General features: G+C 53.9%; 60 protein-coding genes and 1 pseudogene (1 of these 61 only partly in view). 19 read left to right on the forward strand and 42 right to left on the reverse strand.

All coding sequences use genetic code 11. The features are described from left to right. The 9 genes from FCH32_RS16755 to fkpA form a co-directional block, all read right to left on the reverse strand. Window positions 1-99, reverse strand: a 99-nt coding sequence (locus tag FCH32_RS16755) for a GTP-binding protein (protein WP_001363157.1), incomplete at its 3' end; no start/stop codon positions are given. A 70-nt stretch (window positions 100-169) separates the two neighbouring features. Further along, complete coding sequence (fusA, locus tag FCH32_RS16760; RefSeq protein ID WP_096759315.1) at window positions 170-2284, reverse strand: elongation factor G; 2115 nt, start codon at window positions 2282-2284, stop codon at window positions 170-172. A gap of 96 nt (window positions 2285-2380) precedes the next feature. Then, on the reverse strand, window positions 2381-2851 hold the full coding sequence (gene rpsG, locus FCH32_RS16765; protein ID WP_016154763.1) for a 30S ribosomal protein S7: 471 nt from the start codon (window positions 2849-2851) through the stop codon (window positions 2381-2383). A 95-nt stretch (window positions 2852-2946) separates the two neighbouring features. Then, window positions 2947-3321 carry a 30S ribosomal protein S12 gene (gene rpsL, locus FCH32_RS16770; RefSeq protein ID WP_003023654.1) on the reverse strand — a complete coding sequence of 125 codons (375 nt, stop codon included), beginning with the start codon at window positions 3319-3321 and terminating at the stop codon, window positions 2947-2949. A 125-nt stretch (window positions 3322-3446) separates the two neighbouring features. Further along, the gene (gene tusB, locus FCH32_RS16775; RefSeq protein ID WP_115257339.1) at window positions 3447-3734 is read right to left on the reverse strand and encodes a sulfurtransferase complex subunit TusB; all 288 of its coding nucleotides are present in this window, start codon (window positions 3732-3734) and stop codon (window positions 3447-3449) included. A gap of 6 nt (window positions 3735-3740) precedes the next feature. Then, on the reverse strand, window positions 3741-4100 hold the full coding sequence (tusC, locus tag FCH32_RS16780; RefSeq protein ID WP_096759313.1) for a sulfurtransferase complex subunit TusC: 360 nt from the start codon (window positions 4098-4100) through the stop codon (window positions 3741-3743). Beyond that, window positions 4100-4486, reverse strand: coding sequence for a sulfurtransferase complex subunit TusD (tusD, locus tag FCH32_RS16785; protein ID WP_115257337.1), 387 nt, complete (start codon window positions 4484-4486; stop codon window positions 4100-4102). The genes tusC and tusD overlap by 1 nt, the downstream gene beginning before the upstream one ends. Next, the gene (locus FCH32_RS16790) at window positions 4486-5208 is read right to left on the reverse strand and encodes a helix-turn-helix transcriptional regulator (RefSeq protein WP_003023643.1); all 723 of its coding nucleotides are present in this window, start codon (window positions 5206-5208) and stop codon (window positions 4486-4488) included. The genes tusD and FCH32_RS16790 overlap by 1 nt, the downstream gene beginning before the upstream one ends. 165 nt (window positions 5209-5373) lie before the next feature. Beyond that, entirely contained in the window at window positions 5374-6192 is an 819-nt protein-coding gene (fkpA, locus tag FCH32_RS16795; RefSeq protein WP_115257336.1) for an FKBP-type peptidyl-prolyl cis-trans isomerase, read from the reverse strand. A gap of 231 nt (window positions 6193-6423) precedes the next feature. Between fkpA and FCH32_RS16800 the strand changes: the two genes are divergently transcribed. Beyond that, window positions 6424-6642 (forward strand): protein SlyX, encoded by a 219-nt coding sequence (locus FCH32_RS16800; RefSeq protein WP_003023639.1) that lies wholly within the window; start codon window positions 6424-6426, stop codon window positions 6640-6642. A gap of 113 nt (window positions 6643-6755) precedes the next feature. Here FCH32_RS16800 and slyD read toward each other — a convergent pair whose 3' ends face one another. The 4 genes from slyD to kefG form a co-directional block, all read right to left on the reverse strand. Next, a complete protein-coding gene (slyD, locus tag FCH32_RS16805; protein ID WP_115257335.1) occupies window positions 6756-7373 on the reverse strand; it encodes a peptidylprolyl isomerase in 618 nt (205 codons plus the stop codon). A 94-nt stretch (window positions 7374-7467) separates the two neighbouring features. Then, window positions 7468-7668: a YheV family putative zinc ribbon protein gene (locus FCH32_RS16810; RefSeq protein ID WP_005121675.1), complete on the reverse strand. Its 201-nt coding sequence runs from the start codon at window positions 7666-7668 to the stop codon at window positions 7468-7470. A gap of 9 nt (window positions 7669-7677) precedes the next feature. Further along, complete coding sequence (gene kefB / locus FCH32_RS16815) at window positions 7678-9483, reverse strand: glutathione-regulated potassium-efflux system protein KefB (protein ID WP_135911301.1); 1806 nt, start codon at window positions 9481-9483, stop codon at window positions 7678-7680. Next, window positions 9483-10034 (reverse strand): glutathione-regulated potassium-efflux system ancillary protein KefG, encoded by a 552-nt coding sequence (gene kefG, locus FCH32_RS16820; RefSeq protein ID WP_135912833.1) that lies wholly within the window; start codon window positions 10032-10034, stop codon window positions 9483-9485. The genes kefB and kefG overlap by 1 nt, the downstream gene beginning before the upstream one ends. Before the next feature lie 131 nt (window positions 10035-10165). On the opposite strand from kefG, the gene FCH32_RS16825 reads away from it, so the two are divergent. Both FCH32_RS16825 and FCH32_RS16830 read left to right on the forward strand, forming a co-directional pair. After that, window positions 10166-12070, forward strand: a complete 1905-nt coding sequence (locus tag FCH32_RS16825; RefSeq protein ID WP_174361235.1) for an ABC transporter ATP-binding protein — start codon at window positions 10166-10168, stop codon at window positions 12068-12070. 16 nt (window positions 12071-12086) lie between these two features. After that, window positions 12087-13019: a LysR family transcriptional regulator gene (locus tag FCH32_RS16830; protein WP_117342446.1), complete on the forward strand. Its 933-nt coding sequence runs from the start codon at window positions 12087-12089 to the stop codon at window positions 13017-13019. An 83-nt stretch (window positions 13020-13102) separates the two neighbouring features. Here FCH32_RS16830 and mdcH read toward each other — a convergent pair whose 3' ends face one another. The 10 genes from mdcH to prs form a co-directional block, all read right to left on the reverse strand. After that, window positions 13103-13999 carry a malonate decarboxylase subunit epsilon gene (mdcH, locus tag FCH32_RS16835; RefSeq protein ID WP_137362540.1) on the reverse strand — a complete coding sequence of 299 codons (897 nt, stop codon included), beginning with the start codon at window positions 13997-13999 and terminating at the stop codon, window positions 13103-13105. After that, window positions 14000-14617, reverse strand: a complete 618-nt coding sequence (locus FCH32_RS16840) for a malonate decarboxylase holo-ACP synthase (protein ID WP_117342447.1) — start codon at window positions 14615-14617, stop codon at window positions 14000-14002. 3 nt (window positions 14618-14620) lie between these two features. Beyond that, window positions 14621-15580 (reverse strand): AEC family transporter, encoded by a 960-nt coding sequence (locus tag FCH32_RS16845; protein ID WP_115257328.1) that lies wholly within the window; start codon window positions 15578-15580, stop codon window positions 14621-14623. Window positions 15581-15701: 121 nt separating this feature from the next. Then, window positions 15702-16502 carry a biotin-independent malonate decarboxylase subunit gamma gene (gene mdcE, locus FCH32_RS16850; RefSeq protein WP_117342448.1) on the reverse strand — a complete coding sequence of 267 codons (801 nt, stop codon included), beginning with the start codon at window positions 16500-16502 and terminating at the stop codon, window positions 15702-15704. Beyond that, on the reverse strand, window positions 16502-17335 hold the full coding sequence (locus tag FCH32_RS16855) for a biotin-independent malonate decarboxylase subunit beta (RefSeq protein WP_115257326.1): 834 nt from the start codon (window positions 17333-17335) through the stop codon (window positions 16502-16504). Before FCH32_RS16855 ends, mdcE begins: the two co-directional genes overlap by 1 nt. After that, window positions 17328-17627: a malonate decarboxylase acyl carrier protein gene (gene mdcC, locus FCH32_RS16860; protein WP_062775705.1), complete on the reverse strand. Its 300-nt coding sequence runs from the start codon at window positions 17625-17627 to the stop codon at window positions 17328-17330. The genes FCH32_RS16855 and mdcC overlap by 8 nt, the downstream gene beginning before the upstream one ends. A 9-nt stretch (window positions 17628-17636) precedes the next feature. After that, window positions 17637-18494 carry a triphosphoribosyl-dephospho-CoA synthase gene (locus tag FCH32_RS16865; RefSeq protein ID WP_135911298.1) on the reverse strand — a complete coding sequence of 286 codons (858 nt, stop codon included), beginning with the start codon at window positions 18492-18494 and terminating at the stop codon, window positions 17637-17639. Beyond that, on the reverse strand, window positions 18494-20149 hold the full coding sequence (mdcA, locus tag FCH32_RS16870) for a malonate decarboxylase subunit alpha (protein WP_062775702.1): 1656 nt from the start codon (window positions 20147-20149) through the stop codon (window positions 18494-18496). Before mdcA ends, FCH32_RS16865 begins: the two co-directional genes overlap by 1 nt. Window positions 20150-20343: 194 nt before the next feature. After that, window positions 20344-21834: a nicotinate phosphoribosyltransferase gene (locus tag FCH32_RS16875; RefSeq protein WP_174361236.1), complete on the reverse strand. Its 1491-nt coding sequence runs from the start codon at window positions 21832-21834 to the stop codon at window positions 20344-20346. Between the two features lie 14 nt (window positions 21835-21848). Beyond that, complete coding sequence (gene prs / locus FCH32_RS16880; RefSeq protein WP_174361237.1) at window positions 21849-22709, reverse strand: ribose-phosphate diphosphokinase; 861 nt, start codon at window positions 22707-22709, stop codon at window positions 21849-21851. Between the two features lie 192 nt (window positions 22710-22901). On the opposite strand from prs, the gene FCH32_RS16885 reads away from it, so the two are divergent. From FCH32_RS16885 to FCH32_RS16900, 4 genes and pseudogenes are all read left to right on the forward strand, one after another. Beyond that, window positions 22902-23621 (forward strand): NUDIX hydrolase, encoded by a 720-nt coding sequence (locus FCH32_RS16885; RefSeq protein ID WP_117342452.1) that lies wholly within the window; start codon window positions 22902-22904, stop codon window positions 23619-23621. Window positions 23622-23656: 35 nt separating this feature from the next. Next, window positions 23657-24719, forward strand: a pseudogene (locus FCH32_RS16890) (hydrolase). Window positions 24720-24721: 2 nt separating this feature from the next. Beyond that, the gene (locus FCH32_RS16895) at window positions 24722-24940 is read left to right on the forward strand and encodes a YheU family protein (RefSeq protein WP_096759303.1); all 219 of its coding nucleotides are present in this window, start codon (window positions 24722-24724) and stop codon (window positions 24938-24940) included. Between the two features lie 52 nt (window positions 24941-24992). After that, window positions 24993-25862: a phosphoribulokinase gene (locus FCH32_RS16900; protein ID WP_096759302.1), complete on the forward strand. Its 870-nt coding sequence runs from the start codon at window positions 24993-24995 to the stop codon at window positions 25860-25862. Between the two features lie 72 nt (window positions 25863-25934). Here the strand turns inward: FCH32_RS16900 and FCH32_RS16905 are convergent, their stop codons facing one another. Continuing rightward, window positions 25935-26339 carry an OsmC family protein gene (locus FCH32_RS16905; RefSeq protein ID WP_096759301.1) on the reverse strand — a complete coding sequence of 135 codons (405 nt, stop codon included), beginning with the start codon at window positions 26337-26339 and terminating at the stop codon, window positions 25935-25937. 309 nt (window positions 26340-26648) lie between these two features. Here FCH32_RS16905 and crp point away from each other — a divergent pair, with 309 nt between their 5' ends. Together crp and FCH32_RS16915 are read left to right on the forward strand one after the other, a co-directional pair. Beyond that, a complete protein-coding gene (gene crp / locus FCH32_RS16910; protein ID WP_000242758.1) occupies window positions 26649-27281 on the forward strand; it encodes a cAMP-activated global transcriptional regulator CRP in 633 nt (210 codons plus the stop codon). 51 nt (window positions 27282-27332) lie between these two features. After that, window positions 27333-29420, forward strand: a complete 2088-nt coding sequence (locus tag FCH32_RS16915) for a YccS/YhfK family putative transporter (RefSeq protein WP_115257320.1) — start codon at window positions 27333-27335, stop codon at window positions 29418-29420. Between the two features lie 99 nt (window positions 29421-29519). Here the strand turns inward: FCH32_RS16915 and argD are convergent, their stop codons facing one another. The 5 genes from argD to ppiA all read right to left on the reverse strand — a co-directional run bounded on the left by argD (window position 29520) and on the right by ppiA (window position 32857). Next, window positions 29520-30737: a bifunctional acetylornithine/succinyldiaminopimelate transaminase gene (argD, locus tag FCH32_RS16920; RefSeq protein ID WP_117342454.1), complete on the reverse strand. Its 1218-nt coding sequence runs from the start codon at window positions 30735-30737 to the stop codon at window positions 29520-29522. An 85-nt stretch (window positions 30738-30822) separates the two neighbouring features. Beyond that, window positions 30823-31386 carry an aminodeoxychorismate synthase component 2 gene (gene pabA / locus FCH32_RS16925; RefSeq protein ID WP_137399884.1) on the reverse strand — a complete coding sequence of 188 codons (564 nt, stop codon included), beginning with the start codon at window positions 31384-31386 and terminating at the stop codon, window positions 30823-30825. 31 nt (window positions 31387-31417) lie between these two features. Beyond that, complete coding sequence (locus FCH32_RS16930) at window positions 31418-32020, reverse strand: putative adenosine monophosphate-protein transferase Fic (protein WP_117342456.1); 603 nt, start codon at window positions 32018-32020, stop codon at window positions 31418-31420. After that, window positions 32010-32177 carry a YhfG family protein gene (locus FCH32_RS16935; protein WP_115257317.1) on the reverse strand — a complete coding sequence of 56 codons (168 nt, stop codon included), beginning with the start codon at window positions 32175-32177 and terminating at the stop codon, window positions 32010-32012. Before FCH32_RS16935 ends, FCH32_RS16930 begins: the two co-directional genes overlap by 11 nt. A gap of 107 nt (window positions 32178-32284) precedes the next feature. After that, on the reverse strand, window positions 32285-32857 hold the full coding sequence (gene ppiA / locus FCH32_RS16940; protein ID WP_096759295.1) for a peptidylprolyl isomerase A: 573 nt from the start codon (window positions 32855-32857) through the stop codon (window positions 32285-32287). Between the two features lie 264 nt (window positions 32858-33121). Here ppiA and tsgA point away from each other — a divergent pair, with 264 nt between their 5' ends. The 6 genes from tsgA to FCH32_RS16970 all read left to right on the forward strand — a co-directional run bounded on the left by tsgA (window position 33122) and on the right by FCH32_RS16970 (window position 40217). Next, complete coding sequence (gene tsgA, locus FCH32_RS16945; RefSeq protein WP_115257316.1) at window positions 33122-34303, forward strand: MFS transporter TsgA; 1182 nt, start codon at window positions 33122-33124, stop codon at window positions 34301-34303. 271 nt (window positions 34304-34574) lie between these two features. Next, a complete protein-coding gene (gene nirB / locus FCH32_RS16950) occupies window positions 34575-37118 on the forward strand; it encodes an NADPH-nitrite reductase large subunit (RefSeq protein WP_174361238.1) in 2544 nt (847 codons plus the stop codon). Beyond that, window positions 37115-37441: a nitrite reductase small subunit NirD gene (gene nirD / locus FCH32_RS16955; RefSeq protein ID WP_115257314.1), complete on the forward strand. Its 327-nt coding sequence runs from the start codon at window positions 37115-37117 to the stop codon at window positions 37439-37441. Before nirB ends, nirD begins: the two co-directional genes overlap by 4 nt. Before the next feature lie 173 nt (window positions 37442-37614). Beyond that, complete coding sequence (nirC, locus tag FCH32_RS16960; RefSeq protein WP_174361239.1) at window positions 37615-38424, forward strand: nitrite transporter NirC; 810 nt, start codon at window positions 37615-37617, stop codon at window positions 38422-38424. Window positions 38425-38435: 11 nt separating this feature from the next. Continuing rightward, window positions 38436-39809, forward strand: a complete 1374-nt coding sequence (cysG, locus tag FCH32_RS16965) for a siroheme synthase CysG (RefSeq protein WP_137362546.1) — start codon at window positions 38436-38438, stop codon at window positions 39807-39809. 240 nt (window positions 39810-40049) lie between these two features. Continuing rightward, complete coding sequence (locus FCH32_RS16970; protein ID WP_096759289.1) at window positions 40050-40217, forward strand: DUF4223 family protein; 168 nt, start codon at window positions 40050-40052, stop codon at window positions 40215-40217. Window positions 40218-40323: 106 nt separating this feature from the next. Here FCH32_RS16970 and trpS read toward each other — a convergent pair whose 3' ends face one another. From trpS to FCH32_RS17030, 12 genes are all read right to left on the reverse strand, one after another. Then, window positions 40324-41328 (reverse strand): tryptophan--tRNA ligase, encoded by a 1005-nt coding sequence (gene trpS, locus FCH32_RS16975; RefSeq protein ID WP_096759288.1) that lies wholly within the window; start codon window positions 41326-41328, stop codon window positions 40324-40326. Further along, window positions 41321-42079, reverse strand: coding sequence for a phosphoglycolate phosphatase (gene gph, locus FCH32_RS16980; RefSeq protein ID WP_174361240.1), 759 nt, complete (start codon window positions 42077-42079; stop codon window positions 41321-41323). The genes trpS and gph overlap by 8 nt, the downstream gene beginning before the upstream one ends. Beyond that, entirely contained in the window at window positions 42072-42749 is a 678-nt protein-coding gene (gene rpe, locus FCH32_RS16985; RefSeq protein WP_174361241.1) for a ribulose-phosphate 3-epimerase, read from the reverse strand. The genes gph and rpe overlap by 8 nt, the downstream gene beginning before the upstream one ends. A gap of 17 nt (window positions 42750-42766) precedes the next feature. Beyond that, the gene (gene dam, locus FCH32_RS16990) at window positions 42767-43603 is read right to left on the reverse strand and encodes an adenine-specific DNA-methyltransferase (RefSeq protein WP_115257312.1); all 837 of its coding nucleotides are present in this window, start codon (window positions 43601-43603) and stop codon (window positions 42767-42769) included. Window positions 43604-43720: 117 nt separating this feature from the next. After that, complete coding sequence (damX, locus tag FCH32_RS16995) at window positions 43721-45031, reverse strand: cell division protein DamX (protein WP_174361242.1); 1311 nt, start codon at window positions 45029-45031, stop codon at window positions 43721-43723. Window positions 45032-45127: 96 nt separating this feature from the next. Next, window positions 45128-46216, reverse strand: a complete 1089-nt coding sequence (gene aroB / locus FCH32_RS17000; protein ID WP_115257310.1) for a 3-dehydroquinate synthase — start codon at window positions 46214-46216, stop codon at window positions 45128-45130. A 55-nt stretch (window positions 46217-46271) separates the two neighbouring features. Beyond that, entirely contained in the window at window positions 46272-46793 is a 522-nt protein-coding gene (aroK, locus tag FCH32_RS17005; RefSeq protein WP_003023552.1) for a shikimate kinase AroK, read from the reverse strand. 403 nt (window positions 46794-47196) lie between these two features. Beyond that, window positions 47197-48435, reverse strand: a complete 1239-nt coding sequence (hofQ, locus tag FCH32_RS17010) for a DNA uptake porin HofQ (protein ID WP_174361243.1) — start codon at window positions 48433-48435, stop codon at window positions 47197-47199. Continuing rightward, a complete protein-coding gene (locus FCH32_RS17015) occupies window positions 48347-48751 on the reverse strand; it encodes a HofP DNA utilization family protein (RefSeq protein ID WP_174361244.1) in 405 nt (134 codons plus the stop codon). Before FCH32_RS17015 ends, hofQ begins: the two co-directional genes overlap by 89 nt. Further along, the gene (locus tag FCH32_RS17020) at window positions 48741-49211 is read right to left on the reverse strand and encodes a HofO family protein (protein ID WP_115257307.1); all 471 of its coding nucleotides are present in this window, start codon (window positions 49209-49211) and stop codon (window positions 48741-48743) included. The genes FCH32_RS17015 and FCH32_RS17020 overlap by 11 nt, the downstream gene beginning before the upstream one ends. Further along, complete coding sequence (locus tag FCH32_RS17025; RefSeq protein WP_117342461.1) at window positions 49195-49734, reverse strand: PilN domain-containing protein; 540 nt, start codon at window positions 49732-49734, stop codon at window positions 49195-49197. Before FCH32_RS17025 ends, FCH32_RS17020 begins: the two co-directional genes overlap by 17 nt. Beyond that, on the reverse strand, window positions 49734-50513 hold the full coding sequence (locus FCH32_RS17030) for a type IV pilus biogenesis protein PilM (RefSeq protein ID WP_135911290.1): 780 nt from the start codon (window positions 50511-50513) through the stop codon (window positions 49734-49736). The genes FCH32_RS17025 and FCH32_RS17030 overlap by 1 nt, the downstream gene beginning before the upstream one ends. Before the next feature lie 120 nt (window positions 50514-50633). Between FCH32_RS17030 and mrcA the strand changes: the two genes are divergently transcribed. After that, window positions 50634-53186 (forward strand): peptidoglycan glycosyltransferase/peptidoglycan DD-transpeptidase MrcA, encoded by a 2553-nt coding sequence (gene mrcA / locus FCH32_RS17035; protein ID WP_174361245.1) that lies wholly within the window; start codon window positions 50634-50636, stop codon window positions 53184-53186. 95 nt (window positions 53187-53281) lie between these two features. Here the strand turns inward: mrcA and nudE are convergent, their stop codons facing one another. Next, window positions 53282-53842 carry an ADP compounds hydrolase NudE gene (gene nudE / locus FCH32_RS17040; protein ID WP_161959015.1) on the reverse strand — a complete coding sequence of 187 codons (561 nt, stop codon included), beginning with the start codon at window positions 53840-53842 and terminating at the stop codon, window positions 53282-53284. 323 nt (window positions 53843-54165) lie between these two features. Here nudE and igaA point away from each other — a divergent pair, with 323 nt between their 5' ends. The 3 genes in view from igaA to hslR are tightly spaced (at most 60 nt apart) and all read left to right on the forward strand, a layout consistent with a single transcriptional unit that may run on beyond the window. Next, entirely contained in the window at window positions 54166-56301 is a 2136-nt protein-coding gene (gene igaA / locus FCH32_RS17045) for an intracellular growth attenuator protein IgaA (protein WP_117342462.1), read from the forward strand. Between the two features lie 60 nt (window positions 56302-56361). Next, window positions 56362-57030 (forward strand): GMP/IMP nucleotidase, encoded by a 669-nt coding sequence (gene yrfG / locus FCH32_RS17050; RefSeq protein WP_096759274.1) that lies wholly within the window; start codon window positions 56362-56364, stop codon window positions 57028-57030. Between the two features lie 10 nt (window positions 57031-57040). After that, a protein-coding gene (hslR, locus tag FCH32_RS17055; RefSeq protein ID WP_115257302.1) for a ribosome-associated heat shock protein Hsp15 crosses the window boundary here: on the forward strand, window positions 57041-57081 show its beginning. It continues 361 nt past the right edge of the window; only the first 41 of its 402 coding nucleotides appear in the window; its start codon is at window positions 57041-57043; its stop codon lies off the right edge, out of view.

Below are 57081 nucleotides of genomic sequence, written 5' to 3' on the forward strand. Positions count from 1 at the left end.
GGTGATTGCAGCGGTCAGAGTAGTTTTACCGTGGTCAACGTGGCCGATGGTGCCGACGTTAACGTGCGGTTTTGTACGTTCAAATTTTTCTTTAGACACGGCTATATTCCTTACTATAGTGCTCTCCCCTTATAGAGAGAGCACGGGATTTTGGTTTTTAACCTGCGGCTTATTTACCGCGGGCTTCGATTACGGCCTGAGCAACGTTGTTCGGCGCATCATCATACTTCAGGAATTCCATAGAGTAAGATGCACGACCTTTGGTCAGAGAACGCAGCTGAGTTGCATATCCGAACATTTCAGACAGCGGAACTTCAGCATGAATCTGAACACCAGTAGCGTTAGATTCCTGACCTTTCAACTGACCACGACGACGGCTAAGGTCACCGATGACGTCACCAGTGTTCTCTTCCGGCGTTTCTACTTCAACCTTCATGATCGGCTCAAGCAGAACAGGTTTCGCTTTCTTAAAGCCATCTTTGAAGGCGATAGAAGCAGCCAGTTTAAACGCCAGCTCAGAGGAGTCAACGTCATGGTAAGAACCGAAGTGCAGACGCACGCCCAGATCAACAACCGGATAGCCAGCCAGCGGGCCAGATTTCAGCTGTTCCTGGATGCCTTTATCAACGGCCGGGATGTATTCGCCAGGAATTACACCACCTTTGATGTCGTTGATGAACTCGTAGCCTTTCGGGTTTGAACCCGGCTCCAGCGGGTACATGTCGATAACAACATGACCGTACTGACCGCGACCACCAGACTGCTTAGCGTGTTTACCTTCGATATCGGTAACTTTCGCGCGAATCGCTTCACGGTAAGCAACCTGAGGTTTACCGACGTTCGCTTCAACGTTGAATTCACGCTTCATGCGGTCAACGATGATGTCGAGGTGCAGCTCACCCATACCGGCGATAATGGTCTGGTTAGATTCTTCGTCAGTCCATACGCGGAAAGACGGGTCTTCTTTAGCCAGACGGCCCAGAGCCAGACCCATTTTTTCCTGGTCAGCTTTGGTTTTCGGTTCTACCGCGATGGAGATTACCGGCTCAGGGAATTCCATACGCTCCAGAATGATCACGTGGTCTGGATCACAAATGGTGTCACCAGTTGTCACATCTTTCAGACCGATCGCAGCCGCGATATCGCCCGCGCGAACTTCTTTGATCTCTTCACGCTTGTTGGCGTGCATCTGTACGATACGACCAAAACGTTCACGAGCCGATTTCACTGGGTTGTAAACAGTATCACCGGAGTTAACCACGCCAGAGTACACGCGGAAGAAGGTCAGGTTACCCACGAACGGGTCGGTAGCGATTTTGAATGCCAGAGCAGCAAACGGCTCTTCATCGCTAGCGTGACGCTCAGCCGGAGTATCTTTACCGTCGTCCAGAATACCGTTGATCGCAGGTACGTCGATTGGGGATGGCAGGTAATCAATTACCGCATCCAGCATCGCCTGAACACCTTTGTTCTTGAACGCAGAACCACAGGTTACCAGGATGATTTCGTTGTTCAGAACGCGCTGACGCAGAGCAGTCTTGATCTCTTCTTCAGTCAGTTCTTCACCACCGAGGTATTTCTCCATCAGCTCTTCTGAAGCTTCTGCAGCGGACTCGATCAGGTTCTGGTGCCATTCTTCAGCCAGTTCCTGCATGTCTGCCGGAATATCTTCATAAGTGAAGGTTACGCCTGCGTCTTCTTCGTTCCAGTTGATGGCTTTCATTTTCACCAGGTCAACAACACCGGTGAAATGTTCTTCAGCACCAATAGCCAACTGCAGCGGAACAGGGTTCGCGCCCAGACGGGTTTTGATCTGACCAACAACTTTCAGGAAGTTCGCACCCATACGGTCCATTTTGTTAACGAACGCAATGCGTGGAACTTTATATTTGTTAGCCTGACGCCATACGGTTTCAGACTGCGGCTGAACACCACCAACTGCGCAGTAAACCATTACTGCACCATCAAGCACACGCATGGAACGTTCTACTTCGATTGTGAAGTCAACGTGCCCCGGGGTGTCGATGATGTTTACGCGATGCGGTTCATACTGCTTGGCCATACCAGACCAGAATGCAGTAGTCGCTGCGGAGGTGATAGTAATACCACGCTCCTGCTCCTGTTCCATCCAGTCCATGGTGGCTGCGCCGTCATGAACTTCACCGATTTTATGGTTTACACCGGTGTAGAACAGAATACGTTCGGTAGTAGTGGTTTTACCGGCGTCGATGTGCGCACTGATACCGATGTTACGGTAGCGCGCGATGGGTGTTGTACGAGCCATTTGATTCCTCGTTTATCTTTTAGGCGTTCAATTTAAGTAGCCCAAAGCGGGCTGCTTACAAGAAGCGCCCGCCTGGTGACTATTACTCCGAAGGGATTACCAACGGTAGTGTGCGAACGCCTTGTTGGCTTCTGCCATACGGTGAACGTCTTCACGTTTCTTAACTGCAGTACCTTTGTTTTCTGCAGCATCAGAAAGTTCGTTCGCCAGGCGCAGAGCCATGGATTTATCACCGCGTTTACGAGCAGCTTCAACGATCCAACGCATTGCCAGAGCATTACGACGAACCGGACGGACTTCAACTGGTACCTGATAAGTAGAACCACCAACGCGGCGAGACTTAACTTCGACAGTCGGGCGCACGTTTTCGAGGGCTACTTCAAAGGCTTCCAGGCCATCTTTACCAGAGCGCTGAGCCAGGGTCTCCAGGGCGCTGTATACGATGGTTTCTGCAGTAGATTTTTTACCATCTACCATCAGGATGTTTACAAATTTAGCCAGCAGCTCTGATCCGAACTTAGGATCCGGCAGAATTTTACGCTGACCAATGACGCGACGACGTGGCATGGGAATACTCCGTTGTTAATTCAGGATTGTCCAAAACTCTAAGAGTTTAGTTTGACATTAATATAAAACGTTTGGCCTTACTTAACGGAGAACCATTAAGCCTTAGGACGTTTCACGCCATACTTGGAACGTGATTGCTTACGGTCTTTAACGCCGGAGCAGTCAAGCGCACCACGAACGGTGTGGTAACGAACACCCGGAAGGTCTTTTACACGACCGCCACGGATCAGGATCACGGAGTGTTCCTGCAGGTTGTGACCTTCACCACCGATGTAGGAAGTCACTTCAAAACCGTTAGTCAAACGCACACGGCATACTTTACGCAGTGCGGAGTTTGGTTTTTTAGGAGTGGTGGTATATACACGGGTACATACACCACGTTTCTGCGGGCAGGCTTCCAGCGCAGGCACGTTGCTCTTTGCAACTTTGCGTGCGCGTGGTTTGCGTACCAGCTGGTTAACTGTTGCCATTAAATAGCTCCTGGTTTTAGCTTTTGCTTCGTAAACACGTAATAAAACGACCTCATACAATATGAGGACGCAGAATTTTAGGTCGGTGTCGAAAAGGTGTCAAGAAATATACAACGATCCCGCAATTACCAGGCAATCTGGTTGGGATGCTTCACCGTAAGTCTGACGAAGTCAGTATAGCTAACCCTGACGACACTGTCTGAAATTTGACCACCCAACCCGCGAGCCTTAATGTCTTCTTCCAGTACATAAACCTTAATGGAGGCATTTTGCAGCGTTTCAAGGAAACGGCTGCCTTCTATGGCTGCAGTCACGCCGTCCTGAAGCAATAAAAGCTCATCGTCTGCGCCAACAAGACGCAGCAGGGAGGAGAAGTCAGTCAGCCACGGTGAGCGATGTAGAGTATGCAGCATGCGCGTTTAGAACCTCATAATGACGTCATAGTTGCCCAGTTCACGGCGCAGTTCTTCAGGTTCAAGTACCGTCGCATCGACAACGAATTTCATGTCCGTATCAAGGCCACGTTCGCGCAATGAGGCAGCGCACAGCCAACATTGTTCTATATCGTACAGCCCCAACAATTTGAAGGTCGCAATATAGTCCCGTGCCAGAATGAGATCAGGTTTTTGCTCTGGCAGGATTTGGAAGACGCCGTCCCCGATAAAAAAGACGCCGAGATCTTCTGTTAGTGCTGATGTCGCCAGTAGTGCATCCAGACCTTCACGGCCCGATGCGCTCCCGTGAGGCACGGTGGAAAATACAAAAGCGATTCGATTCATTAGAACTGCACCACGCGATCGCACGTCAGGGATGCCTCAGCGAGCGAACCCAGCCCACTCAGGTTAAAACCCGCTTGTAAATTAGCCCCAGCCAACGCCAACCTCTCTGCTTCAGTTTCATCAACAACGCCGCGGCGTAGCGCCGCTGCCACGCAGATATTTAGCTCTACGCCATGCTGTTGATTAAGCTGTTGCCAGGCGCGAACCAGATCAAATTCATCACTGGCGGGCGACGTCAGCAGATTGGCGTTATACACGCCTTCACGATAGAAAAAGACACGGCTTAACTCATGACCTTCTTCAATCAATGCGTGAGCAAATTGCAATGCGCTGCTCGCCTGCTGCGTACCATAAGCAGGTCCAGTCACGACAATAGCAAAGCGCATTACTTGTCTTGCCCCTGGAAATCACCGCTCTTGAACTGGCGAATATAAAGATAAACCGTGTGCTTGGAGATGTTCAGGCGGTCAGCAACCTGGTTAATAGCATCTTTGATATCGAAGATACCTTTCTCATACAAGTTCAGGACAATCTGACGATTCTTCGCATTGTTGGAGACGTTACGATCGGCATTCACTTCTTCAATCGTGAACTCCAGCGTCTGGGTAACCAGATCTTCCACTGATGAGGCGAAGTTCACGGCAGAACCCACTTCTGGGGTTTCCGGTGGAATAAAGGTATTCATTATCTGCGAGAAAGGAACATCAAGGTTCATATTGATACACAGCAGACCAATTACGCGATGCTCACGGTTGCGAATGGCAATCGTCACCGACTTCATCAAGACACCGCTTTTCGCACGTGTGAAGTAACACTTCGACACGCTGCTATCCGCACCCGTCATATCATGCAGCATGCGCAACGCCAGATCGGTAATCGGTGAGCCAATTTTACGACCCGTATGTTCACCGTTAGCAATGCGAATAGCCGAGCATTTCAAATCCTGCAAAGAGTGCAATACGATTTCACAATGGGAACCAATGAGCATCGCCAACCCGTCCACTACCGCTTCGTAGGATTTAAGGATATCGAAGTCGGTTTGATCGAAAGGACGTTGATCCAGCAAATCTAGCTCACTGGTTTCGTTGGTTAAAAGCGACCTGGACATGAAAAAAAGCACTCCTTTTCAGGAGCCTGTCGTTATGTTGTCAGGGCAGGCTCATCACTATTAGGGGCATCTAAAGTAATACAGCGCACGAGGCGCTTTCCAGTATTAATTATATCCTGTCGATAATAAAAAACCGCCGCCCTGTGGGCGGCGGTTTTAGGTAACTTATTTTTTGCTGCTGTCTGCAGCTTTTTCAGCCGGGGCAGCATCTGGTTTAGCGTCGGCTTTAGGGGCCGGTTTGATGTCCAGCAGCTCAACATCAAACACCAACGTGGAGTTTGCCGGGATACCCGGAACGCCGGTTTTGCCATATGCCAGATCCGGTGGAATAACCAGCTGGATTTTACCGCCTTTCTTGATGTTTTTCAGACCTTCGGTCCAGCCTGGGATAACACCGTCAAGACGGAAAGATAGCGGCTCACCACGCGTGTAAGAGTTATCAAACTCTTTACCATCGATCAGTGTGCCTTTGTAGTTCACTACAACGGTATCGCTGTCTTTCGGTGCTTCACCAGTACCTGCTTTCTCTACTTTGTAGACCAGGCCAGTAGAAGAGGTTTTAACGCCTTTCTCTTTAGCAAACTTCTCGCGGTACACTTTACCTTTGGCTTCGTTATCAGCCGCGTCTTTTTCCATTTTCGCCTGAGCGGAAGACTTCACGCGCGCTTCGAACGCCTGCAGGGTTTGCTCGATTTCCTGGTCGGACAGCTTGCTCTTATCAGCAAACGCGTCCTGAACACCAGCGATCAGCTGGTCTTTATCCAGTTTGATGCCCAGTTTTTCCTGTTCTTTCAGGGAATTTTCCATGTAACGACCCAGAGACGCGCCCAGCGCGTAAGCAGATTTTTGGTCGTCATTTTTGAATGCGGCTTTGCTGTCAGCAGTAGCGGCTGGTTTCGCAGCATCGGCGGCGAAGGTGATCGGGGCATGTAGAGCTACGGCCATCGTGGTCGCCAGCAGCGTTACTTTAAACAGTGATTTCATCCATCTCTCCAGGGCCGGGGCATCTCACCCCAGGGTTAACTAACACAAAAATGTACTATAAAGCGTTGCAGAACAAATCAACATACGGGCACGCCCTATTATCACCACTTTTCAGACTCTTTTTGTTTAAATTAGTTTCGTTGCGAAGGAATGAGTGCTGTGCAAACAGACAAAGTTGAGTAAAATTCGCCGCAGTCCGCGATCTGCCGGAAATAACAGAAGAGGTGAATCATGCAGGATACAACGATGGAAACCCGCCTGGCTGAGCTGGAAAGTCGCCTGGCATTTCAGGAAATCACCATTGAAGAACTCAACGTGACGGTCACCGCTCACGAACTGGAAATGGCTAAACTGCGCGATCATCTGCGTCTATTGACGGAGAAGCTTAAAGCAACGCAGCCATCCCATATTGCGTCGCAGTCTGAAGAGACGCCACCACCGCATTATTAAGACGTAAAAAAAGCGGGGTTTCCCCGCTTTTTTTGTGCCGGATGACGACGTAAACGTCTTATCCGTCCTACGGTAGGCCTGATAAGCGTAGCGCCATCAGGCAATCATACCGATTAGTGGCAACCGCAGCCGCCGCCGTTACCTTTGCCTTTACCGCCGCCACCGCAGCAGCCTTCGCCGCCGTGTTCATGACCATGATCGTGGTCATGGCCGTGACCGCCGCAGCAACCATCGTGACCATGTTCGTGATCGTGGTCATGGCCGTTTGCACCGTGAACGTGGCCGTGAGCCAGTTCTTCTTCGGTTGCTTCACGGATAGCGATAACTTCTACGTTGAATTTCAGATTCTGGCCAGCCAGCATGTGGTTACCGTCAACCACGACGTGGTCATCTTCCACTTCGGTAATTTCTACCGGTACTGGACCCTGGTCGGTTTCCGCCAGGAAACGCATGCCAACCTGCAGTTCGTCAACGCCCATGAAGACGTCTTTCGGCACGCGCTGCACCAGGTTTTCATCATACTGACCGTAAGCGTCGTTTGCGCCAACAGCAACATCGAATTTATCGCCAACTTCGTGACCGTCCAGCGCTGTTTCCAGGCCAGAAATCAGGGAACCGTGACCATGCAGGTAGTCCAGCGGTGCACTCACCGGAGACTCATCAACCAACACACCGTCTTCTGTACGTACCTGATAGGCCAGGCTGACCACCAGGTCCTTTGCTACTTTCATGATATCTCCTGAGCATGGAAAGAATAGTGGCGCAGATTGTAGCGGAATTCTGCACCTGTGTACCCTCTAGCTTAAAAAAAGCTGCGGCATATCGCTAGTCCGGATGAAAAATCCCTATTACTTGCTCTTCTTTGCGAACGTGCTCGCGGGCTTCTTTATCCGCTTCCCGCATCTGGTGACCACACTTAACACACTCAACAATATCGATATTATTTTCGCGCCACATCGCCAGTGAATCCTGCGCCTGGCAGGATGGGCATTTTGCACCTGCAATAAAACGTTTACGAATTGCCATGGTTATCCTCTACTCAAATTCATCCCAGCCGTCCGGCTGACGTCGCTCTCGCTGCATTTCACGCTGGAAAATCTCTTCCAGTTCGCGCCTGGCTTCTCGGGCTCGAGAGATTTGTACCGTATCTGTGTGGATAGGGATCAGCTCCCGCAACATGCTCATGTCCAGCCGACGAAAATGCAGCTGGGCACGCTGCGCCTGATGCGGGTGCATCCCCAATGACACCAGCGTTTTTCGCCCCAACTCCAGTGCGCTGGAGAAGGTTTCGCGGGAAAACTGTGTCACACCAGCCTGTATTAACTCATGCGCCTCTACACGTCCGCGCGCGCGCGCAAGAATATGCAAATGTGGAAAATGCTGTTGGCACAATTCCACTAACTTCATCGTATCTTCGGGTTCGTTACAGGTAATGACGATCGATTGTGCCGCTTCTGCACCAGCAGAACGTAACAGTTCCACCTGCGTGGCATCGCCGTAATACACCTTATAACCGTATTTACGCATCAGGTTCACCGCGCTGATATCCCGCTCCAGCACGGTAATACGCATTTTGTTCGCCATCAGCAAACGCCCAATTACCTGACCAAAGCGGCCAAATCCCACCACAATCACCTGCGGCTTATCGTCTTCCACCCAGGGTTTTTCATCTTCTTCATCCGGGCCGTTAATCTGGCGGGAGAGCCATTTATCAATCAGCTTCATCAATAGCGGCGTGGTCATCATCGATAGCGTGACGGCCACCAGCAGCAGCGCCATTTGATCGCCCTGAAACAGTCGTTGCGAGGACGCGGTTGAAAACAGTACGAACGCGAACTCGCCCCCCTGGCTTAATACTCCGGCAAACTGCATCCGTTCCGAACTTCTCATGCCATTCAGGCGCGCCAGCACATACAGTACCAGCGCTTTAACCACCACCAGCACAATAACGCTTACCGCCACCCACAGGATATGGGTATACAGCACGCCAAGATTGAGCGACATCCCCACAGAAATAAAGAACAGCCCCAACAGCAGCCCCTTGAAGGGATCGATAGCCGTTTCCAGCTCATGTCGGTATTCGCTTTCCGCCAGCAACACGCCGGCGATAAACGTTCCCAGCGCCATCGACAGCCCCAGCGCGTCCATGAATAAAGCAGAACCGAGCACCAACAACAGCGTGGCGGCAGTAAACACTTCCCGCACGCCGGAATCCGCAATAAAGCGGAAAACGGGGCGCAGCAAATAGCGTCCACCAATCAACATGCCAGCAAAAGCCAGCACCTTCATGCCCACTTTGATCCAGTCAAAATGCTCATCGGCAGAGCCCGCCAATAACGGCACCAGCGCCAATGCCGGGATCACCGCCAGATCCTGAAACAGCAGTACCGAAAAGCCCAGCTGTCCGGATTCGCTGCGGTTCATCCCCTTTTCCCGCATCAACTGGAGCGCCATCGCAGTGGACGACATCGCCAGACCAATCCCTCCCACCACGGCTGCTTGCCAGGAGAAGTGGGTCAGCATCAGCAGCCCGGCCAAAATCACCGCGCTGAGCATCACCTGCGCGGCTCCGACGCCAAAGATAGAGCGCCGCAGTTGCCACAGTTTGGCCGGGTTAAGCTCCAGCCCAATAATGAACATCAGAAAGACCACACCCAGCTCGGCGAAATGGAGAATTTCATCCACATCGCTGATGAATCCTAATCCCCACGGCCCAATCGCCATCCCTGCCAGCAAATACCCTAACACCGGGCCGATACCCAGTTTTGACGCCAGCGGCACCGCCGCTACCGCCGCGAAGAGGAACAGCACTCCCGCAGTCAATAAATCAGAACCTTCCATCAGCGGCCTCCCGCAGGGATTGGATTTGCCAGCCATTCACCATACGCTTTGGCATGGCTGTCCAGTTCCTGCTTCGTTTGCCGTCTGGCCCAGTAAACGATGATGGGGCTCATCCAGTGCATTCGACACATACCGGCTGTCAGCTCAAAGGGGCGCAGCACATCGCTCATTGGATAGCGGTTCAGCGCGTCATAGCGGTACGCGCTTTCGGGTTCACCGGTGGTGATGACGCTCCGCCAGTACTTTCCCGCCAGCTGATTTCCTCCCAGCCCACTGGCAAACCCACGACTCAGCACACGGTCAAACCACTCTTTGAGCAGCGCTGGACAGCTATAGGTATACAGCGGATGCTGAAAAACAATCACATCATGGTCACGCAGCAGCGCCTGCTCATGCGGGATGTCGATAAAAAAATCAGGATAGTGCGCATAAAGATCGTGCACGGTAACGTTACTGAGCTGCATGGCCGGTTTAAGCAGCACCCGGTTCGCGACCGAGTCCTGAGATTCCGGATGGGCATACAGCAGCAAAACTTTCGCTGGCTGGAACATCATCCCCCTCCCGGTTATGTCTTTGTCTATTTTCGGCGTTTTGGGCTACCATTGCGCCTCGGTGCGGCAAACCGCCCACACATTACATTATCATAATGATAAATTAACATAGTCTGAACATACGGCGCCTTATGATTGTTTTCTCCTCGTTACAAATTCGTCGCGGCGTGCGCGTCCTGCTGGAAAATGCCACGGCCACCATTAATCCAGGTCAGAAAGTGGGCCTGGTGGGTAAGAATGGCTGCGGTAAATCTACCCTGCTGGCATTGCTGAAAAATGAAATCAGCGCCGACGCTGGCGGGTTTACATACCCAGGTAACTGGCAGCTCGCTTGGGTAAATCAGGAAACGCCCGCGCTTGCTCAGCCTGCGCTGGAATACGTCATTGACGGCGACCGCGAGTATCGTCAACTGGAAGCACAGTTGAACGAGGCCAACGAACGTAACGACGGGCATGCGATTGCCACCGTGCACGGCAAACTGGACGCCATCGACGCCTGGACCGTGCGCTCGCGTGCCGCCAGCCTGCTGCACGGCCTCGGTTTTTCTAACGAACAACTTGAACGCCCGGTCAGCGATTTCTCCGGTGGCTGGCGTATGCGTCTTAACCTGGCTCAGGCGCTGATTTGCCGTTCTGACTTGCTGCTGCTTGATGAACCGACCAACCACCTCGATCTCGACGCCGTAATCTGGCTGGAAAGATGGCTGAAAAGCTATCAGGGTACGCTGATCCTGATCTCCCACGACCGTGACTTCCTCGATCCGGTGGTGGATAAGATTATTCATATCGAACAGCAAACCCTGTTCGAGTACACCGGGAACTACAGCGCGTTTGAAGTACAGCGTTCCACTCGCCTCGCACAGCAACAGGCGATGTACGAAAGCCAGCAGGAGCGCGTGGCGCATCTGCAAAGCTATATCGACCGCTTCCGGGCGCAGGCCACCAAAGCCAAGCAGGCGCAGAGCCGTATCAAGATGCTGGAACGCATGGAGCTGATTGCCCCGGCCCATGTTGATAACCCGTTTCACTTCAGCTTCCGCATACCCGAAAGCCTGCCTAACCCACTGCTGAAAATGGAGAAGGTCAGCGCAGGTTATGGCGAGAACATTATTCTCGACTCCATCAAGCTGAACCTGGTGCCAGGGTCACGCATCGGCCTGTTAGGCCGTAACGGCGCGGGTAAATCCACACTGATTAAACTGCTGGCAGGAGAACTGGCGCCGATTAGCGGTGAAATCGGTCTGGCGAAAGGTATTAAGCTCGGTTACTTCGCCCAGCATCAGCTGGAGTTTTTACGCGCGGATGAATCGCCCATTCAGCATCTGGCCCGTATGGCGCCACAGGAGTTAGAACAGAAGCTGCGTGATTACCTCGGCGGCTTCGGCTTCCAGGGCGATAAAGTCACCGAACAGACCGCTCGCTTCTCGGGGGGTGAAAAGGCACGACTGGTACTGGCGCTTATCGTTTGGCAGCGTCCGAACCTGCTGCTGCTCGATGAACCGACTAACCACCTGGATCTCGACATGCGCCAGGCACTGACCGAAGCGTTGATCGATTTTGAAGGCGCACTGGTGGTGGTGTCGCACGACCGTCATCTGATTCGCTCCACCACCGACGACTTCTATCTGGTGCACGACAAGAAGGTTGAACCGTTCGACGGTGATCTGGAAGATTATCAACAGTGGCTGAGCGACGTACAAAAGCAGGAAAGTCAGAGCGATGAACCTGCAAAAGAGAGCGTCAACAGCGCCCAGGCGCGTAAAGACCAGAAGCGCCGTGAAGCCGAACTGCGCACCCTGACCCAGCCGCTGCGTAAAGAGATTACCCGTCTCGAAAAAGAGATGGAGAAGCTGCAGGCACAGCAGGCACAAGCGGAAGAAAAACTCGGTGACAGCGAGCTGTACGACCAAAGCCGCAAGGCCGAACTGACCGCATGTTTACAACAGCAAGCCAGCGCTAAATCGGGGCTGGAAGAGTGTGAAATGGCCTGGCTGGACGCGCAAGAGCAACTTGAGCAGATGCTGCAGAACGACTAACCACGAAAGGCGGACGATGAACTTATCAATCACCGATGATATTACCTTCCGCAAACTGACCATCTTCATGACCTTTATGGAGAAGGGCAACATCGCCCGTACCGCCGAGGCGCTGGATATCAGCGGCGTGAGCGTGCATCGGGCGCTGCATACGCTGGAAGAGAACGTTCGTTGTCCGCTGTTTGTACACAAAGGGCGTAACCTGATTGCGCAACCGGCGGCGTGGACGCTGCTGGAGTACTGTCAGGAAGTGACCCAGTTGATGGAACGTGGGCTGGAAGAGACGCGCAAAACGGCGGGCGTCGGTCAGGGCCGTCTGCGTGTCGGCACGCTCTACTCGTTAACGCTGGAAACAGTGCCACGCCTGATTATGGGTATGAAGCTACGTCGTCCGGATCTGGAAATGGATCTGACGATGGGATCAAACGAAGCCCTGCTGAATATGCTGGAGAGCGGTACCCTGGATGCGATTCTGATCTCGATCTCTGAAAGCGAGATCGACCGTAACAGTCTGGAAGTGTTGCCGCTGTTCCACGATGACATCTACCTTGCTGCACCGATCACGGCAGCGCTGGATCCCAGCAAAACAGCGGATCTTCGCAATTATCGCAATGAGAAGTTCGTCTCGTTGGCGGAAGGCTTTGCCACCTATGCGGGCTTCCAGGAAGCGTTTCATGTCGCCGGGTTTGAGCCTTCAATCGTCACTCGCGTGAACGATATTTTCTCGATGCTCAGTCTGGTGCAGGCAGGGGTTGGATTCTGTTTGATGCCAGGGCGAATGAAGAAGATGTATGAGAATACCGTGAAGCTGCAAAAGCTGTCCGAGCCCTATCAAATGCAGCAACTTATCGCGATTGTCTTTGCCCGCAACCGCGAGCGCGACCCGAGTTTGCTGGCGTTAGCTGCCGAAGGGCGGATGTATGCGCGGAGTTTGAAGAGCGGAGCCTGATTGCCGGATGGCAACGCTAACGCGTTTTATCCGGCCTACCGATTTTGTAGGCCCGATAAGCGCAGCACCATCAGGCAATACCACTATGCACGCAGCCGTTTCGCCAAATGTACAGCAACATCCACGCCGCTGCGTTCCAGCGAAATTGACTCCCCTTCCCACGCCGCCTGACGCGTCAGGCAGGTCAGCACACCGCCGGGTGGCATTTCAATCGCCAGCCGGGCTTCACGCTCATTGGCGGAGACAACCGCCTCCTGCCAGCGCACGGTGCGCGCCATATTCATCGCCAAATCGTCAGCAATGCGCTCCGGCTGCCACAGCACGCGTCCAGTGCTGCCGCTGAGATAAGCGTAGCGAGGACGAGAAAGTGTCACCTGGCTAAACGCCTCTGCCAATTTTTGCGCAGGTTCTGCCAGGAGTTCGCAGTGTGACGGTACGCTAACCGCCAGACGATGCGCTTTGCTCGCCCCTTTCTCCAACGCCCGTTTTGCCACTCCAGCCATTGCCTCATCAGTCCCGGCAATCACAATCTGCGTTTCGGCATTGAGGTTGGCGATATACGTTCCGCTCCCCGCCACCAGCGATTCCACCTGCGATAACGTCAGCCCCATGATCGCCGTCAGGCCGTAGCCATGTGGATAGGCCTGCTCCATCAAATCACCGCGCAACGCCACCAGTTTAAGCGCGTCGGTAAAGTCGAGCGCCCCGGCCACCACCGCTGCCGGATATGCACCAATCGACAGCCCGCTCACAATGTCTGGTGAAACGCCGCGACGTTCCAGCTCGCGCGCCCAGGCAACCCCGGCAATCAACAGCGCTAACTGTACCGCTCGGGTGTGTTGCAATGCGTCAGGGGAATCCAGCGTATCCGCTTCTGCACCCAGCACTTCACGTGCCAGCGCCAATTCCGTTCCCGGCAGGTTATGCAGCATCTCTGGATGCTGGGTTCCCTGTCCCGGAAAGGTGAACAGAATTTTCATTTACTCCTCCCTGCTCCACGGGTCGCTCACCAACCGCGGCCCCTGCGATGTTTTTAACAGTGCCCTGCCGTCGCGCAGCCATTCGTTTAGGGCAAACGCGCCATACGGCGTTTCTACCTGAGTGTCCGCGCGGCACAGGCCGTCCGTGAGCTGTTGCTGCCATTTTTCCAGCACCTCGCGTGATAGCGCCTGCGGGGCACGGATCAGCAAATCCAAATCGCTACTGGCATGAATCACCGGGATCCCGGTCGCCAGCGCATAACCGGTGCTACCGGTAATACCCCATATCCACGGCCACGCTTGCTGTGACAGCAACAAAGCCACCTGAACCGGTGGCTGAGAGATAAACGGTGAACGCAGCATCGCCTGCGGGTCAACCAGCGACTCCGGGGTACAGACGCGGGTGACGGCATCAGGATTCACCCAACCCGCCGCCCGCTGACAGCGCTTCATGCCGCGCACACCGACGGGGATACGCCCCGCCTCGTCAACATCACGCCGCACAACCACCGGCAGGCCGGTATGCCAAACGTCATCCACCCAGGATTCCGTGGTCTCTTCCAGCGCGTCACGCGCATTCAGCCAGATAAGATCGTGTGGGCGTAATGTTGAGGTCATGATTTACATTCCTGAAGTCAGCGAGATAAACAGCGGCAGCGACAGGATACACAGGACTGAGCTCAACAGCAGCACGGCTTCTGCATCCGGCGACTGCACGCCAAAGCGGTTACCGAACACCACACCGAAGAAACCGGCAGACAGCGCAATCATCAGAATAGCGGTAATGGCTACGGAGCCATGCAGACCGAAGATAAGCACGATGCCCCAGGCAATTGCAGGCTGAATCAGCAGCTTGGTAATAGTCGACGTAATGACCACGGTATTGATCTGCAGTTTACGGGCAGACAAGATAACCCCGGTCAGGAACAGCGCGGCGGCGGTTGCAGACAGGCCCAGCGGTTTAATGGCCGCCAGTACCAGTTCCGGCATTTTGATGCCGATCGCCGAGAGAATAACCCCCAACAGCGGGCCCATCACGATAGGTTTCTTGATAGAGCGCCACATCAATACCGGCAGCATTGACAGTGTGGAGCCGGTATTTCCACCTGCTGCCAGCGCTTTTTCACGCTCCAGAATCAGCAGGCAGAACGGCGTCATCAGCACGGAACCGCAGGCAATAGACACGGCAACCGAAAGCGACGTTGATGACGCTTCACCGAGGACGCTACCAAGAATCGGCAAGCCAAGCGCCGCGTAGTTTGGCAGCGCGACGGTCAACGTCAGCACGGCGGCATCCTGCGGAGATTTTTTGAAGACTTTGGTCGCCATAAAGTAGATGACGGCATAGGTAATCCACATTGCCAACGTCAGCACCACAATCAGCGGCGACTGCGCAACAATACCGGCCCATGGGGTTTGTACCGTCGCGCTAAACAGCGCAGCGGGTAAAGCAAAGTCCATCACGAAGATATTGAGCAGGGAGACGTTTTTGTTGTCCACCATTTTGGCCTTCCCGGCCCAGAATCCTAGTAGCATGATGACGAAAATCGGAGCAAGAGCATGAACAATTACGTAAGTCATATTTCACCTGTAATTTAAAAAGTTAGCACTGTCGCGATGATTATTATTTTTCAGATGCAGTGGCCCGCATGAGCGCACGAAAGCGCCCACGGAGCCTTATATCTGGCAGGTCTCTTTTTACTTACCAGCTTGCTCGCATACGTTCGCGTACGAGGGCAGAGCTGCGGCGATTGTCAGCGCCCAGACGGCTTTTCAGCGTTGGATCCTGACGAGCGTCATTGATGGCCTGCTGCAGGGTGTTTTTAACCTGCGTCAGATCGTTTGCAGATGGCGCATCTGGGTTGCTGATATCCAGCAGATTTTCCAGCAGCCCCAGCGTGGCGTAGTTGCTGATGTCGTACGCCATTGGCGGAATGGTTGCCGCCAGTTTTTCCAGCGCCTCAACGGAACGCAGCGTGATACGCGCGGCAGATTCTTTACCCATCGCATGAATCAGCACACCTTTGTCGTTGAACGCAATCAGACGGTTTGCCTGGTAACCGTGTGCCAGGAAGGCACCGGACATGGCTTTACCGACAATCAGGCCAATGACCGGGTGGCCCGCCAGACGCGCATTGGCATACGCCGCCGCAGCACCGGCCAGCGCCTGGTGAATACCGAAGCCTTCTTCACGACGACCGTATGCCTGGCTTGGCACATCAATCACCGCCACAATCGGACGTTTCACCGCGTTATTGGCGTCGGCTGCGATGGTTTCGCTCACCACTTTCGCCAGTGTCCAGCCTTCCAGCAGACCGACTTCACCGCCAGCAGCACGTGGGTAATGGTTATTGGCATCCGGAACAACGGCAATAAAGCGCACCGTTTCACCGTTCAGTTCACCATCAGCGGCCTGTACGGACGGGCACAGCCCGGCAATACGTTTAGCGTTCGGTACGAGGGTTTCCAGCCATAATTCGCCACGGCTTATTGAGTTACTCATCATTTCACCTCCCGGGCGAAAAGCGCATGAATCTGTTCGGTATCGGCCTGTTTACGGGTGTCGAAATTCGTTAAACGGTCGAGATACCAGTCGTAGTTATCGGTGCGGTGTTTTGCCGGTACGCCTTTTGCCAGCGCGTCGTTCATTGCCGCTTTCACGGCGTTAACGCCATCGCCGACCAGTGCTTCCACCAGCCCGCTTTGGTAGCGAATTTCACCACCGGTCATGCTCCAGATAAACGGACGGTCACGGGAGTCATACTCTTCAATCCCCGCTTCCTGCTCGATAACCTGCGGGCCGTTCAGCCCCAGACGCGCTTCACGGGTCACTATCAGGTAGCTACACAGTGCCGCAGCGATAGACATCCCGCCAAAGCAGCCCACGGTACCGGCGACAATGCCGACTACCGGGGTGTAACGACGCAGGTCAACAATCGCCGCATGAATATCGGCAATCGCCGCCAGGCCAAGGTTGGCCTCCTGCAAACGCACGCCGCCGGTTTCCAGGCTTAAAACAGCCTGAGTTGGGATGCCGTTGCGGTTATCTTCCGCCGCCAGCTCCAGCGCCGCTGCCATTTTGGCACCGGACACTTCACCCATGCTGCCACCCTGGAATGCGCCTTCAATCGCCACCACCACTGCCGGTTTGCCGTTGATGGTGCCTTTAGCAACGACCATGCCGTCATCCGACTGCGGAACGATGCCCTGCGCGCCAAGCCAAGGCGACATCACGCCGTCAAACGGGTCGAGCAGTTCGCGGTAGCTGCCTTCATCAAGCAGCGCGTGGGCACGCTGGCGTGCTTTTAATTCGATAAAACTGCTGTCATCACGCATGGCTCACCTCTTCAAATACCTGTTCGATACGAATACGTGCAACACCTGGGGTTGCACCAAAGTCGTGGATCGTCAGTTTTCCTGCAGGCAGGCTGCTGACCGTTTGCAGACGGTTCAACAACGCTTCCCAGCGACTACGGCTGTTATCGACAGAAGTGGTGATATCAATGGTTAACGTCTGGCTCTGGTCGGCGGTGAATAACACCTCCATATCCCCGGAGCCCACAACGCCTGCCAGCGCTTTACCGCTTAAGGTGCGGCTGGCCGGTACGGTTAACGTAATGTGTTCCATAACATCCTCTTAATGCTTTAAATACGGCGAATCGATGCGGTCAACAAACAAGGTGGCGGCGAGTAAATCTGCTGCCCCGCCCGGCGAGGCGTTCAGCGCCAGCATATGGCTATCGAGTGCGGCCAATGCCGCCTGACCTGCTGGATGAGCGCTGCCGCCAGCATTCAGCACCGCACGGGCGCCGTCCTGCATGGCATCCAGCCCTTCCATGCCTGCGCGAGACAGCACGCAGGTATCGGTCAGCGAGGTCATGATCGCCATCAGCGCGTCGAGTCTGGCGTGCGTTTCACTGCTGCCGTTAAACCGGCTTAAACGCAGTTGCGGCAGCGCACGTTGCATCACATGCGGAAACGCCTGCTGTGCCTCTTCACGTGCACCCGGCACCTGATAACGGTGCGTCGCACGCAGCCCTTTGCTGAACACTTTAGGTGCGGCGGCATCCGGCAGTTTTGCCAGTTCGGCGGCGGTCGCCGCGACCTGCTGTGCACTCGCGGTGCCACCGTGCATTGCCACCGCGCTCACCAACAATCCCAGTGCCCAAATCGCGCCACGGTGGGTGTTCACACCGTCCGTGGCCGCCATCATCTGTTGCTCGCCTTCGCGACCGAGTCGCCCTATGGTTTGTCTGAGCGCAATATCCGCTGGACGCTGCCAGCTTTGTTGCGCTAACGACTGAAATGTAGAGGTCAGGCTGTGCGCAGAGCGCTCCATTAACGCAAGCGACAAGTCGTGATGCGCGCCATTCCCCCGACTGTCCACCAGACCGGGTTTCGGGCTGAGTCGCGCTTCGTCAATCAGACACTGCGTGGCAGTTTGCGCCAGCCATTCGGCACCGCCTTCAACCTGAATCGGGGACAGAAGTTTCATTACCAGCTCCGGAATTTCGCAGGTGGGTTGTAAAGACCGCCAGACCATTCAACGAGATCGGACACGCTACCGGCGGCCAGCAGAGAACGGGTCGCGTCGGTACGACGAATGCCCATATCTTCTGGATACACCACCTTGCCACTCTGACGCAGTTCAGCGACGCGTTTCGCATCAACGCCCAGACCGATGTCGGTGATCCCGGCAACCGCAGCCACCATCGCCCGGCGCTCTTCAAGATCTTTTGCCCGGTAGAGGTAAGCGATCCCTTCTTCGGTCAGGACGTGGGTGACGTCATCGCCATAAATCATCACCGGTGCCAGCGGCATCCCGGAGGTTTTGGCGACTTCAACCGCATCAAGTTTCTCGACGAAGGTCGGTTTCACACCGGCCTGGAAGGTTTCAACCATCTGAACAACCAGTTTTTTACCGCGCTGCATTGGGTCAGGTTCGGTAATCATGTTCAGCCAGGCAGGTGTTGCATGACGACGGCCGTGCGGGTCATGGCCCATGTTTGGTGCGCCGCCGAAACCAGACAGGCGTCCACGGGTCACCGTTGAGGAGTTGGCATAGCCATCAACCTGCAAAGTGGAACCGATAAACATATCGACCGCGTACTGACCCGCCAGCTGACAGAAAGCACGGTTAGAACGCATTGAACCATCGGCACCGGTGAAGAACACGTCTGGGCGGGCACGGATGTACTCTTCCATCCCTAATTCACCGCCGAAGCAGTGCACGCTTTCAACCCAGCCGCTTTCGATAGCAGGAATCAGCGTTGGATGCGGGTTCAGCGTCCAGTGTTTACAGATTTTGCCTTTCAGACCCAGCTGTTCGCCGTAGGTCGGCAACAGCAGCTCGATTGCCGCAGTGTTAAAGCCGATACCGTGGTTGAGCGACTGGACCTGGTGTTCTGCGTAGATACCTTTAATGGCCATCATCGCCATCAGGATATGTTCTTGTTTGATCAGGCGCGGGTCACGGGTGAACAGCGGTTCAATGAAGAACGGCTTATCGGCGACGACCACGTAATCAATCCATGAGCCCGGAATATCAACGCGCGGCAGGTCGCATTCATCGTCGACCAGTTCGTTAACCTGCGCGATGACGATACCGTCATGGAATGCGGCGGCTTCAACCAGCGCCGGGGTATCTTCAGTACTCGCCCCGGTGTAGAGGTTACCTTTGCGGTCGGCTTTAAAACCGGCAATCAGCGCCACGTTTGGTGACAGGTCAACATACAGACGGGAGTAAAGTTCGATGTAGGTGTGGATGGCGCCAATTTCCAGCTGACCATCTTCCAGTAGCTGCGAAATACGCAGGCTTTGGGTACCGGAGAAAGAGAAGTCCAGCTTGCGAGCGATACCTTTTTCGAAGATATCCAGATGCTCGCTGCGTCCGACGCTGGGCATAATCATGTGCAGGTCGTGCACTTTTTGCGGGTTAACTTCAGCCAGCATGCGAGATAAGAAATCTGCCTGCTTTTGGTTATTCCCTTCTAATACCACGCGGTCACCCGGCGCGATAAGTAATTCCAGCATCGCGGTCAGGTCTGCGGTCGGCAGAACCTTGCCCTGCACCGGAACGGAAGCCAGACGCCGCTGTTTTTCTGTGCGGCGGGTGTTCCAGACTCGAGCTGGCGTTTGCCCAGATAACATTATTAACCTCCTGATTCAGCGAATCATTTTTGATTGCTTAACACTGGAAAGAGTGTGCGCTCTGGTGAGAAAGTCATCAATTAAGCGTAGGCGTGAATCATTAGCTTGAGAGTAATAATTGAAGTAACGATTTGTGATGAGGATCAATTTAAGCGGGGTAAGTAAAGCGGGTATCGCTACCCGCTTGCAGGAAATTATTTTTGCGCCGCCAGGCGCTGGCGGATATCGTCGAAATGTTGACGGTGATAAAGCTTACCGTCGAGGAAGCGGGTTTTCAGCTCGCCTTCCTGCTCCTGTTGCCAACGTTGTTCATCATGCAGTCGTAACTCGCCCTGCTCATCACGTGCAACGCGCAGCAGCCCGCGGGCAGAGCGTTTCAGACCATTGTCGGTTTTCGGCTCCTTAAAGATGGTCCGGCCTTTACCGTTCACTTCTCCCCAGGTCGCTTTCATCGCAAAGCCAAAGGTATCTCGCGTGTTGTACTGATAGGTAAACGATCCCACCCCGAACACCACGTTTGAGCTGGCAAAGCCTTTAGCCTCGAGGCGACGCAAGATTTCATTCGCCCGCTCCAGCGTAATGGAGTCGCCATAAATCAGCCCTACATGCGGGTCGAGCACCTTATACCCTTTGGCGTTTACCGTACCGCCAAAAATCTCCCACAGCACCTCCACGGAACCTTTTTCCTCTGGCGTACGTTCGGCACGGTTATCGTCATCTAACCCAGTGCCACACAGAATATCGACCGGGTTACCGCTGTCCGGGCGGAACACCACCCGCCCCTCACGCGCCAGAATGATGTGCTTCAGTTCCCGGGTATACTCCGTCAGCACCTGCCAGTAGTCCCAGGTATCGGAGACTATCGACACAAATCCCTGCGGGTACAGATCGGCAATCAGACGACGGAAGGTTTCGATCTCGTGTTCGCGCTCGCCCATGCACATCACGCTGTGCTCGGTGGCTGGAATGCTGGCGCCGATGAAATACGCCTCGCCGTCGGTGTAGTAATCACGGGCATACAGCAGCGACGGAATACTGTCAGTGCCTTTAAAGCTCAGCAGATGCCCGCCGCCCGCCTGCATGGTGTCCTGCAATCCTGACATACCGCGAAACGAAAAGTCATGGCACTGGAAGTCAAGGTGCGTCATATCGCTACAGGTTTTTTCTGCCCAATGCGCACAGATTTTGCGGTAGTGATGCGCGATGGTGGCATTGGTTGAGGCTTTCCACAGCTCAGCCGACAGTACCGTCTCGAGGTAATTCACCAGCCAGAAAAACTCAGGTTGAGTATTGATGATGGTTAATACCGGCACAGCCATCGGGACTTTGCTGCCTTCATCCAGTGCTTTAATGTGCAACGGCAGATAACCCAGCTGATGCAGCGCACGAATGTGATCAACCGCCACGGCATCTTTTCCCAGATACCCGTCCATCACCTGTTTGTATTCACTGACCACCTCTTCCTGCGGTCGGGCAAAGAACGCCTCGTTAAACAAATCAACCAAAAACCACTGCAAAAAACCCTGCAGACCGAAGAACACCAGCTTGCCATCCGGCAACGGCGACGAGAAAAAGCGATCGCTGCGCGGGGTAAAGTTGGAATAGACCCGGCTGGTGCCCTGCGGATACTGCACGCGGTGAGACACTTTGTAGCCATCAATAGCCAAGATTGGATTCATTTTCATAACAGGTGTCTCCCTCAGGCGCGGTAAATCGCGTCAATGTCGATAAGTTCAAGCTGCGGATGGGCCAGCGTAGAGGACGCTAACGATGTGGTGGTGTAAACGGCGTCAATGCCGTTGGCAAACAGGTGCTCAACGCCCTTAGAAAAGATCCCGTGGGTGACGTACAGGCTGACGCTGCGCGCGCCGGCATCGCGTAAAACCTGGGCAGAGCCAATGAAGGTGCCGCCAGCGTCGCACAGGTCGTCGACAATCAGCACATCCCGGCCTTTAACATCCCCGGCAACCAACGCGAAACCCGTCAGGTTGCCGCTGGCGACATCGCGTTTTTTGCTCAAAATGGCGTACTCAGCAACCCCTGCGGCTCTGGCGACAGCATCAATTTTCTTTAATGCTCCGGCATCAGGAGCCACCAGCATCAGCGCATTTTGCTGGAACTGGCGCTGCAAGGTCACGCTTTGCAGCAGACAGACTTCCTGGGGAAGAGTGATGAAATTATCGATAGCCGCTGCCGCCGCGTCGCTGTGTGGATCAAGTACCTTCACCTTGTCGAACTGCAACGTATTGAGCTGACGGGCAAAAACCTTCAGCGCAAAGCTGTCGCCCGCAACCATATGTCGGTCCTGGCGCGCCCACGGCAGCCAGGGAAGTTCAAGATGGCTGACCCGTACATCGGTCTGATGGCGCACCGCGTCGACCAACTGCGCCAACAGCATAAAGTCGTTCATATCGCGCATCGCCGTGGCACGAATGCGCATCTGGTGAGCGAAGGATGGCAACGCGTCGGTGACTTTCAACCAGACGGCCCCATCAGGAAAAATACCGCTGGCAATAGCGTAAGCCTGGTCATCCAGCGTTAAGGTTAATTTTACGCTCATCTCGCTTCCCCTTTAAATTGTGTCCCTTCGACACAATTAATAATGTCCCTAAGACAATTATTAAGCAAGCATAAAATAAAGTATTTTTGAACGTGCGCTAATCAACTGATAATCAATGGAAAAAAAACGTACCTTGCCCACCGATACCGGGCTGGTACACTTGGCAGCGTTGCACATCATCGTGAGTACCTTATGACCACCGAAGCCGACTACCTGAATCAGTACGATGCCCGCCGCTTTCCCTCCCCGCTGGTAACGGTGGATAGCGTGTTGTTTACCGTGCATCAACAGGCGCTGTGCGTGCTGCTGGTCGAACGGGCAAACCAGCCGCAGAAAGGACGTTGGGGATTACCCGGCGGCTTTATTGATATGGCACACGATGATTCCACTCGCGCCACAGCGCTGCGTAAACTCACTGAAAAAACAGGCGTTTCGCCTTCGTGGCTGGAACAGCTGGACACATTTTCCGGGCCAGATCGTGACCCGCGTGGCTGGAGCCTGACGGTCACCTGGTTTGCGCTGATCGCCTGGGTGGACTGCGAACCGCATATTGCCAGCGTCAGCGATGCCCGCTGGGTCCCGGTTGATAAGCTTGCCGACTATCCGCTGGCCTTCGACCACCAGGCGATCATTGATGCCGCCCTGAACCGGCTGCGGCAAAAAACGAAGTATTCTTTACTGCCCGTTTATTGTTTGCCGGATACCTTTACCCATGGTCAGCTACAGGAAGCCACAGAGGTTATCCTCGGCCAGCCGATTCAGCGCAAAAGCCTGATCCGCCGCTTTGAGGCCTCAGATATGTTTGAAGATACCGGTGAAAGCATGGCCACCGGCACGCGGAAAGCCCGCCTGTGGCGACGTAAACCGGGTGTGGATTTTCATCTTTTCTCACGTAACCTGCTGGCTGAATAAGTACAAAATCACATATTGGCTAACCCGCAGGCTCTGTGCGCGGTATAGTTGCTGTTTTCGATGATTAATTGCTCTGGTGTTATGGTTGAAATCACTCCAACAGAAATGAATCTCCCTGCCGATGATTCGCGAGAATTCCGCCCGATGCGCGGGATCAGTAATCGCCATCTGCAGACCATGCTGCCGCGTTTAATTCGCCGTAAGGTGAAGTTCGACGCCCACTGGCAGCGTCTGGAATTACCCGACGGCGACTTTGTCGATCTGGCATGGAGTGAAGATCCGCATCAGGCGAAGCACAAACCGCGTCTGGTGGTTTTTCACGGTCTGGAAGGTAGCCTGAACAGCCCGTACGCCCACGGTCTGATTGAGGCGGCGCAAAAGCGCGGTTGGTTAGGCGTGGTGATGCATTTTCGCGGCTGCAGCGGCGAGCCGAATCGCCTGAACCGCATTTATCACTCCGGCGAGACCGAGGACGGTACCTGGTTTTTACGCTGGCTGGAGCGCGAGTTCGGCCGCGTGCCAACCGCAGCGGTCGGCTACTCGCTCGGTGGCAACATGCTGGCCTGCCTGTTGGCCAAAGAAGGGAACGCTATCCCGATTGATGCCGCGGTTATTGTCTCCGCCCCCTTTGTGCTGGAGGCCTGTAGCTATCATATGGAAAAAGGGTTCTCCCGCGTTTACCAGCGCTATCTGCTTAATCTGTTAAAAGCCAATGCCTCGCGTAAGCTCGAAGCTTATCCTGGCTCGCTGCCGGTAAGCCTGGCACAGCTGAAGTCCCTGCGCCGCATTCGTGACTTTGACGATCTGATCACCGCCAAAATCCACGGTTTTGCCGATGCGATAGACTATTATCGTCAGTGTAGCGCCATGCCACTACTCAACCTGATCGCCAAACCGACGCTGATTATTCACGCCAAGGACGATCCTTTTATGGATCACCACGTGATCCCCAAACCGGAAAATCTGCCCTCACAGGTGGAATATCAGTTAACCGAGCACGGTGGACACGTCGGGTTTATTAGCGGCACGCTGCGCCATCCTGAGATGTGGCTGGAATCCCGTATCCCCGACTGGCTGACAACGTATCTGGAGGCATAATCATGCAGATCCCCTGGCAGGACTTATCCCCTGAAGCGCTGGACAATCTGATTGAAAGCTTTGTCTTGCGCGAAGGTACCGATTATGGTGAACATGAACGTTCGCTCGAACAAAAAGTCGCCGACGTCCGACGCCAGTTACAATCTGGCGAAGCTGTACTGGTATGGTCAGAACTGCATGAAACGGTCAACATTATGCCGCGAAAACAGTTTCGCGAATAACCCGCAGCCGGCGGCTGACTATAATAAAAACTAACCTATCCATGGAGTTATTATGTCTGCCAAACATCCGGTGATTGCGGTAACAGGATCCAGCGGCGCGGGGACCACCACCACCAGCCTCGCGTTTCGTAAAATTTTCGCCCAGTTAAATCTGCGCGCCGCCGAGGTGGAAGGCGACAGTTTTCACCGCTATACCCGTCCGGAGATGGACATGGCGATCCGCAAAGCGCGCGACGCCGGGCGACACATCAGTTACTTCGGCCCCGAAGCCAACGACTTCGGCCTGCTGGAACAAACCTTCAGCGAGTACGGCCAGACCGGCAAAGGCCAGTCACGAAAATATCTGCACACCTACGATGAGGCCGTACCGTGGAATCAGGTTCCGGGAACGTTTACCCCGTGGCAGCCGCTGCCTGAACCCACAGACGTCTTATTCTATGAAGGCCTGCACGGTGGCGTGGTGACGCCGCAGCAAAACGTGGCGCGGCATGTTGATCTGCTGGTCGGCGTGGTACCGATCGTCAATCTGGAGTGGATCCAGAAGCTGACCCGCGACACCAGCGAGCGCGGTCACTCCCGCGAGGCGGTAATGGATTCGGTGGTACGTTCAATGGACGACTACATTAATTACATCACCCCGCAGTTTTCCCGTACGCATATTAACTTCCAGCGTGTACCGACCGTCGACACCTCCAATCCTTTTGCCGCCAAAAGCATTCCGTCACTGGATGAAAGCTTTGTAGTGATTCATTTTCGTAATCTGGAAGGCATCGACTTCCCGTGGCTGCTGGCGATGCTGCAGGGCTCATTCATTTCTCATATCAATACATTAGTGGTGCCGGGCGGCAAGATGGGGCTGGCGATGGAATTGATTATGCTGCCGCTGGTCCAGCGACTGATGGAAGGCAAAAAAATCGAGTGAAGCGTGGGAAGTGCCCGATGGCGTTACGCTTATCGGGCCTACAAATCAACATCATCCATCCGGCATCAGGGATTACGCGGCAATCACTTCATAGGAATGGGTAATATTCACCGCTTTTTCCAGCATCAGCGCCACGGAGCAGTATTTTTCCGCGGAGAGATCGACGGCGCGAGACACCGAAGCGTCTTTCAGATCGTTGCCGGTAACGATGAAATGCAGATTAATATGGGTAAACAGACGCGGCGCTTCTTCACGACGCTCGGAAGTGAGCTTCACTTCGCAGTTGGTCACATCCTGACGACCCTTTTGCAGGATCGACACCACATCAATGGCACTACAGCCACCCGCAGCCATGAGTACCATTTCCATCGGGCTCGGCGCTTTATCACCGGAGTTACCGTCCATCAAGATTTGGTGGCCTGAGGCGGACTCACCGAGGAAGGTTAACCCCTCAACCCACTTTACACGCGCTTGCATATTTCGTAACTCCAATGTTTCAATTTTCCTGACAGATTACGCGTACATAACAATTCTCGCAACGGAAGGCGACCTGAGTCATGCTGAAGCGAGACACCAGGAGACACACGGCGAAAGCTATGCTAAAACAGTCAGGATGCTACAGTAATACATTGACGTACTGCATGTATGCAGAGGACATCACATTACAGGCTGCAGTTCACTTTTTAGCAGCCCCTTTCCCAGGTAGCGGGAAGCATATTTTTGCAACCCCAGAGGCAGCGTCGTGTTCTGACTCTGGAGACAGCTTATAACAGAGGATAACCGCGCATGGTGCTTGGCAAACCGCAAACAGACCCGACTCTCGAATGGTTCTTGTCTCATTGCCATATTCATAAGTACCCATCGAAGAGCACGCTGATTCACCAGGGTGAAAAAGCGGAAACGTTGTATTACATCGTTAAAGGCTCAGTGGCAGTGCTGATCAAAGATGAAGAAGGGAAAGAAATGATCCTCTCTTATCTGAATCAGGGCGATTTCATTGGTGAATTAGGCCTGTTTGAAGAAGGCCAGGAACGTAGCGCCTGGGTACGTGCCAAAACCGCATGTGAAGTTGCTGAAATTTCATACAAAAAATTTCGTCAATTAATCCAGGTTAACCCGGATATTCTGATGCGCCTGTCTTCTCAGATGGCTCGTCGCCTGCAGGTAACGTCCGAAAAAGTGGGCAACCTGGCCTTCCTGGATGTCACCGGTCGTATCGCCCAGACCCTGTTGAACCTGGCGAAACAACCTGACGCGATGACCCACCCGGACGGCATGCAGATCAAAATCACCCGTCAGGAAATTGGCCAGATCGTTGGCTGCTCCCGTGAAACCGTTGGTCGTATCCTGAAAATGCTGGAAGATCAGAACCTGATCTCCGCGCACGGTAAGACCATCGTCGTCTACGGCACGCGTTAACCTCGTCGAAATGGCGCGTTACCTGGTAATGCGCCATTTTTGTTTGCACCGATGTGGCGAAGACTGATTTATCACCCCGAGATCAACTACGCACTACGACAAACGCTGGTGCTGTGTTTACCCGTGGCTGTCGGTCTTATCATCGGTCAGCTTCATCTGGGGCTGCTGTTCTCCCTCGTCCCCGCCTGCTGCAATATTGCCGGTCTTGATACCCCGCATAAGCGATTTTTTAAACGCTTAGTTATTGGCGCGTCACTGTTTGCCGGATGCAGCCTGATCATGCAGCTATTGCTGGCAGAAAGCATTGCGCTCCCGCTGATCCTTACCGGCCTGACGCTGATTCTCGGCGTGACCGCCGAGTTAAGCCCGCTGCATGCACGACTGCTGCCCGCCTCACTGATTGCGGCAATTTTCACGCTAAGCCTGGCTGGCAACATGCCGGTCTGGGAACCGCTGCTGATCTATGCGCTGGGAACTTTGTGGTACGGCGCGTTCAACTGGTTCTGGTTCTGGCTGTGGCGTGAGCAGCCGCTGCGCGAATCGCTCAGCCTGTTATATCGCGAACTGGCCGATTACTGTGAAGCGAAATACAGCCTGCTAACCCAGCACGTCGATCCCGAAAAAGCGCTGCCCCCGCTGCTGGTTCGCCAGCAAAAAGCGGTGGATCTGATCACCCAGTGCTATCAGCAAATGCATATGCTGTCGGCGCATCACAACAACGAGTACAAACGCCTGCTACGGGCCTTTCAGGAGGCGCTGGATTTGCAGGAGCATATTTCCGTCAGCCTGCATCAACCAGAAGAGGTGCAGAAGCTGGTCGAACGCAGTCATGCAGAACAGGTGATTCGCTGGAATGCGCGCACCGTCGCCGACCGGTTACGAGTACTGGCAGATGACATTCTGTATCACCGCTTGCCAACACGCTTTTCGATGGAAAAACAGATTGGCACGCTGGAGAAAATTGCCAACCAGCACCCGGAAAACCCGGTCGGGCAGTTTTGCTACTGGCACTTTAGCCGCATTGCCCGCGTGCTGCGCACCCAGCGTCCGCTGTATGCCCGAGATTTAATGGCCGACAAACAGCGCCGCCTGCCGTTACTCCCGGCCCTGAAAAACTATCTGTCGCTGAAATCTCCCGCGTTGCGTAATGCCGGGCGTATCAGCGTCATGCTGAGCATCGCCAGCCTGATGGGCAGCGCCTTACACCTGCCCAAACCTTATTGGATCCTGATGACGGTCCTGTTCGTCACGCAAAATGGCTACGGTGCCACGCGGGTACGCATTCTGCATCGTTCGCTGGGTACGCTTGTCGGGCTGGTGATTGCCGGCGTCACGCTGCACTTTCATATTCCGGAAGGGTTTACACTGGCGGCCATGCTGGTCATCACCCTCGTCAGCTATCTGATCATGCGCAAAAACTACGGCTGGGCCACCGTCGGGTTTACGGTTACGGCGGTGTATACCCTGCAGTTGCTGACGCTGAACGGAGAACAGTTTATTGTGCCGCGCTTTGTCGATACGGTGCTGGGCTGTTTGATTGCCTTTGGCGGCACGCTCTGGCTGTGGCCACAGTGGCAAAGCGGCCTGCTGCGCAAAAACGCCCACGATGCGCTGGAAGCCGACCAGGAAGCCATTCGCCTTATCCTCAGCAACGATCCACAGGCCACACCGCTGGCGTATCAGCGTATGCGGGTCAACCAGGCGCATAACACGCTGTTTAACTCACTGAACCAGGCGATGCAGGAGCCAGGATTTAACTCACATTACCTGGCCGATATGAAACTGTGGGTCACGCACAGCCAGTTCATCGTCGAACATATTAATGCGATGACCACGCTGGCCCGGGAACACACCATGTTGACGCCGGATTTGGCGCAGCGGTATCTGCAGTCCTGTGAAATTGCGATTCAGCGCTGTCAGCAGCGGCTGGAATATGACGGGCCGGGGAGCTCCGGTGATGTGAACATTCTCGAGTCGTCGGAGATGCTGTCCCACGGTCCATTAAGTACCCTGGAGCAGCATCTGCAACGTATACTGGGGCATCTGAATACCATGCACACCATTTCGTCGGTGGCATGGCGTCAACGCCCGCACCACGGTATCTGGCTGAGCCGCCGGTTGCGGGATATGAAAGGTTAAGATCGACTGCCGGATGCGCTACGCTTATCCGGCCTACGAATCACACCTTACCCTGTAGGCCGGATAAGGCGTTTACGCCGCCATCCGGCAATCAACCAATCAGCCCACCACCTTCGCTACCGCCTGCGCAAAGCGCTGCATCCCTTCATCGATATCCGCCTCTTCCACCACCAGCGATGGCGCAAAACGCATGACGTCCGGCCCCGCGTTCAGCACCATAACGCCTTCATGAGCAGCGGCGTAGAGGAAATCACGCGCCCGACCTTTGAACTGCGGCTTCAGCTCCGCGCCAATCAGCAGCCCCATACCGCGAATATCGCTAAAAATGTCATACTGAGCATCTATTTTCTGTAAATGCGCAACAAATGCCTGACGTTTGACCTGCACACCGTCCAGCACGTCCGGCGTGTTGATAATATCGAACGCCGTCTCTGCAACCGCACAGGCCAGCGGGTTACCGCCGTAGGTTGAACCGTGCGAACCGACATGGAACGCAGAAGCGATTTCCTGAGTGGTCAACATCGCGCTCACCGGGAAACCGCCGCCAAGGGCTTTGGCGCTGGTCAGGATATCCGGCGTCACGCCGTAGTGCATATAGGCAAACAGGTCGCCGGTACGCCCCATACCACACTGCACTTCATCAAACACCAGCAATGCCTGATGCTGATCGCACAGTTCGCGCAGGCCCTGCAGGAATTCCGGCGTGGCGGCCATAACACCCCCTTCGCCCTGAATTGGCTCGACCACCACCGCGCAGGTGTGATCGTCTATCACCGCTTTTACCGCATGCAGGTCGTTAAACGGTACATGGATAATGTCCGCCGGTTTTGGCCCAAAGCCGTCAGAATATTTTGGCTGCCCACCGACGGAAACGGTAAACAGCGAGCGGCCATGAAACGCATTATGGAAGGCGATAATTTTGGTTTTGAACGGACTATGGCGGACGCAGGCATAATGGCGTGCCAGCTTAAAGGCGGTTTCATTGGCTTCGGTGCCAGAGTTCATGAACAGCACGCGTTCGGCAAAGGTCGCATCAATGATTTTGCGGCCTAAGCGCAGTGCAGGCTCATTGGTGAAAACGTTACTGGTGTGCCACAGGGTTTCGCCCTGCGTTTTTAACGTTTCGACCAAGGCCGGATGGCAATGCCCTAACGCGGTAACTGCAATACCACCCGCGAAATCAACATACTCTTTACCCTGTTGATCCCAGACTCGACTTCCTTTCCCTTTGACCGGAATAAACTCTGCCGGTGCATAAATCGGCAGAATCACTTCATCGAATGTCGCGCGCGTAATTGCAGTTTGTTCAGTTGCCATGTCATTACCACCCAGTTAAGCAGAAATGCTAGTGAAATTATAATCACAAAATATGAATAAAAAGTCACTGAATAGCAACTACAAATCACCGATTGAGGAAATTAGCCAGCAGCTGATGCCCCTGCTCACTGAGGATACTCTCCGGGTGAAACTGCACGCCTTCCAAATCCCACTCGCGGTGGCGAATGCCCATAATCTCCTGCGTTTCACTCCAGGCCGTTACCTCAAAGCAGGCCGGCAGCGTCTCAGGTGCAACCACCAGAGAGTGGTAGCGCGTCACCGTTAGCGGGTTCGCCAGCCCCTGAAAAACGCCCTGCCCGGTATGCGTAATCGGGGAGGTCTTACCGTGCATGACTTTCGCCGCCCGCACGACGCTGGCACCAAACGCCTGCGCCATCGCCTGGTGGCCCAGACAGACGCCCAGCATCGGGGTTATTCCCGCATAGTGACGGATGACATCCAGCGAAATCCCGGCATCATCCGGCGTGCAGGGACCGGGGGAAATAACGATTTTTTGCGGACTTAACGCATCAATTTGCGCCAGCGTCAGCTCGTCGTTGCGCCTGACAAGGACCTCTGCGCCCAGTTCGCAGAAATATTGATACAGGTTCCAGGTAAAAGAATCGTAGTTATCGATAAGCAGGATCATGGCGGCTCCGGTACAGAAAAACCGCGCTATTCTACCCAGTTTCTCGGGCTTCGCTTACCACTTTACGAAATATCGCCCGCAGCGCCGACAGGTCGCCCATCGCACCACTCTGGTTGGCCTGATTCCACTCTTCGACCGGGATACCCTCCCAACTGAGCATATACCCGGCATGAACCGCTAACTGTTCGAAGAAAATACGTTGGGCCAGACCGCTGCCAATACGAAATGGGTGTAGCACATTAATTTCGCAATAATAATGCGCAAGTCGGTCGATAAACTTATCCGCCGACAGCCCTACCAGCCAGGACTCGTCTTCCAGGTCCTGCATCAGCGCGTTGCCCTCTTTCTCAATGTAAGCAAAGTGGCAGAAGCGGGTATCGCCCTGGTAAATATCGACCTCGCGTAGATGGCCCGCCCAGTCAAAAATATCCTGATAGAGCTGGCGATGAATAGCGCACAGATGCGGCAGGCCGCGTTTTAGCGGGCCCAGCCCAATCGTCGCCGCCCGCAGCGCCGTCAATTCGTAGGCCGCCTGCGCCAGACGCTGGGCCTGATGGACCCCGAGACGATTACGCATCACGTTCAGGCCCGGATACAAATAGGGATCTCGCCCATCACCGAATTTATCGCTCATAGTGCCTCCTCAATTCTTCAAGGCGCGCCAGGGCATCTTCAGCGCTCAGCGTAACCCGTGGAATCTCCACGCCTTCCAGACGTCGGCTAGCCTGGAAATTGCCGTTTCGCAGTTGCTCCCAAAGACAGGACTTTTGTTTATCGGTGAGTTTTTTCACGTGACCTCCCTGAATGAGCCAGCACTTGCCACAAGTATAAGCAGCAATTTCGGGTTACGCAGAGAAGGGAGAGAACGCGGGCAGGAACCGCCCGCGCAAAAATACGATTACGGCAGGACTTTCGCAGACAGGATAACAATCGGTTTGGACGGAACGTTCTGGTAAGGGCCGACGTCGTGGGTCGGTACCTGAGCTATCTTATCCGCGACATCCATCCCCTTCACCACTTTACCAAAAACGGCATAGCCGAAGTCACGCTGGCCGTGATCGAGGAAAGCGTTGTCCGCAATGTTGATAAAGAACTGGCTGGTCGCGCTGTCTTTGTCTGCGGTCCGCGCCATGGCAATGGTGCCACGGGTATTGCGCAGCCCGTTATCGGCTTCATTTTTGATAGGCGGGTTAGGTTTCTTCTGCTGCATCTGCTCGGTAAAACCGCCGCCCTGTACCATAAACCCAGGGATCACACGGTGAAACGTGGTGTTGTTATAGAAACCACTATTTACATAATCGACAAAGTTTTGCACTGAAACCGGGGCCTTTTGGCTGTTCAGCTCCAGCTCAATGTTACCAGCAGAGGTCGTCAGCAGTACACGTGGGTCACCTTTCGCTGCCAGTGCTGCGGGAGAGAGGGCAGAAAGAGCGAGAACAGCTGCAACAGCCGCCAGAGTCGATTTGAGCATGAGAATTCCTTTACAAGAGCAGAAATGAAGCAAGTGAATTGATTCTAAAGAGCCTTCCATGACAAGGCCATCCCTTTACTTAATTTTACGAACCTGAAACAAATGTAAATGCTTTGCAACGCGCATCAATGTGATCATGATCACATTGAAATATGTAATAGAAACAGCAGTTGCTAAAAAATATTTAAATACATCAACAAAACGCCTAAAATCCGCCCGCTCACGGCGCCTTCAATGCGCCTTACACTTCTATACAGGCCAGTCATGACTAACAGCAATCGTATCAAGCTCACATGGATCAGCTTTCTCTCCTACGCCCTGACAGGCGCGTTGGTTATTGTCACCGGGATGGTGATGGGAAACATCGCAGACTATTTCCATTTGCCCGTTTCCAGTATGAGTAACACCTTCACCTTTCTGAATGCCGGTATTCTGATCTCTATTTTTCTGAATGCGTGGTTGATGGAAATTGTCCCGTTGAAAACGCAACTACGTTTTGGCTTTATTCTGATGCTGCTGGCTGTCGCCGGACTGATGCTCACGCATAGCCTGGCGCTGTTCTCCGCCGCCATGTTTGTGCTGGGGGTCGTCAGCGGGATCACCATGTCGATTGGTACTTTCCTGGTCACCCAGATGTATGAAGGTCGCCAGCGTGGATCTCGCCTGCTGTTTACAGATTCCTTCTTCAGCATGGCGGGCATGATTTTCCCGATGGTTGCCGCGTACCTGCTGGCACGTAGCATCGAATGGTACTGGGTCTACGCCTGTATCGGCCTGGTGTACGTCGCCATTTTCCTGCTGACCTTTGGCTGTGAGTTCCCGGCGCTGGGTAAACACGCGCAGCAACCGGAAACACCGGTGGCGAAAGAGAAGTGGGGCATCGGTGTGCTGTTTTTGTCCATCGCCGCGCTGTGCTACATCCTCGGTCAGTTGGGTTTTATCTCCTGGGTGCCGGAATACGCCAAAAGCCTCGGCATGAGCCTGAACGATGCAGGTAAACTGGTCAGCGATTTCTGGATGTCCTACATGGTGGGTATGTGGGCGTTTAGCTTTATCCTGCGCTTCTTTGATTTGCAGCGTATCCTGACCGTGCTGGCAGGACTGGCAACCGTATTGATGTATCTCTTCATCACCGGTACGCCAGAGCACATGCCGTGGTTCATCCTGACGCTGGGCTTCTTCTCCAGCGCCATCTATACCACCATTATCACCCTCGGCTCCCAGCAGACTAAAGTGGCCTCACCGAAGCTGGTTAACTTCGTCCTGACCTGCGGCACCATTGGGACCATGTTAACCTTCGTGGTGACCGGTCCGATCGTTGCCCACAGCGGTCCTCTGGCCGCACTACAAACCGCGAATGGCCTGTATGCTGTGGTATTCGTGATGTGCTTTATCCTTGGGTTTGTCACGCGTCATCGCCAGCATAACGCACCGGCTGTGCAGTAAACCTGAATGCCGGATAGCGGCTCTGATTATCCGGCATTTATCACTCCCCTTTCTAACCCTTAGGATCCTGACCTATTCACACTAAAACCCCTTAATTTGTACGCTAATCATACAAACATGAAAAGCCTGTCAATTCCGTGACTTATAAAAACGCTGACAAATCAGTTATATACCTCTTAAGGAGTATATAAGGGCGAAATTGATTTGTATCAATAAGCGGGGTTGCTGAATCGTTAAGGTAGGCAGTAATAGAAAAGAAATCGAGGCAAAAATGAGCAAAGTCAGACTCGCTATTATCGGTAATGGTATGGTCGGCCATCGCTTTATTGAGGATCTTCTTGATAAATCCGATGCGGACAAGTTTGATATTACCGTCTTCTGTGAAGAACCCCGCAAAGCATACGACCGCGTACACCTGTCTTCTTACTTCTCTCACCACACTGCTGAAGAGCTGTCTCTGGTGCGTGAAGGCTTCTACGAGAAGCACGGCGTGAAGGTATTAGTCGGCGAACGCGCGATTACCATCAACCGCCAGGAGAAGGTGATCCACTCCAGCGCTGGTCGTACGGTTTATTACGATAAACTGATCATGGCAACCGGCTCCTACCCGTGGATCCCGCCAATTAAAGGTTCGGAAACGCAGGACTGTTTCGTTTACCGTACCATTGAAGACCTCAACGCCATTGAGTCTTGCGCTCGTCGCAGTAAACGCGGCGCCGTTGTCGGTGGTGGCCTGCTGGGTCTGGAAGCCGCAGGTGCCCTGAAAAGCTTAGGCGTTGAAACCCACGTGATTGAATTCGCCCCGATGCTGATGGCTGAACAGCTGGATCAGATGGGTGGCGAGCAGTTACGTCGCAAAATTGAAAGCATGGGCGTGCGTGTGCACACCAGCAAAAATACCAAAGAGATCGTCCAGCAAGGCACTGAAGCGCGTAAAACCATGCGCTTTGCCGACGGCAGCGAACTGGAAGTCGACTTCATTGTCTTCTCCACCGGTATTCGCCCGCGCGACAAACTGGCAACCCAGTGCGGCCTTGATGTGGCACAGCGTGGCGGTATCGTGATCAACGACACCTGCCAGACCTCTGACCCGGATATCTACGCTATCGGCGAATGCGCCAGCTGGAACGACCGCGTTTATGGCCTGGTCGCACCGGGGTACAAAATGGCGCAGGTCGCCGTTGACCATATTCTCGGTAGCAAAAACGCGTTCGAAGGCGCAGACCTGAGCGCCAAGCTGAAACTGCTGGGCGTAGATGTCGGCGGTATCGGCGACGCACATGCGCGTACACCGGGCGCCCGTAGCTACGTTTACCTCGACGAAAGTAAAGAAGTCTACAAACGCCTGATCGTCAGCGAAGATAACAAAACGCTGCTGGGCGCGGTTCTGGTGGGTGACACCAGCGATTACGGCAACCTGCTGCAGCTGGTGCTGAACGCCATCGAACTGCCGGAAAACCCGGACTCACTGATCCTGCCAGCACACTCAGGCAGCGGTAAGCCGTCCATCGGCGTGGATAAACTGCCGGACAGCGCGCAGATTTGTTCCTGCTTCGACGTCACCAAAGGCATGCTGGTTGCCGCCATTAACAAAGGCTGCCACACCGTTGCAGCGCTGAAAGCCGAAACCAAAGCCGGTACTGGCTGCGGTGGTTGTATTCCGCTGGTTACCCAGGTGCTGAATGCCGAACTGGCGAAACAGGGCATCGAAGTCAACAACAACCTGTGCGATCACTTCCCGTACTCACGTCAGGAACTGTTCCATCTCATCCGCGTGGAAGGCATTAAAACCTTCGAGGAATTGCTGGCGAAACACGGTAAAGGTTACGGCTGCGAAGTATGTAAACCAACCGTCGGTTCCCTGCTGGCCTCCTGCTGGAATGAATACATCCTCAAGCCGCAGCACACGCCGCTGCAGGATACCAACGACAACTTCCTGGCCAACATCCAGAAAGACGGTACCTACTCCGTTATCCCACGCTCTGCCGGTGGCGAAATTACCCCGGAAGGTCTGGTTGCCGTGGGCCGTATCGCTCGTGAGTTCAATCTGTACACCAAGATCACCGGTTCTCAGCGTATTGGTCTGTTCGGCGCGCAAAAAGATGACCTGCCGGAAATCTGGCGTCAGTTGATTGAAGCGGGCTTCGAAACCGGTCATGCGTATGCTAAAGCGCTGCGTATGGCGAAAACCTGCGTGGGTAGCACCTGGTGCCGTTATGGTGTCGGCGATAGCGTAGGCTTCGGCGTTGAGCTTGAAAACCGCTACAAGGGCATTCGTACCCCGCACAAAATGAAGTTTGGCGTCTCTGGCTGTACCCGTGAGTGCGCAGAAGCCCAAGGTAAAGACGTGGGTATCATCGCTACTGAAAAAGGCTGGAACCTGTACGTCTGTGGTAACGGCGGGATGAAACCACGCCATGCGGATCTACTGGCAGCGGATCTCGACCGTGAAACGCTGATGAAATACCTTGACCGCTTCATGATGTTCTACATCCGTACTGCGGACAAACTGACCCGTACCGCACCGTGGTTAGATAACCTGGAAGGCGGCATCGAGTATCTGAAGTCTGTCATCATTGACGACAAACTGGGCCTGAACGAGCATCTGGAAGAAGAGATGGCGCGTCTGCGTGAAGCCGTCGTATGCGAGTGGACAGAAACCGTCAACACGCCGTCCGCGCAGGTTCGCTTCAAGCACTTTATCAACAGCGATAAACGCGATCCGAATGTCCAGGTTGTGCCTGAACGTGAACAACATCGCCCGGCCACGCCGTATGAGCGTATCCCGGTCACTCTGGTGGAGGAAAACGCATGAGCCAGTGGAAAAACATCTGCAAAATCGATGACATTCTGCCTGCAACAGGCGTCTGCGCCCTGTTAGGTAAAGAGCAAGTCGCGATTTTCCGTCCTTATCACAGCGACCAGGTGTTTGCGATCAGCAACATCGACCCGTTCTTCCAGTCCAGCGTACTTTCACGCGGGATTATTGCTGAGCACCAGGGCGAGCTATGGGTTGCCAGCCCGCTGAAAAAACAGCGCTTCCGCCTCAGCGACGGTCTGTGCATGGAGGACGAAAGTCATTCCGTGGCGCACTACGAAGCCCGGGTGAAAGACGGCATGGTGCAGTTGCGCGGTTAGTAAATTATTGGGAGGCGCAATGCCTCCCTTTTTAGACGTATTGGTAGGCCTTTTTAGTAGGCCTGATAAGCGTAGCGCCATCAGGCACATTGCCGGATGGCGGCATAACTGCCTTATCCGGCCTACGGTTACGATTTTATTTTACTTTTTGTTCTTCAAGGATAATCAAACACATGTTTACAGACACTATCAATAAGTGTGCGGCTAACGCTGCGCGCATTGCACGCCTGTCGGCCAACAACCCATTCGGTTTCTGGGTCAGTTCCGCCATGGCGGGCGCTTATGTCGGTCTCGGCATCATTCTTATTTTCACTCTCGGCAATCTGCTTGATCCATCCGTACGCCCTCTGGTGATGGGTGCAACCTTTGGTATTGCCTTAACGCTGGTGATTATTGCCGGTTCAGAGTTGTTTACCGGGCACACCATGTTCCTGACGCTTGGCGTCAAAGCGGGCACCATCAGCCACGGTCAGATGTGGGCCATTCTGCCGCAAACCTGGCTGGGAAATCTGCTCGGTTCCGTGTTCGTCGCCCTGCTGTACAGCTGGGGTGGCGGTAGCCTGCTGCCGGTCGATACCAGCATCGTACATAGCGTTGCCCTGGCGAAAACTACAGCCCCTGCCAGCGTACTGTTCTTTAAAGGTGCGTTGTGTAACTGGTTGGTTTGCCTGGCAATCTGGATGGCGATCCGTACTGAAGGTGCGGCGAAGTTCCTCGCCATCTGGTGGTGCCTGCTGGCGTTTATCGCTTCCGGCTATGAACACTCCGTTGCCAACATGACGCTATTTGCGCTCTCCTGGTTCGGTCATCACAGCGATGCCTATACCTTGTCCGGAATTGGCCATAACCTGCTGTGGGTGACACTCGGTAATACTTTGTCCGGTGTCGTATTCATGGGGTTGGGTTATTGGTATGCTACGCCAAAATCGGAGCGTCCCGTTCCGGCAAAAATCAACCAAACTGAGGCTGCTGCCAATAATTAAGGGGTAATGTCGTGGATCATTTGCCTATATTTTGTCAACTACGTGACCGCGACTGCTTGATCGTCGGCGGTGGTGATGTCGCAGAACGCAAAGCGCGGTTACTGCTGGAAGCAGGCGCCCGTTTAACGGTTAATGCGCTAGCGTTTATTCCACAGTTCACCGTATGGGCAAATGAAGGCATGCTGACGCTGGTTGAGGGGCCGTTTGACGAAGCCCTGCTCGACTCCTGCTGGCTGGCGATCGCCGCCACCGATGACGATGCCGTCAACCTTCGCGTCAGCAACGCCGCTGAATCACGTCGCATCTTCTGTAACGTGGTCGACGCCCCAAAAGCGGCCAGTTTCATCATGCCCTCCATTATTGACCGTTCACCACTGATGGTGGCGGTCTCCTCTGGCGGCACCTCTCCTGTTCTGGCACGACTGCTGCGTGAAAGGCTCGAATCCGTGTTGCCACAGCATCTGGGCCAGGTCGCGCAGTATGCAGGACAGCTGCGTTCCCGGGTGAAAAAGCAGTTCGCCAGTATGGGTGAACGTCGCCGCTTCTGGGAAAAGCTGTTTGTTAACGACAGGCTGGCGCAGTCTCTGGCAAACGACGATCGGCAGGCAATAGAAGAAACGACCGAGCAGATGCTCAGCGAACCGCTGGACCATCGTGGCGAAGTAGTGCTGGTTGGTGCCGGTCCAGGCGATGCCGGACTGCTGACGCTGAAAGGGCTACAACAGATCCAGCAGGCCGATGTCGTGGTGTATGACCGCCTGGTTTCCGATGACATCATGAACCTTGTTCGTCGCGATGCCGATCGTATTTTCGTCGGCAAGCGTGCGGGTTATCACTGCGTACCGCAGGAAGAGATCAACCAGATCCTGCTAAACCAGGCGAAACAGGGCAAACGCGTAGTGCGCCTGAAAGGCGGCGACCCGTTCATCTTTGGTCGCGGTGGCGAAGAGCTGGAAACCCTGTGCCACGAAGGTATCCCGTTCTCTGTTGTTCCCGGTATTACCGCGGCGTCCGGCTGTTCTGCCTATTCCGGCATTCCGCTGACGCATCGTGATTACGCCCAGAGCGTACGCCTGGTCACCGGACACCTGAAGACCGGCGGCGAGCTGGACTGGGAAAACCTGGCAGCAGAAAAACAGACGCTGGTGTTCTATATGGGGCTGAATCAGGCGGCCACTATCCAGGAAAAATTGATCGCGTTTGGGATGCCAGTAGACATGCCGGTTGCGCTGGTCGAAAACGGGACCTCCGTGAAACAGCGCGTTGTCAATGGTGTACTGACGCAACTCGGTGAACTGGCGCAACAGGTGGAAAGCCCGGCGCTGATCATTGTTGGTCGCGTGGTTGGCCTGCGCGATAAGCTGAACTGGTTCTCAAACCATTAATATTCAGGCGCTATGTTTTCTGCATAGCGCCGTCTTTTGATTACTCTTCCAGTCATTATCCTTCATCTTTACTCATCATCAATTATTATTATTTAAAAATTCTTAAACCTACTATTAAGTTAAAAGAACAAGTAATAACTTCCTGGTCGCGTTATATATAGCAAGCTTAATTCACTACGTGTTTTTCGAAGCATATGGAATTGGCATACTGATATTTTATTGATTGATAGGGATTATTAAATGAAAAACATGCTTAAAGCTGCTGCAGTATTGCTGGCTCTCTCCACATTGACTGCCTGCACCGGTAGCGTTCAGAACAAAAACAAGACCTGTGATTACGATTATTTTCTGCACCCAGCCATTTCTATTTCTAAAATCATTGGCGGCTGCGGTGACACTGCGCTGTAATTATTTATATTCCGTATAAATATATAAAGCCGGGTTATCTCCCATGCCGTTATAATATTAAACAGTATGGGAGATAATCCGGCTTTTATTTTAGCCGTACGTTACATTACGGCTTCGCAACAAATCCAATTGCTTCATACACCGCTTTCAGTGTTTCTGCTGCGCGCGCACTGGCTTTTTCTGCACCATCTTTCATCACTTGCTGCAAGAAGGCTTCATCGTTACGGAAACGGTGGTAACGTTCCTGAAGCTCAGTCAACATACCGGAAACGGCATCGGCAACTTCACCCTTCAGGTGGCCATACATCTTGCCTTCAAAGTGCTGCTCCAGTTCTGGGATGCTCTTACCCGTTACGGCAGAGAGAATATCCAGCAAGTTGGCAACACCCGCTTTATTCTGCACATCGTAACGAACAACTGGCGGCTCATCGGAATCCGTCATGGCGCGTTTGATTTTCTTCACCACAGATTTCGGATCTTCCAACAGGCCGATCACGTTGTTGCGGTTGTCATCCGACTTAGACATTTTCTTCGTCGGCTCCAGCAGGGACATCACGCGCGCACCGGATTTCGGAATAAACGGCTCAGGCACTTTGAAGATGTCACCATACAGTGCGTTAAAACGCTGGGCGACGTCACGGCTCAGTTCCAGGTGCTGTTTCTGATCTTCCCCTACCGGTACCAGATTGGTCTGGTACAGCAGAATATCGGCTGCCATCAGTACCGGGTAGTCGAACAGACCGGCATTGATGTTTTCAGCGTAACGGGAAGATTTATCTTTGAACTGGGTCATGCGGCTCAGTTCACCAAAATAGGTGTAGCAGTTCAGCGCCCAGCCTAACTGTGCATGTTCCGGCACGTGGGACTGAACGAAAATGGTGCTTTTCTCAGGATCGATACCACACGCCAGATACAGCGCCAGCGTATTCAGCGTAGCATTACGCAGCTTCTGCGCGTCCTGGCGGACGGTGATAGCATGCTGGTCCACGATACAGTAGATGCAGTGGTAATCATCCTGCATGTTTACCCATTGACGCAGCGCACCCATATAGTTGCCAATGGTCAATTCACCTGAGGGCTGTGCGCCACTAAAAACGATGGGCTTAGTCATTTTTCAATTCCTGATTTTCGCTATGCGGAAGCCCGAGTGCGGGCAGAAGGTCATTAATGCTGTCATATATTACATCCGGCTGGCTGAGGTCGATCCCTTCACCGTAGTTATACCCATACGTAAGACCAACCGAAGGACAGCCAGCGGCTTTTGCCGCCTGAATATCATTGCGCGAATCACCCACAAAGAGCAATTTTTCAGGCGCAATCCCCATACGTGAGGCCACTAGCAGCAGCGGATCGGGATGCGGTTTTTTATTTTTCACGTCGTCACCGCCGATGACCACACTAAAATACTTGGCGATGTCCAGTGCGTTAAGCAGCGGTGCCACAAACGGTGTCGGCTTGTTGGTTACCAGACCTAACGGCAGGCCTTTCGCATACAGCGCGCCCAGCGTATCGGCAACGTGGGGAAATAAGAACGTCCCTTCTTCGGCAACATCACCGTAATAGCGGTCAAACAGCTTACGTAAAATACGCACCTGCTCAACGGCAGGAATGTCGTCATCGATGGGCGGTTTGCCCGTCGTTTTACGCAGCGTAGCGCGCTCAAGGCGAGCCCAGGTGAGTGCACGCTCCATCAATACATCTGCGCCATTACCAATCCAGGTAATCACACGTTCTTCGCCTGCAGTGGGTAATTCCAGCGCGTACAGCGCCATATCCACTGCGGCGGCTAATCCCGGCGCGCTATCAACCAGCGTACCGTCGAGGTCAAAAGCTACGCCCCGAATATCCTGAAATTTATCCATGACTTACCTTCGCCAGTTCATGGCGCATTTCATCAATGACTTTTTTGTAGTCAGGTTGGTCGAAAATCGCGGAACCTGCGACAAACATATCCGCACCCGCTGCGGCGATTTCGCCGATATTGTTCACCTTAACGCCGCCATCAACTTCCAGACGAATGTCATAGCCAGACTCATCAATACGACGGCGGACTTCACGCAGTTTTTCCAGCGTTTGCGGAATGAAAGATTGGCCGCCAAAACCGGGGTTAACGGACATCAGCAGGATCACATCCAGCTTATCCATAACGTAGTCCAGGTAGCTCAGCGGCGTGGCCGGGTTGAACACCAGGCCCGCTTTACAGCCATTCTCTTTGATCAGCTGTAAGGTGCGATCGACGTGTTCGGAGGCTTCCGGGTGAAAAGTAATGATGCTGGCGCCAGCGGCAGCGAAGTCCGGGATAATACGGTCAACCGGCTTCACCATCAGATGCACATCAATAGGGGCGGTAATCCCATAATTGCGTAGCGATTTCAGTACCATCGGCCCGATAGTCAGGTTAGGTACATAATGGTTGTCCATGACGTCGAAGTGCACGACATCGGCACCGGCGGCCAGAACGCTCGCGGTGTCCTCACCCAGGCGGGCAAAATCAGCCGACAGAATTGAGGGGGCAATCAAATACTGTTTCATCCGCTTCTCCTTGAGAATTATTTTTTCGCAGGCGTTACGACTCCTGGTTTGTACAGAGCCAGCAGTTCATTCACCTTTTTACGTGTGCCGCCGTTGCTGCTTATACTGCGCCGCACTTTTACCTGAAAATGCTTCGCCGCTCGGTACCACTCGCGCGTATCGGGCGTGTCATGGTTCGAAATTAACACCGGGATCTGCTTACTGACCAGCTTTTCTGCCATTTCGGCCAGATGCGCCTGCTCTTTCGGGCTAAAGCTATTGGTGTGATACGCGGTGAAATTCGCCGTCGCCGACAGCGGCGCATAAGGCGGGTCGCAATAAACCACAGAGTTGATATCAGCACGCTCCATGCACTCTTCATAGGAGAGGCAATGAAACTCTGCATTCTGCGCTTTTTCGGCAAAATGATACAACTCTGCTTCCGGGAAGTAGGGTTTTTTATAACGGCCAAACGGCACGTTAAATTCGCCACGCAGGTTGTACCGACACAGGCCGTTGTAACCAAAACGGTTGAGGTATAAGAACAGTACCGCACGTCGGAACGGATCCTGGCTGGCGTTAAATTCTGTCCGAAACTGATAGTACACCTCAGACTGATTGGTCTCAGGGACAAACAGCTCGCGCGAAGCCTGCACATACTCATCGGTACGCGACTTCACGATGTTATAGAGACTGATGAGGTCGCTGTTGATATCGGCAAGAATATAACGAGAAAAGTCGGTGTTGAGGAACACCGACCCTGCACCCACGAAGGGTTCGACAAGACATTCGCCCTGAGGCAAATGCCGTTTGATATCATCAAGCAGGGGGTATTTTCCCCCTGCCCACTTCAGAAAAGCGCGATTTTTTTTCATGCTGACTAACTAATTACACCTTCTCCGGCTGTGGAGAAAGCTCCGACAGCATCCTGCGCTTTAGTCTTTGTCCCGCAATTGGGCGAAACATCAAACCATTGCAGAACATATCCTATCTTACTTCAGATCGGCCTGAACCTGATGCAGCGGTTTCGCCCACGGGTTTTTCGCCTGAATGTCGGCTGGCAACGTAGACACCGCACGTTTTGCATCGTCTTTAGATGCATATACACCCGTCACCAGAACATACCACGGTTGACCGTTACGCGTCGTCTGATACACCACGTAGTTCTTCAGGTTCTCTTTCTTCGCCCAACCGTTCAGGTTGTCGTAGTTAGAAGAACTGCTGAGCTGCAGAGTGTAATGACTGGACGGCGCTGATTTTAACGCCCCAACATTACCTGCCGTTTTTGCTCCGCCCGCTACAGGCGTTGCCGCAGTTGGCGCAGGAGTAGCAGTCTGCGCAGGTGTGGTGGTACTGACGGTTGCTTTAGGCTCAGCTGTCGCTTTTGGCGCAGTCGTTGCCGCAGGTGCTTTGGTCGTAGTAACCGGTGCAGTCACTGGCGCAGTCGGTTCAGTGCGCTTCGCCTGGGCAACAGGTTTTGGCTCTGTCGGCGTTGCTTTCACGGTCGTCTGCGGTTTGCTCTTCGGCTCAATAACGGCCTGTTTGCGTTCCGGACGCGCAGTCGCGTGACGCTCAGCAGGCTCCGTTGTTGCAGGACGCGCCGTAGTGCCATTGCGAACAGGTGCAACGGTAGCAGGTTCGGTTGGCAGCGTGGAGTTCACAACCACGTTGTTCACCTGTTCCTGACCTTGCGGTTGCGTCAGGGCATTATTCAGATCGCCCTGAACTTCAACACGCTGTTGACCTTCAGCGGCAACAGGTGCTTGCCCCTGAGTTGGCGTAGAAGAAATTGGCGGCAGAGAAACATCCTGCTGCGCATTGCCAGCCGGTTGCTCAGCAGTCGTTGCAGGCTGAGTGGTGCTCGCCTGATCGGTCGCGCTATTGCCAGAAAGATCGATACTCTTCTCGCCAGACGCCGTCTGATCGCTGGAAGAGGGAGATGAGGGGGCTTTCAACGCTGAACCGATGCCGACTATCAACAGCAGCAGCACCAGTACCCCCACACCCATCATCATATATTGACGAGAGGCAGGTTTGCTGGCGGCCTTCTTACGCTTACGCGGACGGCGTTCTACACGCTCTTCATCCACGGTATCGTCATCAGATTCATAGTCTTCTTCAATGTCTTGCTCTTCGTCACGTTCTTTACGCGCGCGCGCTGGACGACGATCGTCAGTATCCAGATCAACATCATCAAAATTGATTTGCGGCTCATTATCGCGTTCAGACGATTGACGAGAACGACCAGTACGACGATCGCTGGGATCGGGTTTCAGCTCGTCTTCTGGTTTGAATTCATCCATTTAACACCCCACTCAAAGGTTAATGCTTACGACGTTGCACATAACCTGAAGCTAAAAGACTTACGCCTTACAACGCAAGCCGGACCTTTCTTGTTGTTACGCCTGCTGGCAATCAGCAATAGCGTTAAGAACCACCTCGTGCGACACTCCGCCGCGCACTTCACTCTTCCCTATTGCCAACGGAAGCACTAAACGCATCTCCCCCGCCAACACTTTTTTATCTCGCAGCATGTGCGGTAAATAGGCCTGAGTGGACATCTCACGTGGTCCATCAACCGGTAAGCCTGCCCGCTTCAGCAGCGTAATGATGCGCTGCGTGTCCGCGGAGCAAAACTGACCCAGACGTTCTGACGTACGAGCAGCCATTACCATACCTGCGGCCACCGCTTCACCATGTAACCAATTGCCATAACCCATTTCAGCTTCGATTGCATGGCCAAACGTATGTCCCAGATTCAGTAAAGCACGTAAGCCCATTTCGCGCTCGTCTGCTGCGACAACTTCTGCCTTCAGCTCACAACAACGGCGGATACAGTACGCCATTGCCGGACCGTCCAGATGCAGTAATGCGTCCAGATTGTCTTCCAGCCAGCTGAAAAATTCACCGTCAAGGATGATGCCGTATTTGATCACTTCCGCCAGACCCGACGCCAGTTCACGCGCAGGAAGCGTTTTCAGACAGTCGAGGTCCACCACCACGGAAGCGGGTTGGTAAAAAGCACCAATCATGTTCTTGCCGAGGGGATGGTTTACGGCGGTTTTGCCGCCAACGGAGGAATCAACCTGCGACAACAGCGTTGTCGGAACTTGAATAAAACGTACGCCGCGCTGATAGCTGGCGGCTGCAAAACCGGTAAGATCGCCAATCACGCCGCCGCCAAGAGCAACCAACGTGGTATCGCGACCGTGCGGTTTTTGCAGTAATGCTGTGAATACCGTATCCAGCACCGTCAGGCTTTTATACTGCTCGCCGTCGGGAAGGATGACGCTATCAACATTAACACCCGCCTGTTCAAGTACGCCGCGAATCTTATCGAGATAAAGGGGAGCCAGGGTTTCGTTGGTCACCAACATAACCTGATCGCCCGATTTCAGCGGTAAGAATGAAGCCGGCTCATTAAACAAACCAGCCGCGATGGTGATAGGGTAACTACGTTCCCCGAGAGTGACTGTAATCCTCTCCATGACGCGACATCCACCTTAGTTACTTGTACCCGCAGACGAGTGTATTAAGCCAGAATCAGTTGCTTTCCAACATATGAATAATCTGGTTTGCCACGACTTTAGCGCTCTGATCATCGGTGCGAATGGTCACGTCAGCAATCTCTTCATACAGAGGATTGCGTTCGTCAGCCAACGCTTCCAGAACTTCGCGAGGCGGTGATTCTACCTGCAGCAGTGGGCGTTTCTTGTCGCGTTGAGTTCGCGCAAGTTGTTTTTCAATTGTCGTTTCAAGATAGACCACGACGCCACGCGCGGAAAGACGGTTACGTGTTTCACGTGATTTAACAGAGCCACCGCCAGTTGCCAGCACAATACCCTGTTTTTCCGTCAACTCGTTGATGACTTTTTCTTCGCGATCGCGGAAGCCGTCTTCACCTTCTACATCGAAGACCCAGCCCACATCAGCTCCGGTTCGTTTCTCAATCTCTTGATCAGAATCGTAAAATTCCATATTGAGTTGTTGAGCTAACTGGCGCCCAATAGTGCTTTTTCCGGCACCCATAGGCCCAACCAGAAAGATATTGCGTTTCTCTGCCATTTTTTCGGTACTACTAAGACTATTCGTTAATGGTAAACCCGCTTCGCAGACACTCAGCGCAGCAGGACATGAACTGAAACCTCATAAGATATTGCGAGAGTCAGACTGAAAATTATCTCAATACTCAAGCGGGTTTGGCAACTGAATAAATCACCAAACCTTTCGCATTTCTGGTCGTGGCAGGCGTATTGCCCTGCAAACATCAGGCCTGGCAACGAATCGCACGGCCAAATGACGCCAAATCAACCCATGACACACCACCAGAAAGGCAAAGCGTATTACCGGTGCACAAGTAAAGAAAACGACCGACGCTCAAATCGGTACTCCTTGTATGCTAAATACACCCGCACGTCAAATTTCTGAAACATGTCCAGTGCAAAAACAACGGCTTTTCATGCATAAATTATTCGCTCGAGACCAGTCTGGGCGTGATAAAAACCACTAACTCGCGCCGCTCATCCTCTTTACCGTCATGGCGAAATAAATATCCAAGCCAGGGGATATCGCCTAACAACGGCACGCTGTCCGCCGCAGATTTATTTTTATGCGAAAAAATCCCACCCAGCGCGATTGTCTCTCCGCTTTTTACCTCGACCTGCGTTTCAATTTCCTGCTTATCGATAGCCAGTACTTCGCCATCCGCCTGCTGTAACACCTGCCCGGGGACATTCTGGCTGATATGCAACTTTAGTCTAATTCGCCCTTTTTGCAGCACGGTTGGCGTCACCTCCATTCCCAGTACGGCTTCTTTGAACTCAACGGACGTGGCTCCGCTTTCCCCGCTGGAGACCTGATAAGGGATCTCGCTGCCCTGCTTAATACTGGCAGGTTGCAGGTGAGAAGCCAGTAATCGTGGGCTGGCGATGATATCAAGCTGCTGTTTTTGCTCCAGTGCAGACAGCTCCAGTTCCAGTAGACGACCATTGATACGACCAATGTTAAACCCCACACGCGACGTCGCTGCGGACACAGAGAGATCGCTGGTCATTGTAGTGGCGTTGCCCACCGTCCCCGCTTGCGTGCCGTCGGCCAGCGACCATTTCACGCCCAACTCGTGTAGGCTTTTTTCGTTAATCGTCACAATGTGTGCCGCCAGTTCGACCTGTTCAACCGGCAAGTCCATCTGTGCCACCCACGTTTCCAGCGCCATCAGCGCAGGTTTGTTATCACGAAGCAGCAGTCGGTTCGTGCGTTTATCTACCGTCATACTGCCTTTGGCGCTCAGCAGTTTCTCACCCGCTTTTGCCAGATCGGTGGCGTCAGCGTACTGCAAAACAATGCTGCGATGTTCCAGCGGGAGACTGGCCTGCCGCCGCGCCTGCTCGATCTCCAGGCGTGCCACATTTTCATTCTGCCAGCCTACCGAATGCACATGCAGGATGCTCCCCTCCTGGCGCAACACCAGTCCGGCGCTTTTCACCACCGTCTGGAATGCCTGCTTCCACGGGACATCCGTCAGATGCAACGACATCACGCCGCTGACATCGGGCGAAATCACCAGATTTTTTCCTTCCTGCTCAGCCATCGCCTGCAATACCTGAACCACGGGAACATCATCCACCACCAGCGTCACGTTTGGCGCTTTTCCCGCCAGCACGCTGGGGATGACGATCATCAGCACCACGGCTATCCATCGCTTCATGCCCTTCTCCTTGTCGTTGCCACTGCCAGCGTGACGGCTCACAGTCTTTACCCATCTCAATAGTTATGCTTTGTGCCGAGATATGAGAAACCGTCCATCCCCCCTTCAGCGCCTCATGCAATTCGATCCGCCGCCATGTATTTTTACTATCCTGAACCAGGCCAATCAGGCGCCCTCCCCGACTTACCGCGCCTTGATAACGCCACGTCGACAGCTCAGTAGTATGGCAACGATCCTCCGGCGGCTGGAAAGGATCACGCATCCCGGTCAGTATCAGCAGGCTAATCCCCACCAACAGTCCACGCTTAACCGTCATTCAGGCGCTCCAGCTGCAGTGTTAGCATCAGCTCGGCATTCTCCAGGTGAAGAGAAAAACCGTTGACCTGCATCCCCCGTTCCGCCAGCCGGACAAACAATGCTGGAACAGCATCCCAGGCGGGCTTCAGCGTCATCTCCCCGCCCTGTGCAGAAGGCTGCCAGTGAGTCAGGCGTGAAAGCGGAGTCTGAAAATCCAGAGCGGAAAAAGGCATCGTATTCTCGTCATTAGCCCAAAGTGTGGGGTCAGCCGGTGTAACCAGTTGGTACAGATTCCGCCATTGCGCCTGGTTCGCCGCATGTTGCTGCCGCAGTTCCTCCCGTTGTACGTTCCATTCTTGCCGTAGCGGATAAAGCAGGCACAACATGACCATCAGCGCCATGGTGACACTCCAGCCACCCCAGCAGACGATTCGACAACGCGGCGACAAGGCCAGCCAACGATCACAGAGTACGTTCATGCATTACGCTCCGCGTCAGACGATAGTGAAATTGCCAACGTCCCAACGCATCCTTCTGAGTTTCGCCGGGGTCGCCTAAGCGAAAAAAGGACTGTTTGCGTAATTGCGTTTCCAGCGCATTGAGGGCGCTAAAGTTCTGCGCCATTCCGCTCAGTTCCAGCACTTCATGTTGCCAGGTCAGGGTTGTCAGCCACACCTGTTCGGGCAGTAAATTTGCCAGTCCTTCGAGCATCGGTTGCCAGCTTCGCGTCTGATCTCGCTGCGTTTTACGCAGCTGTCGCTGTTGCCATTGTTGCTGGCGCAGGAGTAAATGCGGTTTTTGGGCCACAAGCGTCTCGCCCCGCATTTTCTCCGCAGCTATCTTCACCGTTTTTGCCCGGTTGTCTTCGATGACGACAGCGTAATAGCTCAGTGCACAGCCAACGATCAACAGCAGCGATCCGCTAAATAAAACAGCCCAAAACCGCAGGCAGGCGCGCCGCTGTGACTGACGCCAGGGGAGAAGGTTGATGGTCGCTATCATCAGTCTGTTCCCCCCATTGCCAGCCCAAGCGCAATAGTAAATATATGACTTTCAGGCGGAATGGGCGGCTGACGAACAGACACCACGCTTAAGGGGTCAAAACGGCCTGGCCCGCACAACGCAATCTCTTCCGGGGAAAGCGATAATGTTGCAGCAAGATCGTCGATAGCGTGACTGTCGCCCACCGGTTTACGCCCCCATGCATAACGAGTCGCCCACAACCACTGCGCGTCATCGCGCCAGGCCAGACACTGCTGATGCGCCGATAAGTACGGTATAAAGCGCTGTAACGCGCTGGCATCCGGCGTAATGGCGGTTATCTGTACTTTCAGCGTTTGCATCAGCGTCAGGAGGGTCGACACCTCTTTGCTTTGCGCGGCGGTCACGTTAAAGGCCGGACTTAAGGTGTCTTCGCTATAATCGAATTGCAGCGCATCTGGGTCCATATCCAGCTCACGCGCCATCGACCCAGACAACCATGCCGTTTGTTCTGGCTCACGCAGCGTCATGACTGGGCGGGGGATCTTTTTTTGTAACGTCCTGTGGGCGGGAAAGGACAGATGAATGTGGTGTCTGCGAGGGAGTTCACGACTCCACGGCAATAACACCTTGCTGAGCTGTTCAGGTGCGCGAATGTGCCCGTCGACAATCGTCTGGTTCGCCAGCGGCAACCGCCACCAGCGCTGTAGAAACCAACCGGAGGCGTCGCGAACGACGGCCACAGCCAGCACGTCATGTTGCTGAATATGCAGACCAATTTGCCAGATATTGAAAGCCATTGCTGATGATCTCCTTATCACCCGTTGCTTTAACGGGTATATCAATGCGTCTGGCTTGCCTTTATACTACCGCGCGTTTGTTTATAAACTGCCCAAATGCCACTAAATGGGAAATCTCCAGTGAAGTTCGTAAAGTATTTATTAATCCTTGCAGTATGTTGCATCCTGCTGGGAGCAGGCTCGATTTATGGCCTCTATCGCTATATTGAGCCGCAATTACCTGACGTCGCGACGTTAAAAGATGTGCGTTTGCAGATCCCGATGCAGGTTTACAGCGCTGACGGCGAACTGATCGCGCAATATGGCGAGAAACGTCGTATTCCGGTCACGCTGGATCAGATGCCGCCGGAAATGGTCAAAGCCTTTATCGCCACCGAAGACAGCCGCTTTTATGAGCACCACGGCGTTGACCCGGTGGGGATCTTCCGTGCGGCCAGCGTTGCGCTGTTCTCCGGGCACGCGTCGCAAGGGGCGAGTACCATCACCCAACAGTTGGCGAGAAACTTCTTCCTCAGCCCGGAACGCACGCTGATGCGTAAGATCAAAGAGGTCTTCCTCGCGATCCGCATCGAGCAACTGCTGAGCAAAGATGAGATCCTCGAGCTTTATCTGAATAAGATCTACCTGGGGTATCGCGCCTATGGCGTTGGTGCCGCAGCACAAGTCTATTTCGGTAAGACGGTCGACCAGCTCAGCTTAAGCGAGATGGCAGTCATCGCCGGTCTGCCAAAAGCACCGTCAACCTTCAACCCGCTCTATTCAATGGACCGGGCTACCGCGCGACGTAACGTAGTGCTGTCGCGTATGTTGAGCGAAAACTACATCACGCAGGCCCAGTACGATCAGGCACGCAGCGAAGCTATTGACGCCAACTATCACGCGCCGGAAATTGCCTTCTCTGCGCCGTATCTGTCTGAAATGGTGCGCCAGGAAATGTATAGCCGTTATGGTGAAAAAGCCTATGAAGACGGGTATCGCATCACCACCACCATTACGCGTAAAGTCCAACAGGCGGCCCAGCAGGCGGTCCGTAATAACGTCATGGATTACGACATGCGCCACGGCTACCGTGGCCCGTCAAACGTGCTATGGAAAGTGGGCGAAAGCGCCTGGGACACCAAGAAAATCACCGACTCACTAAAAGCGCTGCCGACCTACGGACCGCTGCTGCCGGCGGTGGTCACCAACGCAAATCCACAGGAAGCGACCGCCACGCTGGCGGACGGCACATCGGTGGCGCTGCGTATGGAAAGCATGCGCTGGGCGCGTCCTTACCGCTCCGATACCCAACAGGGCCCGACGCCGCGAAAAGTGACCGATGTTGTCCAGACGGGTCAGCAAATCTGGGTCCGCCAGGTCGGTGACGCCTGGTGGCTGGCGCAGGTTCCTGACGTCAATTCCGCGTTGGTCTCCATCAATCCGCAAAACGGCGCGGTAATGGCGCTGGTTGGTGGCTTTGATTTCAACCAGAGCAAGTTTAACCGTGCTACCCAGGCGTTACGTCAGGTCGGTTCGAATATCAAACCGTTCCTCTACACCGCGGCAATGGATAAAGGCCTGACGCTGGCCAGTATGCTGAATGACGTCCCAATTTCCCGCTGGGATGCGGGCGCAGGTTCTGACTGGCAGCCGAAAAACTCACCGCCGCAATATGCCGGCCCTATCCGCTTACGTCAGGGGCTGGGTCAGTCGAAGAACGTGGTGATGGTCCGCGCCATGCGCGCGATGGGCGTAGATTACGCAGCAGAGTATCTGCAACGTTTTGGCTTCCCGGCGCAAAATATTGTTCATACCGAGTCGCTGGCGCTGGGTTCCGCCTCGTTCACCCCGCTGCAGGTTGCCCGCGGCTACGCGGTGATGGCCAACGGTGGTTTCCTGGTTGATCCGTACTTCATCAGCAAGATTGAAACCGATCAGGGCGGTATTATCTTCGAAGCGAAGCCCAAAATTGCCTGTCCGGAGTGTGATATTCCGGTGATTTATGGCGACACCCAGAAATCTAACGTGCTGGAAAACAGTAACGTTGAAGACGTTGCCATTTCTCAGGAACAGCAGAATGCCGCGGTGCCAATGCCGCAACTTGAGCAGGCGAATCAGGCGCTGGTCGCGCAAAGCGGGACCCAGGAATACGCCCCGCATGTGATCAACACGCCGCTGGCGTTCCTGATTAAAAGCGCGCTGAACACCAATATCTTTGGTGGGCCAGGCTGGATGGGTACCGGCTGGCGTGCAGGTCGTGATTTACAGCGTCGAGATATCGGCGGTAAAACCGGGACCACCAACAGCTCGAAAGATGCCTGGTTCTCCGGCTACGGCCCAGGGGTCGTGACCTCGGTATGGATTGGTTTTGATGACCATCGCCGTAACCTTGGACACTCTACGGCCTCGGGTGCGATCAAAGATCAGATCTCCGGCTATGAAGGGGGGGCGAAGAGTGCCCAGCCAGCGTGGGATGCCTATATGAAGAGTGTGTTAGAGGGCGTACCAGAGCAGCCGCTGACGCCACCGCCAGGTATCGTAACGGTCAATATCGATCGCAGCACCGGTCAACTGGCGAGCGGCGGCAACAGTCGCGAAGAGTATTTTATTGAAGGGACTCAGCCCACACAGCAGGCGGTACATGAAGTGGGGACCACCATTATTGATAATGGTGAGGCTCACGAACTGTTCTGATCTATTGCCGGATGGCGCTTCGCTTATCCGGCCTACTTAACGCAACATGGTAGGCCGGATAAGACGCCTCTGGCGTCACCTTCCGGCGCTATACGCTACAGTCGTCCCTGCCCTTTCAGCCATTCACGCACCAGAAACAGCGCGCTTACATTACGCGCTTCGTGAAAGTCCGGGTCTTCTAACAAATCCATCAAATGTGCCAGCGGCCAGCGCACCTGCGGCAACGGCTCGGGTTCATCACCTTCCAGCGATTCAGGATACAGGTCCTCGGCCACGACGATGTTCATCTTGCTGGAGAAATAGGACGGTGCCATGCTGAGTTTTTTCAAAAACGTCAGGTCATTTGCCCCAAACCCGACCTCTTCTTTCAGCTCCCGATTCGCCGCTTCAAACACGCTTTCACCGGGATCGATTAACCCTTTGGAAAAACCAAGCTCATAAGATTCGGTCCCGACCGCGTACTCGCGGATGAGAATCAGATGGTCATCAACAATCGGCACAATCATTACCGCTTCGCGCGTGGACGGACGCATACGTTCGTAGACGCGGCGTACGCCGTTGCTGAACTCAAGGTCAACACTTTCGACTTTAAACAGCCGGGATTGTGCGACGGTTTCCACTTTCAGAATCGTGGGTTTTTGTAATGATTTGCTCATCGTGAGAGTCTTTGCCGTGAAATCTGGGGTCATTGTGCGATATACCGCACGGTTTCGGCAATGTGAATTGCCGTTTATTTACATTTATGTAACGTACTAAAAGTTAATTCCCATTTCAAATTAAAAGTCAATAGGTTGAAATAACTCCAGGAATTTGCTGATATGCCGTTTTTGGTGATTTTGCTATGATTCGCATTTACTGGGCTGTACTTTAAAGATGCTCAAGTTCAACTCCACGCTTGCCGATAGCCAACGACAGAATCACGATTATTTTCCAGGGTGCGACTGACCACGCCTGACAGACTAAGTAAGATGGGGAAAGCATGAGCACCATTCTGATTTTTTTAGCTGCTTTGCTGGCCTGCTCGTTACTTGCAGGGTGGCGACTCAGATCAAAATCCAGGCGGCAAAAACTGCCCTGGAGTAACGTTTTCTCAGACGCCAATAAGCGTAAACTGACGCCCGAAGAGCGCAGCGCAGTCGAAAACTACCTGGAAAACCTGAGTCAAAATCAGCAGATACCTGGCCCAACAGGCGCCAGCGCCGCCCCTGTATCGCTCACACTGAATGCCCAAAGTAATAGCGTCATCGTGCTGACCCATTCGATTACGCGCTACGGTATCACCACGGACGATCCCAATAAGTGGCGTTATTATCTGGATTCCGTCGAAGTGCATTTGCCTCCCTTCTGGGAACAATACATCAATGACGAAAATAGCGTTGAGCTGATCCACACAAATACGCTACCGCTGGTGATCTCGTTAAACGGTCATACGCTGCAAGAGTACATGCAGGAAGCGCGTGGCTATGCGCTACAGCATACTGCATCGACGCAGGCCTCTATTCGTGGTGAAGAAAGCGAGCAAATTGAGCTGCTAAATATTCGCCAGGAAACACATGAAGAGTATGCGCTGAGCCGCCCGGCAGGACTTCGCGAGGCGTTGCTGATTGCCGCATCTTTCCTGTTGTTCTTCTTTTGCCTAATCGTGCCGGATGGCTTTGTACCGTGGCTGGCCGGTGGTGCCGTATTGCTGCTGGCTGCGGGCCTGTGGGGACTGTTCGCCCCGCCGTCTAAAACTGCCCTGCGGGAGATCCATTGCCTGCGCGGAACCCCGCGTCGTTGGGGGCTGTTTGGCGAAAACGACCAGGAACATATTAATAATATCTCACTGGGTATTATCGATCTGATTTATCCGCCTCACTGGCAGCCCTACATTGCGCAAGATCTCGGGCAACAAACGGATATCGATATTTATCTCGATCGCCATGTTGTCCGCCAGGGGCGTTTTTTATCCTTGCATGACGAAGTGAAAAACTTCCCCTTGCAGCACTGGCTACGTAGCGCTGTTATCGCAGGGGGATCGTTGCTGGTCCTGCTGATGCTGCTGTTCTGGATCCCGCTGGATATGCCGATAAAATTCACGCTGTCCTGGATGAAAGGCGCGCAAACTATCGAGGCCACCAGCGTTAAGCAGCTCGAAAACGCCGGGGTTCGCGTCGGCGATACCCTGCATCTGAGCGGTACGGGAATGTGCAATATTCACACATCCGGAAGCTGGAACGCACAGCCCACCACGCCTTTTCTACCTTTCGATTGCTCACAGATTATCTGGAATGATGCACGCGCGCTGCCGCTGCCCGAGTCCGATTTGGTGAATAAAGCGACGGCACTCACGCAGGCCGTCAGCCGCCAACTACACCCCAAACCCGATGATGATTCCCGTGTCAGCGCATCGTTACGATCGGCCATTCAGAAATCCGGCATGGTATTACTGGATGACTTTGGTGAGATTGTCCTGAAGACTGCCGACCTGTGCGCCGCCGAAGATGAATGTGTGCGCCTGAAAAATGCGCTGGTCAATCTGGGTAACAGTAAAGACTGGACCGCGCTGGTGAAGCGGGCCAACGCAGGTAAGCTGGATGGTGTAAACGTGTTGCTGCGCCCGGTCAGCGCCGAGTCGCTGGATAACCTGGTCAATACCTCCACTGCGCCGTTTATTGCACGTGAGACCGCCCGCGCCGCTCAGGCACTGAACAGCCCTGCGCCTGGCGGCTTCCTGATTATCAGTGACGAAGGCAGCGATCTGGTCGATCAGCCCTGGCCTGCCACATCGTTGTATGACTATCCGCCTCAGGAGCAGTGGAACGCCTTCCAGCGTCTGGCGCAGATGCTCATGCAGACACCATTCCGCGCGGAAGGGATCGTCACCAATGTCACGACCGATGCCAATGGAACCCAGCACATCGGGCTGCACCGTATCCCGGATCGTTCAGGCCTGTGGCGTTACCTCGGCACCACCTTGCTGATGTTTTCCATGCTGGGTTGTGCGCTCTATAACGGCATTCAGGCGTTCAGACGCTACCAGCGCCACCGCTCACGCATCGCAGAAATTCAGGGATACTACGAAAGTTGCCTAAATCCCACGCTGATTGACGATCCGGAAAGCCTCATTCGATAACACGCCCGCGCGACAGGATATGCTACCCTGTCGCGCATCTGTTTTCCTTTGGGAGTTCCTATGCATATTGATATCGCCTGGCAGGACGTCGACACCGTGCTGCTGGATATGGACGGCACACTGCTCGATCTGGCGTTCGATAACTATTTCTGGCAAAAACTGGTGCCGGAAACGTATGGCGCGCAGCAGGGGATCTCTCCCGAGGAAGCCCAGAACTATATTCGCCAGCAATATCACGCCGTGCAACATACGCTAAACTGGTACTGCCTGGATTACTGGAGCGAACGCCTGGGTCTGGATATTTGTGCCATGACGACAGCCCAAGGGCCACGCGCCGTGCTGCGCGAAGATACTGTCCCCTTTCTTGATGCCTTAAAGGCCTGCGGCAAGCGCCGTATTTTGCTGACCAACGCGCATCCACATAACCTGGCGGTGAAGCTGGAGCATACCGGTCTGGCCTCACACCTTGATTTATTACTTTCCACCCATACATTTGGTTATCCCAAAGAGGATCAGCGGTTATGGCACGCTGTAGCTGAAGAAACGGGAATGCGTGCTGAGAAAACGCTGTTTATTGACGACAGCGAAGCCATTCTCGACGCCGCTGCTCAATTCGGCATTCGTTACTGCCTCGGCGTGACCAATCCCGATTCAGGTATTGCGGAAAAACAGTATGCACGCCATCCGTCACTGAATGACTACCGCCGACTGATCCCCTCACTGATGTGAAGGAGATGCCATGAAAGAGAAGCCCCCTGTTGACGTCAGGCTGGATAAATG

Origin of the sequence: Citrobacter gillenii (genome assembly GCF_013337685.1) — a bacterium.
Taxonomy (GTDB): Bacteria; Pseudomonadota; Gammaproteobacteria; order Enterobacterales; family Enterobacteriaceae; genus Citrobacter; species Citrobacter gillenii.

Coding starts and splice junctions, on each gene's coding strand:
- fusA (WP_096759315.1), bottom strand. CDS start 2,284: ATGGCTCGTACAACACCCATCGCGCGCTACCGTAACATCGGTATCAGT.
- rpsG (WP_016154763.1), bottom strand. CDS start 2,851: ATGCCACGTCGTCGCGTCATTGGTCAGCGTAAAATTCTGCCGGATCCT.
- rpsL (WP_003023654.1), bottom strand. CDS start 3,321: ATGGCAACAGTTAACCAGCTGGTACGCAAACCACGCGCACGCAAAGTT.
- tusB (WP_115257339.1), bottom strand. CDS start 3,734: ATGCTGCATACTCTACATCGCTCACCGTGGCTGACTGACTTCTCCTCC.
- tusC (WP_096759313.1), bottom strand. CDS start 4,100: ATGAATCGAATCGCTTTTGTATTTTCCACCGTGCCTCACGGGAGCGCA.
- tusD (WP_115257337.1), bottom strand. CDS start 4,486: ATGCGCTTTGCTATTGTCGTGACTGGACCTGCTTATGGTACGCAGCAG.
- FCH32_RS16790 (WP_003023643.1), bottom strand. CDS start 5,208: ATGTCCAGGTCGCTTTTAACCAACGAAACCAGTGAGCTAGATTTGCTG.
- fkpA (WP_115257336.1), bottom strand. CDS start 6,192: ATGAAATCACTGTTTAAAGTAACGCTGCTGGCGACCACGATGGCCGTA.
- FCH32_RS16800 (WP_003023639.1), top strand. CDS start 6,424: ATGCAGGATACAACGATGGAAACCCGCCTGGCTGAGCTGGAAAGTCGC.
- slyD (WP_115257335.1), bottom strand. CDS start 7,373: ATGAAAGTAGCAAAGGACCTGGTGGTCAGCCTGGCCTATCAGGTACGT.
- FCH32_RS16810 (WP_005121675.1), bottom strand. CDS start 7,668: ATGGCAATTCGTAAACGTTTTATTGCAGGTGCAAAATGCCCATCCTGC.
- kefB (WP_135911301.1), bottom strand. CDS start 9,483: ATGGAAGGTTCTGATTTATTGACTGCGGGAGTGCTGTTCCTCTTCGCG.
- kefG (WP_135912833.1), bottom strand. CDS start 10,034: ATGTTCCAGCCAGCGAAAGTTTTGCTGCTGTATGCCCATCCGGAATCT.
- FCH32_RS16825 (WP_174361235.1), top strand. CDS start 10,166: ATGATTGTTTTCTCCTCGTTACAAATTCGTCGCGGCGTGCGCGTCCTG.
- FCH32_RS16830 (WP_117342446.1), top strand. CDS start 12,087: ATGAACTTATCAATCACCGATGATATTACCTTCCGCAAACTGACCATC.
- mdcH (WP_137362540.1), bottom strand. CDS start 13,999: ATGAAAATTCTGTTCACCTTTCCGGGACAGGGAACCCAGCATCCAGAG.
- FCH32_RS16840 (WP_117342447.1), bottom strand. CDS start 14,617: ATGACCTCAACATTACGCCCACACGATCTTATCTGGCTGAATGCGCGT.
- FCH32_RS16845 (WP_115257328.1), bottom strand. CDS start 15,580: ATGACTTACGTAATTGTTCATGCTCTTGCTCCGATTTTCGTCATCATG.
- mdcE (WP_117342448.1), bottom strand. CDS start 16,502: ATGAGTAACTCAATAAGCCGTGGCGAATTATGGCTGGAAACCCTCGTA.
- FCH32_RS16855 (WP_115257326.1), bottom strand. CDS start 17,335: ATGCGTGATGACAGCAGTTTTATCGAATTAAAAGCACGCCAGCGTGCC.
- mdcC (WP_062775705.1), bottom strand. CDS start 17,627: ATGGAACACATTACGTTAACCGTACCGGCCAGCCGCACCTTAAGCGGT.
- FCH32_RS16865 (WP_135911298.1), bottom strand. CDS start 18,494: ATGAAACTTCTGTCCCCGATTCAGGTTGAAGGCGGTGCCGAATGGCTG.
- mdcA (WP_062775702.1), bottom strand. CDS start 20,149: ATGTTATCTGGGCAAACGCCAGCTCGAGTCTGGAACACCCGCCGCACA.
- FCH32_RS16875 (WP_174361236.1), bottom strand. CDS start 21,834: ATGAAAATGAATCCAATCTTGGCTATTGATGGCTACAAAGTGTCTCAC.
- prs (WP_174361237.1), bottom strand. CDS start 22,709: ATGAGCGTAAAATTAACCTTAACGCTGGATGACCAGGCTTACGCTATT.
- FCH32_RS16885 (WP_117342452.1), top strand. CDS start 22,902: ATGACCACCGAAGCCGACTACCTGAATCAGTACGATGCCCGCCGCTTT.
- FCH32_RS16895 (WP_096759303.1), top strand. CDS start 24,722: ATGCAGATCCCCTGGCAGGACTTATCCCCTGAAGCGCTGGACAATCTG.
- FCH32_RS16900 (WP_096759302.1), top strand. CDS start 24,993: ATGTCTGCCAAACATCCGGTGATTGCGGTAACAGGATCCAGCGGCGCG.
- FCH32_RS16905 (WP_096759301.1), bottom strand. CDS start 26,339: ATGCAAGCGCGTGTAAAGTGGGTTGAGGGGTTAACCTTCCTCGGTGAG.
- crp (WP_000242758.1), top strand. CDS start 26,649: ATGGTGCTTGGCAAACCGCAAACAGACCCGACTCTCGAATGGTTCTTG.
- FCH32_RS16915 (WP_115257320.1), top strand. CDS start 27,333: ATGTGGCGAAGACTGATTTATCACCCCGAGATCAACTACGCACTACGA.
- argD (WP_117342454.1), bottom strand. CDS start 30,737: ATGGCAACTGAACAAACTGCAATTACGCGCGCGACATTCGATGAAGTG.
- pabA (WP_137399884.1), bottom strand. CDS start 31,386: ATGATCCTGCTTATCGATAACTACGATTCTTTTACCTGGAACCTGTAT.
- FCH32_RS16930 (WP_117342456.1), bottom strand. CDS start 32,020: ATGAGCGATAAATTCGGTGATGGGCGAGATCCCTATTTGTATCCGGGC.
- ppiA (WP_096759295.1), bottom strand. CDS start 32,857: ATGCTCAAATCGACTCTGGCGGCTGTTGCAGCTGTTCTCGCTCTTTCT.
- tsgA (WP_115257316.1), top strand. CDS start 33,122: ATGACTAACAGCAATCGTATCAAGCTCACATGGATCAGCTTTCTCTCC.
- nirB (WP_174361238.1), top strand. CDS start 34,575: ATGAGCAAAGTCAGACTCGCTATTATCGGTAATGGTATGGTCGGCCAT.
- nirD (WP_115257314.1), top strand. CDS start 37,115: ATGAGCCAGTGGAAAAACATCTGCAAAATCGATGACATTCTGCCTGCA.
- nirC (WP_174361239.1), top strand. CDS start 37,615: ATGTTTACAGACACTATCAATAAGTGTGCGGCTAACGCTGCGCGCATT.
- FCH32_RS16970 (WP_096759289.1), top strand. CDS start 40,050: ATGAAAAACATGCTTAAAGCTGCTGCAGTATTGCTGGCTCTCTCCACA.
- trpS (WP_096759288.1), bottom strand. CDS start 41,328: ATGACTAAGCCCATCGTTTTTAGTGGCGCACAGCCCTCAGGTGAATTG.
- gph (WP_174361240.1), bottom strand. CDS start 42,079: ATGGATAAATTTCAGGATATTCGGGGCGTAGCTTTTGACCTCGACGGT.
- rpe (WP_174361241.1), bottom strand. CDS start 42,749: ATGAAACAGTATTTGATTGCCCCCTCAATTCTGTCGGCTGATTTTGCC.
- dam (WP_115257312.1), bottom strand. CDS start 43,603: ATGAAAAAAAATCGCGCTTTTCTGAAGTGGGCAGGGGGAAAATACCCC.
- damX (WP_174361242.1), bottom strand. CDS start 45,031: ATGGATGAATTCAAACCAGAAGACGAGCTGAAACCCGATCCCAGCGAT.
- aroB (WP_115257310.1), bottom strand. CDS start 46,216: ATGGAGAGGATTACAGTCACTCTCGGGGAACGTAGTTACCCTATCACC.
- aroK (WP_003023552.1), bottom strand. CDS start 46,793: ATGGCAGAGAAACGCAATATCTTTCTGGTTGGGCCTATGGGTGCCGGA.
- hofQ (WP_174361243.1), bottom strand. CDS start 48,435: ATGAAGCGATGGATAGCCGTGGTGCTGATGATCGTCATCCCCAGCGTG.
- FCH32_RS17015 (WP_174361244.1), bottom strand. CDS start 48,751: ATGACGGTTAAGCGTGGACTGTTGGTGGGGATTAGCCTGCTGATACTG.
- FCH32_RS17020 (WP_115257307.1), bottom strand. CDS start 49,211: ATGAACGTACTCTGTGATCGTTGGCTGGCCTTGTCGCCGCGTTGTCGA.
- FCH32_RS17025 (WP_117342461.1), bottom strand. CDS start 49,734: ATGATAGCGACCATCAACCTTCTCCCCTGGCGTCAGTCACAGCGGCGC.
- FCH32_RS17030 (WP_135911290.1), bottom strand. CDS start 50,513: ATGGCTTTCAATATCTGGCAAATTGGTCTGCATATTCAGCAACATGAC.
- nudE (WP_161959015.1), bottom strand. CDS start 53,842: ATGAGCAAATCATTACAAAAACCCACGATTCTGAAAGTGGAAACCGTC.
- igaA (WP_117342462.1), top strand. CDS start 54,166: ATGAGCACCATTCTGATTTTTTTAGCTGCTTTGCTGGCCTGCTCGTTA.
- yrfG (WP_096759274.1), top strand. CDS start 56,362: ATGCATATTGATATCGCCTGGCAGGACGTCGACACCGTGCTGCTGGAT.